General features: G+C 34.4%; 53 protein-coding genes and 1 riboswitch. Of the genes, 27 read left to right on the forward strand and 26 right to left on the reverse strand.

Annotated elements, in window-relative coordinates; genetic code table 11:
- Window positions 1-291 precede the first annotated feature (291 nt).
- Both H603_RS0115885 and H603_RS0115890 read right to left on the reverse strand, forming a co-directional pair.
- Complete coding sequence (locus H603_RS0115885; protein ID WP_026709555.1) at window positions 292-1,116, reverse strand: helix-turn-helix domain-containing protein; 825 nt, start codon at window positions 1,114-1,116, stop codon at window positions 292-294.
- Between the two features lie 11 nt (window positions 1,117-1,127).
- Window positions 1,128-2,192, reverse strand: coding sequence for a flavin monoamine oxidase family protein (locus tag H603_RS0115890; protein ID WP_026709556.1), 1,065 nt, complete (start codon window positions 2,190-2,192; stop codon window positions 1,128-1,130).
- A gap of 210 nt (window positions 2,193-2,402) precedes the next feature.
- On the opposite strand from H603_RS0115890, the gene H603_RS0115895 reads away from it, so the two are divergent.
- Window positions 2,403-3,749 (forward strand): deoxyguanosinetriphosphate triphosphohydrolase, encoded by a 1,347-nt coding sequence (locus H603_RS0115895; RefSeq protein WP_026709557.1) that lies wholly within the window; start codon window positions 2,403-2,405, stop codon window positions 3,747-3,749.
- A 2-nt stretch (window positions 3,750-3,751) separates the two neighbouring features.
- Here the strand turns inward: H603_RS0115895 and H603_RS0115900 are convergent, their stop codons facing one another.
- Window positions 3,752-4,720 carry a DUF3078 domain-containing protein gene (locus H603_RS0115900; RefSeq protein ID WP_026709558.1) on the reverse strand — a complete coding sequence of 323 codons (969 nt, stop codon included), beginning with the start codon at window positions 4,718-4,720 and terminating at the stop codon, window positions 3,752-3,754.
- A 29-nt stretch (window positions 4,721-4,749) separates the two neighbouring features.
- Window positions 4,750-6,537 (reverse strand): 1-deoxy-D-xylulose-5-phosphate synthase, encoded by a 1,788-nt coding sequence (locus H603_RS0115905; protein ID WP_026709559.1) that lies wholly within the window; start codon window positions 6,535-6,537, stop codon window positions 4,750-4,752.
- Window positions 6,538-6,658: 121 nt separating this feature from the next.
- Between H603_RS0115905 and H603_RS0115910 the strand changes: the two genes are divergently transcribed.
- Both H603_RS0115910 and H603_RS0115915 read left to right on the forward strand, forming a co-directional pair.
- Window positions 6,659-7,102, forward strand: a complete 444-nt coding sequence (locus tag H603_RS0115910) for a nucleoside deaminase (protein WP_026709560.1) — start codon at window positions 6,659-6,661, stop codon at window positions 7,100-7,102.
- Between the two features lie 80 nt (window positions 7,103-7,182).
- Window positions 7,183-8,349, forward strand: a complete 1,167-nt coding sequence (locus H603_RS0115915; protein WP_026709561.1) for an MFS transporter — start codon at window positions 7,183-7,185, stop codon at window positions 8,347-8,349.
- Window positions 8,350-8,636: 287 nt separating this feature from the next.
- Here the strand turns inward: H603_RS0115915 and H603_RS0115920 are convergent, their stop codons facing one another.
- The gene (locus H603_RS0115920; protein ID WP_026709562.1) at window positions 8,637-10,181 is read right to left on the reverse strand and encodes an Rne/Rng family ribonuclease; all 1,545 of its coding nucleotides are present in this window, start codon (window positions 10,179-10,181) and stop codon (window positions 8,637-8,639) included.
- Window positions 10,182-10,518: 337 nt separating this feature from the next.
- Window positions 10,519-10,809, reverse strand: coding sequence for an HU family DNA-binding protein (locus tag H603_RS0115925; RefSeq protein WP_016989051.1), 291 nt, complete (start codon window positions 10,807-10,809; stop codon window positions 10,519-10,521).
- Window positions 10,810-10,943: 134 nt separating this feature from the next.
- On the opposite strand from H603_RS0115925, the gene mutY reads away from it, so the two are divergent.
- From mutY to H603_RS0115950, 5 genes are all read left to right on the forward strand, one after another.
- Entirely contained in the window at window positions 10,944-11,984 is a 1,041-nt protein-coding gene (mutY, locus tag H603_RS0115930) for an A/G-specific adenine glycosylase (protein WP_026709563.1), read from the forward strand.
- A 45-nt stretch (window positions 11,985-12,029) separates the two neighbouring features.
- The gene (locus H603_RS0115935) at window positions 12,030-12,470 is read left to right on the forward strand and encodes a single-stranded DNA-binding protein (RefSeq protein ID WP_026709564.1); all 441 of its coding nucleotides are present in this window, start codon (window positions 12,030-12,032) and stop codon (window positions 12,468-12,470) included.
- A 23-nt stretch (window positions 12,471-12,493) separates the two neighbouring features.
- Complete coding sequence (locus tag H603_RS0115940) at window positions 12,494-13,792, forward strand: gliding motility-associated protein GldE (RefSeq protein ID WP_026709565.1); 1,299 nt, start codon at window positions 12,494-12,496, stop codon at window positions 13,790-13,792.
- Window positions 13,785-14,369, forward strand: a complete 585-nt coding sequence (gldD, locus tag H603_RS0115945; RefSeq protein WP_084157765.1) for a gliding motility lipoprotein GldD — start codon at window positions 13,785-13,787, stop codon at window positions 14,367-14,369. The genes H603_RS0115940 and gldD overlap by 8 nt, the downstream gene beginning before the upstream one ends.
- A gap of 145 nt (window positions 14,370-14,514) precedes the next feature.
- Window positions 14,515-15,402: a DMT family transporter gene (locus H603_RS0115950; protein ID WP_026709567.1), complete on the forward strand. Its 888-nt coding sequence runs from the start codon at window positions 14,515-14,517 to the stop codon at window positions 15,400-15,402.
- Between the two features lie 53 nt (window positions 15,403-15,455).
- Here the strand turns inward: H603_RS0115950 and H603_RS0115955 are convergent, their stop codons facing one another.
- Together H603_RS0115955 and H603_RS0115960 are read right to left on the reverse strand one after the other, a co-directional pair.
- Window positions 15,456-16,874 (reverse strand): M16 family metallopeptidase, encoded by a 1,419-nt coding sequence (locus tag H603_RS0115955; RefSeq protein WP_245576130.1) that lies wholly within the window; start codon window positions 16,872-16,874, stop codon window positions 15,456-15,458.
- Window positions 16,875-16,884: 10 nt separating this feature from the next.
- Entirely contained in the window at window positions 16,885-18,210 is a 1,326-nt protein-coding gene (locus tag H603_RS0115960) for a M16 family metallopeptidase (RefSeq protein ID WP_026709569.1), read from the reverse strand.
- A gap of 246 nt (window positions 18,211-18,456) precedes the next feature.
- On the opposite strand from H603_RS0115960, the gene rplU reads away from it, so the two are divergent.
- Both rplU and rpmA read left to right on the forward strand, forming a co-directional pair.
- Window positions 18,457-18,894 carry a 50S ribosomal protein L21 gene (gene rplU / locus H603_RS0115965; RefSeq protein ID WP_026709570.1) on the forward strand — a complete coding sequence of 146 codons (438 nt, stop codon included), beginning with the start codon at window positions 18,457-18,459 and terminating at the stop codon, window positions 18,892-18,894.
- A gap of 24 nt (window positions 18,895-18,918) precedes the next feature.
- Window positions 18,919-19,185: a 50S ribosomal protein L27 gene (gene rpmA, locus H603_RS0115970; protein WP_026709571.1), complete on the forward strand. Its 267-nt coding sequence runs from the start codon at window positions 18,919-18,921 to the stop codon at window positions 19,183-19,185.
- A 193-nt stretch (window positions 19,186-19,378) separates the two neighbouring features.
- Here the strand turns inward: rpmA and H603_RS17200 are convergent, their stop codons facing one another.
- Together H603_RS17200 and ahcY are read right to left on the reverse strand one after the other, a co-directional pair.
- Entirely contained in the window at window positions 19,379-19,921 is a 543-nt protein-coding gene (locus H603_RS17200) for a hypothetical protein (protein ID WP_051219380.1), read from the reverse strand.
- A 460-nt stretch (window positions 19,922-20,381) separates the two neighbouring features.
- Complete coding sequence (gene ahcY / locus H603_RS0115985; RefSeq protein WP_026709572.1) at window positions 20,382-21,698, reverse strand: adenosylhomocysteinase; 1,317 nt, start codon at window positions 21,696-21,698, stop codon at window positions 20,382-20,384.
- Window positions 21,699-21,969: 271 nt separating this feature from the next.
- On the opposite strand from ahcY, the gene H603_RS16970 reads away from it, so the two are divergent.
- Window positions 21,970-22,635 (forward strand): 4'-phosphopantetheinyl transferase family protein, encoded by a 666-nt coding sequence (locus H603_RS16970; protein WP_035676282.1) that lies wholly within the window; start codon window positions 21,970-21,972, stop codon window positions 22,633-22,635.
- A 72-nt stretch (window positions 22,636-22,707) separates the two neighbouring features.
- Here H603_RS16970 and H603_RS0115995 read toward each other — a convergent pair whose 3' ends face one another.
- Together H603_RS0115995 and H603_RS0116000 are read right to left on the reverse strand one after the other, a co-directional pair.
- The gene (locus H603_RS0115995) at window positions 22,708-23,094 is read right to left on the reverse strand and encodes a group III truncated hemoglobin (RefSeq protein WP_026709573.1); all 387 of its coding nucleotides are present in this window, start codon (window positions 23,092-23,094) and stop codon (window positions 22,708-22,710) included.
- Between the two features lies 1 nt (window position 23,095).
- The gene (locus H603_RS0116000; RefSeq protein WP_026709574.1) at window positions 23,096-23,377 is read right to left on the reverse strand and encodes a hypothetical protein; all 282 of its coding nucleotides are present in this window, start codon (window positions 23,375-23,377) and stop codon (window positions 23,096-23,098) included.
- Window positions 23,378-23,692: 315 nt separating this feature from the next.
- Between H603_RS0116000 and pnuC the strand changes: the two genes are divergently transcribed.
- From pnuC to H603_RS0116050, 8 genes are all read left to right on the forward strand, one after another.
- Window positions 23,693-24,316 (forward strand): nicotinamide riboside transporter PnuC, encoded by a 624-nt coding sequence (gene pnuC / locus H603_RS0116005; protein WP_026709575.1) that lies wholly within the window; start codon window positions 23,693-23,695, stop codon window positions 24,314-24,316.
- The gene (locus tag H603_RS0116010) at window positions 24,277-26,382 is read left to right on the forward strand and encodes a DUF4301 family protein (RefSeq protein WP_026709576.1); all 2,106 of its coding nucleotides are present in this window, start codon (window positions 24,277-24,279) and stop codon (window positions 26,380-26,382) included. The genes pnuC and H603_RS0116010 overlap by 40 nt, the downstream gene beginning before the upstream one ends.
- A 27-nt stretch (window positions 26,383-26,409) precedes the next feature.
- The gene (gene arfB / locus H603_RS0116015; protein ID WP_026709577.1) at window positions 26,410-26,814 is read left to right on the forward strand and encodes an alternative ribosome rescue aminoacyl-tRNA hydrolase ArfB; all 405 of its coding nucleotides are present in this window, start codon (window positions 26,410-26,412) and stop codon (window positions 26,812-26,814) included.
- A gap of 256 nt (window positions 26,815-27,070) precedes the next feature.
- Window positions 27,071-29,308, forward strand: coding sequence for a TonB-dependent receptor (locus tag H603_RS0116020; protein ID WP_026709578.1), 2,238 nt, complete (start codon window positions 27,071-27,073; stop codon window positions 29,306-29,308).
- A gap of 407 nt (window positions 29,309-29,715) precedes the next feature.
- Window positions 29,716-30,426 (forward strand): GLPGLI family protein, encoded by a 711-nt coding sequence (locus H603_RS17205; protein ID WP_084157766.1) that lies wholly within the window; start codon window positions 29,716-29,718, stop codon window positions 30,424-30,426.
- 47 nt (window positions 30,427-30,473) lie between these two features.
- Window positions 30,474-31,178, forward strand: a complete 705-nt coding sequence (locus H603_RS17210; RefSeq protein WP_169628306.1) for a GLPGLI family protein — start codon at window positions 30,474-30,476, stop codon at window positions 31,176-31,178.
- 632 nt (window positions 31,179-31,810) lie between these two features.
- The gene (locus H603_RS17215; protein ID WP_051219386.1) at window positions 31,811-32,512 is read left to right on the forward strand and encodes a GLPGLI family protein; all 702 of its coding nucleotides are present in this window, start codon (window positions 31,811-31,813) and stop codon (window positions 32,510-32,512) included.
- A 49-nt stretch (window positions 32,513-32,561) separates the two neighbouring features.
- Entirely contained in the window at window positions 32,562-35,228 is a 2,667-nt protein-coding gene (locus H603_RS0116050; RefSeq protein WP_026709579.1) for a carboxypeptidase regulatory-like domain-containing protein, read from the forward strand.
- Window positions 35,229-35,231: 3 nt separating this feature from the next.
- On the opposite strand, the gene H603_RS0116055 is transcribed toward H603_RS0116050, so the two are convergent.
- Window positions 35,232-35,645 carry a Rieske (2Fe-2S) protein gene (locus H603_RS0116055; RefSeq protein ID WP_026709580.1) on the reverse strand — a complete coding sequence of 138 codons (414 nt, stop codon included), beginning with the start codon at window positions 35,643-35,645 and terminating at the stop codon, window positions 35,232-35,234.
- Between the two features lie 258 nt (window positions 35,646-35,903).
- Between H603_RS0116055 and greA the strand changes: the two genes are divergently transcribed.
- Complete coding sequence (greA, locus tag H603_RS0116060) at window positions 35,904-36,380, forward strand: transcription elongation factor GreA (protein ID WP_026709581.1); 477 nt, start codon at window positions 35,904-35,906, stop codon at window positions 36,378-36,380.
- A 57-nt stretch (window positions 36,381-36,437) separates the two neighbouring features.
- Complete coding sequence (locus H603_RS0116065) at window positions 36,438-36,827, forward strand: HIT family protein (RefSeq protein WP_026709582.1); 390 nt, start codon at window positions 36,438-36,440, stop codon at window positions 36,825-36,827.
- Window positions 36,828-36,865: 38 nt separating this feature from the next.
- Here the strand turns inward: H603_RS0116065 and H603_RS0116070 are convergent, their stop codons facing one another.
- Window positions 36,866-38,023 (reverse strand): sensor histidine kinase, encoded by a 1,158-nt coding sequence (locus H603_RS0116070; protein WP_026709583.1) that lies wholly within the window; start codon window positions 38,021-38,023, stop codon window positions 36,866-36,868.
- Between the two features lie 186 nt (window positions 38,024-38,209).
- On the opposite strand from H603_RS0116070, the gene H603_RS0116075 reads away from it, so the two are divergent.
- On the forward strand, window positions 38,210-39,085 hold the full coding sequence (locus H603_RS0116075; protein ID WP_026709584.1) for a flavin reductase family protein: 876 nt from the start codon (window positions 38,210-38,212) through the stop codon (window positions 39,083-39,085).
- A 27-nt stretch (window positions 39,086-39,112) separates the two neighbouring features.
- Window positions 39,113-39,490 carry a DUF3127 domain-containing protein gene (locus tag H603_RS0116080; RefSeq protein WP_026709585.1) on the forward strand — a complete coding sequence of 126 codons (378 nt, stop codon included), beginning with the start codon at window positions 39,113-39,115 and terminating at the stop codon, window positions 39,488-39,490.
- 57 nt (window positions 39,491-39,547) lie between these two features.
- On the opposite strand, the gene H603_RS0116085 is transcribed toward H603_RS0116080, so the two are convergent.
- Entirely contained in the window at window positions 39,548-40,285 is a 738-nt protein-coding gene (locus H603_RS0116085; protein ID WP_051219388.1) for a phosphatase PAP2 family protein, read from the reverse strand.
- Window positions 40,286-40,354: 69 nt separating this feature from the next.
- Here H603_RS0116085 and aat point away from each other — a divergent pair, with 69 nt between their 5' ends.
- Window positions 40,355-40,996 carry a leucyl/phenylalanyl-tRNA--protein transferase gene (gene aat, locus H603_RS0116090; protein WP_026709587.1) on the forward strand — a complete coding sequence of 214 codons (642 nt, stop codon included), beginning with the start codon at window positions 40,355-40,357 and terminating at the stop codon, window positions 40,994-40,996.
- Here aat and H603_RS17585 read toward each other — a convergent pair.
- The 11 genes from H603_RS17585 to H603_RS0116145 form a co-directional block, all read right to left on the reverse strand.
- Window positions 40,980-41,237, reverse strand: a complete 258-nt coding sequence (locus H603_RS17585; protein ID WP_026709588.1) for a hypothetical protein — start codon at window positions 41,235-41,237, stop codon at window positions 40,980-40,982. The two genes, aat and H603_RS17585, sit on opposite strands and share 17 nt — an antisense overlap.
- A gap of 128 nt (window positions 41,238-41,365) precedes the next feature.
- Window positions 41,366-42,076 (reverse strand): HesA/MoeB/ThiF family protein, encoded by a 711-nt coding sequence (locus H603_RS0116100; protein ID WP_026709589.1) that lies wholly within the window; start codon window positions 42,074-42,076, stop codon window positions 41,366-41,368.
- 172 nt (window positions 42,077-42,248) lie between these two features.
- Window positions 42,249-43,364 carry a 2-iminoacetate synthase ThiH gene (gene thiH, locus H603_RS0116105; protein ID WP_026709590.1) on the reverse strand — a complete coding sequence of 372 codons (1,116 nt, stop codon included), beginning with the start codon at window positions 43,362-43,364 and terminating at the stop codon, window positions 42,249-42,251.
- Window positions 43,365-43,556: 192 nt separating this feature from the next.
- Window positions 43,557-44,330: a thiazole synthase gene (locus tag H603_RS0116110; RefSeq protein ID WP_035676263.1), complete on the reverse strand. Its 774-nt coding sequence runs from the start codon at window positions 44,328-44,330 to the stop codon at window positions 43,557-43,559.
- Window positions 44,311-44,949 (reverse strand): thiamine phosphate synthase, encoded by a 639-nt coding sequence (locus tag H603_RS0116115; protein ID WP_026709592.1) that lies wholly within the window; start codon window positions 44,947-44,949, stop codon window positions 44,311-44,313. Before H603_RS0116115 ends, H603_RS0116110 begins: the two co-directional genes overlap by 20 nt.
- Window positions 44,942-45,697 (reverse strand): hydroxymethylpyrimidine/phosphomethylpyrimidine kinase, encoded by a 756-nt coding sequence (locus tag H603_RS0116120; protein ID WP_026709593.1) that lies wholly within the window; start codon window positions 45,695-45,697, stop codon window positions 44,942-44,944. The genes H603_RS0116115 and H603_RS0116120 overlap by 8 nt, the downstream gene beginning before the upstream one ends.
- The gene (locus H603_RS0116125) at window positions 45,670-46,263 is read right to left on the reverse strand and encodes a thiamine phosphate synthase (protein ID WP_026709594.1); all 594 of its coding nucleotides are present in this window, start codon (window positions 46,261-46,263) and stop codon (window positions 45,670-45,672) included. Before H603_RS0116125 ends, H603_RS0116120 begins: the two co-directional genes overlap by 28 nt.
- Before the next feature lie 40 nt (window positions 46,264-46,303).
- Window positions 46,304-48,127: a phosphomethylpyrimidine synthase ThiC gene (gene thiC, locus H603_RS0116130; RefSeq protein WP_026709595.1), complete on the reverse strand. Its 1,824-nt coding sequence runs from the start codon at window positions 48,125-48,127 to the stop codon at window positions 46,304-46,306.
- Window positions 48,128-48,371: 244 nt separating this feature from the next.
- Window positions 48,372-48,578 carry a sulfur carrier protein ThiS gene (gene thiS / locus H603_RS0116135; protein WP_026709596.1) on the reverse strand — a complete coding sequence of 69 codons (207 nt, stop codon included), beginning with the start codon at window positions 48,576-48,578 and terminating at the stop codon, window positions 48,372-48,374.
- 65 nt (window positions 48,579-48,643) lie between these two features.
- A riboswitch (TPP riboswitch) is annotated at window positions 48,644-48,740 on the reverse strand.
- Between the two features lie 114 nt (window positions 48,741-48,854).
- Window positions 48,855-49,427 (reverse strand): DNA-3-methyladenine glycosylase I, encoded by a 573-nt coding sequence (locus H603_RS0116140; RefSeq protein WP_026709597.1) that lies wholly within the window; start codon window positions 49,425-49,427, stop codon window positions 48,855-48,857.
- Window positions 49,420-50,067, reverse strand: a complete 648-nt coding sequence (locus H603_RS0116145) for a queuosine precursor transporter (protein ID WP_026709598.1) — start codon at window positions 50,065-50,067, stop codon at window positions 49,420-49,422. Before H603_RS0116145 ends, H603_RS0116140 begins: the two co-directional genes overlap by 8 nt.
- Before the next feature lie 644 nt (window positions 50,068-50,711).
- On the opposite strand from H603_RS0116145, the gene H603_RS0116150 reads away from it, so the two are divergent.
- From H603_RS0116150 to H603_RS0116160, 3 genes are all read left to right on the forward strand, one after another.
- Window positions 50,712-51,476, forward strand: coding sequence for a GLPGLI family protein (locus H603_RS0116150; RefSeq protein WP_026709599.1), 765 nt, complete (start codon window positions 50,712-50,714; stop codon window positions 51,474-51,476).
- An 11-nt stretch (window positions 51,477-51,487) separates the two neighbouring features.
- Window positions 51,488-52,135 (forward strand): GLPGLI family protein, encoded by a 648-nt coding sequence (locus H603_RS0116155; protein ID WP_026709600.1) that lies wholly within the window; start codon window positions 51,488-51,490, stop codon window positions 52,133-52,135.
- A gap of 10 nt (window positions 52,136-52,145) precedes the next feature.
- On the forward strand, window positions 52,146-54,723 hold a 2,578-nt coding region (locus H603_RS0116160), incomplete at its 3' end, for a peptidase associated/transthyretin-like domain-containing protein (RefSeq protein ID WP_035676267.1).

A 54,723-nucleotide genomic window follows, 5' to 3' on the forward strand; every position in this document is an offset into this window, starting at 1 on the left:
TGAGTTTTATTGAAGGGTAATTACAGAGTGTTTATAGAGTGTCGCTTTTTTAACGAGTTTGTAACTCCTCATAGTTTGTCACGCTGAAAGCGTCTCTAGTTTGCTGAGTTACTTTCGTGAGACGCTTTCAGCGTGACAAATGGTGGTGATGATTGTTTGTGTAAGCGGATTGTATCGTTAAGTAAATACTTCTTGCCACTCTCAACACCCTAGCCCAGATAGTCGCGGCATCCTTTTATGCTGGGGTTCAGCATAAAAGATAGAGCAAATAGCTGGAATAGCTCCTAGAAATCAGTCAACGTCTTTCTTGAATTCTGATGGGGAAACGCCTTCTAATTTTTTAAAAAACCTACTGAAGGACTGGATGTCTTCGTAACCTATTTCGTAAGCGATTTCCTTTATACTTTGATCAGAATGGCGCAACAAGCGACGTGCTTCAAGTATAGTGCGGTCTTGAATGATTTGTAAAGGGGATTTCTCGTTGTACTTTTTGAATAAATTAGATAAAGTTTTAGGGCTTTTGTTGAGCATTTCTGCGTAGTCAGCCACTTGTTTTTTTATCTTAAAATTGGTTTCCACGAGATAGTTGTAGTCGCGAACAATATCTAATTGTTTTTTATCAAATGTGGTTAGTTCTGTTTGTTCTTTGTAGATACGAGTGCATAAAATAAGCAGGCGCTTTAGCATCATTTGTAGCATGTCATTTTGCAAATCATCCTTAGAAGCCATTTCGATTGCAAACATCTTCCATAATATTTCTAATTTTTCTAGCTCGGCATCTGGAATGGCAATTTTGGGAAATTGTGATGCGCCAAAAAACAAGATGCCTTTACAGCCTACTTCGCTATCGTGATCTGCTATACAGTAGAACGCTCTGTTAAAGCGAATTAATCTGGCGCTATTGATTTTTATTATTTCAACTTTATGATATTCTGTTAAGAACAAAACGGTGTTTGTAGGGAAGTTGTGTTCAATACCGTCAACCTTTATATCCATTGGTTCGAGTGACCAAATCACACTTAATCCATCGGCGATTTTCTCTTTAAGCAAATGACAATTGCTAGAGTCTATTTCTGCTAATCTGATGAATTCATTGAGTTGGCCTGTAAATAACATAAAAAAGGGTGTTAAAGCTTATTTTCTAATTTCAAAATTTCGTTAGCAACACGTTGGGCTGCCACTACGGCGCCTTCCATATAACCAGGGTGTTGTTGAGCGGTTTCGGTTCCTGCAAATAATAAGCGATTGTCGCAATAGTTTTTTCTAAACAAAGGATGGCCATTATTTTGATGCGGGTACATAAATCCTATTTGTTTGGCGCTCTTTGTAAATTCTTCTTTTGACCAAACAGTTTCATGATAAGACGTAAACTGAAGTGCTTCCTGACCAAAAACTTTCTCTAATTGCGTTTTTAATTTGATCAAGCGTTCTTCTTTTGTGTACATCTCCATGCCGGAGCTTATAAAACCACACAATGCAAATGTAGTAAGTGCTTCATTTGACTGATCGTAGAATTCGGTTATAGGGCCAACATTGCTAAATAATGTTCCTGAAATATTCTTGTTGCGCCAGAATGCAGTGTCGTAAACAAAAGCAACTTTAATAGCGTCTTGCATCCAGGTATGTGTTTTTTCGGCAAGATCTTGCAACTGAATTGGTAAGCTAGGAACAACCGTGATGTCATGAGTAAATAGCGCTTGTGGTAAAGTTGAAATCACATAATCAGTCTCTAGAATGGTGTTAGTGGTAGTAACTTTTGTTAAATTATTTTCAAAGTTGATATTGGTGACCGCTTCATTTAAATGCGTAGTAATACCAATCAATTTATTTAATATGCTATCTATAAGTTGGCTTGTTCCACCGGTAACACGGTAGCTAGGACTATTTTGTGGAATGTCAATTTCTTGCGGAGGCGCTGTAGAAAAGGGTTCAAAAAAAGAAGTGCCTGTCATGAATTGCTCGTAGTAGTCTAGGTTAAATTCGCTAAGTAAAGCACGAAAATTGGTATGAGCATCATTAAACCATGTAGCACCCATTTCAATTTGCGTGTTGGAATCTTTAATGGTGTGAATGCGCCCACCCACGCGGTCTCTTGCTTCTACAATTTCGATATCAAAACCTTTATTTTGGAGATGATAAGCGGTTAATAATCCACTCAATCCTGCGCCGAGTATGGTAATCTTTTTAGCCATTGTACTTTGATGTATTTGTGGGTAAAAATACGCGCTATTTGTTTAATACTTGCAAATGACTTTTTAATTTTTGATAAAATACTTTTATAGACAGCCGCAATTAAGTAGGGATTTCAAAGAGGCATTAAACAAGTAAAAGGTATTTTAACTCAATGGGATTTCTCTATCTTTGGAAAATAATTTAATTATTTTAATCCTACAATAAACAGCATGAACTGGGAACAACTACTATCATTAAAAAGACAAGGCGATACTAGCAAGCGATTACGAATAGAGCAAGACGACACGCGATTAGGTTTTGAGGTTGATTATGATCGAATTATTTTTTCGGCGGCTTTTAGAAGTTTGCAAGATAAAACGCAGGTAATTCCTTTGTCAAAGACTGATTTTGTACATACCAGATTGACTCATAGTTTAGAGGTTTCGGTAGTAGGCCGCTCATTAGGAAGATTAGTAGGGAAGAAAATAATTGAAAAATATCCCCATTTAAGAGAAGTTCATGGTTATCAGATGAACGACTTTGGGGCAATTGTAGCTGCAGCTTCATTAGCACATGATATAGGTAACCCACCTTTTGGGCATTCAGGTGAAAAGGCAATAGGAGAATATTTTTCTATTGGAAACGGAAAAAAATACAAAGATCAATTATCGAGCAAGCAATGGCAAGATCTAATAGATTTTGAAGGAAACGCAAATGGTTTTTCGGTGCTTACGGCAAGTCGTCCGGGGATTGAAGGTGGCCTCCGTATTTCATACGCTACTCTAGGTGCTTTCATGAAATATCCTAAAGAGAGTTTACCTAAAAAACCAACAAGCAATATTGCAGATAAAAAATACGGTTTCTTTCAAACAGACAAACATTTTTTTGAGCAAGCAGCAAACGATATGGGGCTTATTGCTAATAAATCTGGAAATGATATTGGTTTTGAAAGACATCCACTAGCTTACCTTGTAGAAGCGGCTGATGATATTTGCTATACTATTATAGACTTTGAGGACGGAATCAATTTAGGTCTTGTTTCGGAGGATTTTGCTCTTGAATATTTGATTAAATTAGTAAAAGACAGTATTGACACTCGAAAATATAAAACACTTGAAACTAAAGAGGATCGAATAAGTTACCTGCGTGCATTAGCAATAGGTAGTTTAATCAATGATGCCGTAAAAGTATTTATAGATAATGAAGAGGCCATTTTACAAGGGAAGTTTCCTTTTGCTTTGACTGACAAAAGTAAGTACAAAGCACAAATGGATGATATAATAAAAATTAGTGTTGATAACATTTATCAAAGCCGCGAAGTAATCGAAAAGGAGATTGTAGGGTATCAAATCATACAGACATTACTAGATAAATTTATCACAGCTTATGACAATAAATATAATGGTGTAGCCTCAAACTATGATGCACTTATTTTAAAAATGTTGCCAGAGAAGCATCATATAGAAAAAGACAATCTGTATGAAAGATTACTTCATATATGCCATTATATTTCTTTACTAACTGATGGAAATGCGCTAGAGTTGTTTAATACGATAAATGGTAAAAAAGGGGTGTAAGTTTAAAAAGCATAGGTAATACCTACACCTAGAACTTGTTTAAGTTGAAGTTTAGGGCCTACAGTAACTTGTACTCCCTCAACTTCTTCTTTTGCTTTGATATCATCATCATAAATGATGTGAGCCCCTATATTAGTTCTTACGTGGTCATTAACGACAAGTTCAATTTGTAAATCGTTGTCAATGTCGACGTTTCCAAATCTATTGATGTAATCAGAGTATAAACTAATGCGGTTCTCTAGAATGATGTTTTTAAGGATTTCTTTTTTGTACAATGCAGTGATTAAGAAACCGAGTTCAATTTTAGATTTCTCTCCTGGCGTTAGTAAATTTCCTTCACTATCATAAGTGGCCTTAACCACACCAAAAGACCCTAAATTTGCTAGACGCTGGTCTAATACAAAAGTCATCTTTGAGGTAAAAGGAGAGATGTAAAGTAATTTATTTTTTTCTTTTGTAGCATATTCAGCTCCAATACCCACAAATAAATAGGCAGGGGCAAATAATTTAGATACTGCAGTGCTCGTGTTGGGATACGAATAACCTTCTGTAAATTGTGTATTAAAATTTAATTTGGCTGTATAATACCAGTTAGAAATGGTATCTGTTCTATAACCGAAGGCGGTATTGTATTGAAAAGCATCCTCTGTTTTTCTCAGCTCTATTCCATCTTGCTTGTTGAGGCCGTAACGCATTACAAGCTCATTAGTCCAATTGTAATTTTCCTTGGTGTAAACACGTGTAAATTTAGATTTTATTAATCCAGAAATCGAGCTCGTTCCTCCAGCATTCCAGTTTAAAAAAGCAATTTCTGAAATGTCAAATCCAATTTGATTTTTCTTTGTCCAGTGACTCAAAGTGTCTCTTTGTACCGTAGGTTTTGGAACTCTTTTAGTAGTAATAATTTTCTGAGAGAATGCGGTTGTCGAAAAAAGAAACAACAAACAAAGTGAACACAGCAATTTAGACATATGGTTGGTGGTTAGGGGACGCAAAATAATTATTTTGATTTACTTGAAAAAATCGTTTCCAAATTTTTAACGTCGATTTTGCAATATTGTTGCAGCTCAAAAACTGTTCCATGTTCGATAAATTCGTCTGGCACCCCTAAAGTAGTTATGTTCTTTTTATAATCGTGTTCGGCAGCAAATTCTAAGATGGCGCTTCCAAAACCACCTTTCACAGTTCCGTCCTCAATTGTAATTATCTCTGAATATTGAGAAAATATTTTATGCAATTGATTTTTATCTAATGGCTTTACAAATGGAAAATCGTAATGTGCAACCAAATCATTAGTTTCTATATTCGATAAAGCTGTAGTAACATTGTTGCCAATGGTACCAGTTGAAAGAACAGCAATTTTTGACCCTGATCTTAATTCATTTGCTTTTCCAATTTTAATTTCTTCATAGTGACCAAAATGTTCTTTTTGCCATTTGGGAATTTGTCCGCGTCCGCGAGGATACCTAATTGCAATAGGTTGTGCTAACCCCAATTGTGCTGTGTATAAAATATTTTGAAGTTCTAATTCATTTAGAGGAGCGTAAATTATCATATTAGGAATGCATCTTAAATAGGCGATGTCATAAACACCATGATGAGTGGCGCCATCTTCACCCACTAATCCGGCGCGATCTAAGCAGAATATTACAGGTAGATTTTGGAGAGCGACATCATGAATTACTTGGTCATAAGCACGTTGTAAAAAAGTCGAATAAATGTTACAATATACGATCATTCCTTGTGTGGCCATACCTGCTGCTAGTGTAACTGCGTGCTGCTCTGCTATACCTACATCAAAAGCGCGTTGAGGTAGTGCTTCCATCATAAATTTTAGCGAACTACCAGAAGGCATTGCAGGTGTAATACCTATAATTTTTTCATTTTTAAGGGCCAAGTCTAATACGGTCAAGCCAAAGACGTCTTGATATTTTGGAGCAAGATTTTCTTCAGATTTAATATGTATTTCTCCAGACTTAGCATCAAATTTTCCTGGCGCATGGTATTTTACCTGATCCTCTTCTGCTTGTTTGAGCCCTTTTCCCTTGATAGTAGTGATGTGCAGAAATTTTGGGCCTTTTATTTTTTGTAAACGTTTCAATTCTTTTACAACTGCAAACATATCATTTCCATCGATTGGTCCTGAATAATCAAAATTCAAGGATTTGATCATGTTGTTTTGCTTGTGATTTTTTCCGTTTTTAACTGCTGTTAAATAATTTTTTAAAGCACCTACACTAGGGTCAATCCCTATAGCATTGTCATTTAGAATCACTAATAAATTAGCATCAGTAACCCCAGCGTGATTCAATCCTTCAAAAGCCATTCCTGATGCAATTGAAGCGTCTCCTATTACAGCAATGTGCTGTTTATTAAATTCTCCTTTTAAATTAGAAGCAATTGCCATTCCTAAAGCGGCAGAAATAGAGGTAGAAGAGTGGCCTACGCCAAATGCATCATACTCACTTTCACTTTTTTTTGGGAAACCCGATATTCCTTTCAATTGGCGATTTGTATCGAAGTTTTCTCTGCGACCTGTAAGTATTTTATGTCCGTAAGCTTGGTGACCCACATCCCAAATAAGTAAATCATCGGGTGTGTTGAATACATAATGCAAAGCAACGGTAAGCTCTATGACACCTAAGCTTGCGCCAAGATGACCTTCTTTTACAGATACAATATCAATAATGAAATCACGAAGTTCTTGAGCAACTTGAGGAAGTTGTTCTTCATCTAATTTGCGTAAATCCGACGGATAATAAATGCTCGAAAGTAATGTGTTTGACATATAGCAAATGTACGATTTGAAATTGTATTTTTGCATTCGATAAAAAAGTTGTTTTACCAAGAATCAGAAAAAAAACAGAGATTTGCAGCAGGATTTAAGTTGTAAGTTGGCACCTCATATTATGATAAATCCTTTTACAGACGAGTATTTTATGAAGAAGGCTTTGAATGAAGCCGAAATGGCTTTTGAAAAAGGCGAGATCCCTGTGGGAGCTATAGTTGTAGTTAATAATATCGTTATTGCTCGAAGTCATAATTTAACGGAGTTGTTAAACGACGTTACTGCACATGCTGAAATGCAATCTATTACAGCGGCAGCAAACTATTTAGGCGGTAAATATTTAAAAGATTGCACTTTGTATGTTACGCTTGAGCCCTGCCAAATGTGCACAGGTGCTTTGTACTGGAGTCAAATTTCAAAAATTGTTTATGGAGCACGTGACGAACATCGTGGTTATGAAAAAATGGGAACACAACTACATCCTAAGACTACGGTTGTCCGCGGTGTCTTAGCTGATGAAGCTGCTGATTTAATGAAACGTTTTTTTGCAGAAAGAAGGAAGTGATAGCTATCTATATCAACACTAATCACCAAAATTCGCTAAATTTTATGGTGATTATACCAATTTATAACTATAATTAAAAAATGAAGAAAAGTTTACTGTCGCTCATGTTGGGCGGTTTGACAATAGGAACAACGGAGTTTGTAGTGATGGGACTTTTGCCTGATATAGCATCAGATTTAAAAGTTTCGATTCCGGTGGCTGGATATTTAATATCAGCGTATGCTTTAGGTGTTGTAATTGGGGCTCCATTGATTGTTATGATGGCTCGTAACGCGCCTCAAAAAAAGATTTTGATGATTCTAGCAGTGATGTTAACCCTTTTTAATTCCTTAGCTATTATTGCGCCTTCTTATAATTTTCTATTTCTTTCCCGTTTGCTCGCAGGATTGCCGCATGGAGCTTTTTTTGGTGTGGGTGCTGTGGTGGCAACTCGACTAGCAGAAAAAGGAAAAGAAGGACAAGCTATATCCATTATGTTTTCAGGTTTAACAGTGGCAAATCTCGCTGGAGTGCCTTTTGGAACCTACATCGGGCATCACTTTGCTTGGCGGTATACGTTTATTATTATTGCCTTTATTGGACTATTAACGATTGCAGCTCTTTATTTTTGGATGCCAAATTTAGAAGCCAGAGCAAAAGTAACAGTAAAAAGTCAGTTGCAAGTATTTAAAAAACTAGACGCTTGGTTGGTAATTTTGATTACTGCCATAGGTACAGGAGGATTGTTTTGCTGGATTAGTTATATTGCTCCATTGTTAACAAACGTATCTAAATTCTCAGCTGAAAATGTATCCTATATTTTGGTTTTAGCCGGATTAGGAATGGTAATAGGAAACTTAATAGGAGGAAAGTTAACTGATCGGTTTTCTCCTGAGATTTCTATTATAGCTATTTTGTTATCGCTTTCGGTTGATTTGGTGTTGGTTTATCTCTTTTCTTCAAATCAATATGCAAGTTTAATTTTAGTGTTTACAACAGGTTGTATTTCCTTTTCGATTGGTTCAGCGATACAAATCTTGATGATTAGAACAGCGGTGGGTTCTGAGCTGATTGCATCGGCTTCTATACAAGCTGCTTTTAATGTTGGGAATGCCTTAGGAGCTTTTTTAGGAGGGTTGCCATTGGTTGCAGGTTTAAACTATGCTACACCTAACTTGGTGGGTGTTGTAATGTCTATATGTGGTGCTTTAATTACAGTTTTCTTTTTGCAAAGAAAGCGTAAGTTAGCCCGTTTGCAAAACAGTTAATTAAAACTATTAAAAAGGTAGTTAATCTAATACTTAAGCTATTATTGTTAGTAGTATGAGATGATATAATAGAGTTATGATGTAATTTCATAATTCTATTTTTTTAGCCCGGATAGTAGTGAAAATCCTTTAATCCCGACTTTTAGGGATTAAAGATTGTAGCGAATAGCTGGAAATAGCTCCTGATAATTTTATTTAATGAAGCCCTCAAAATAGGTTAATCTTTTGCTTTACAGTGAGAACAAGACACAAAAAAACCGCCAATCTTGCGAAAAGCGGTTTCTTGTTTAGTCTTTTATAACATTTCCTTTTTTGTCAAAGAAATGATATTCTAAATACGTGTAAGCGTCACGTGGTATAATTTTCACCCATTTTTTATGTTCAAAAAACCATTTTGAACGTAATGATGGAAAACCTTTGGTAAGGTATGCTCCCACAAATGGATGTACATTAAGCACAACATCTTTGTGAGTTTTTAAAATTCTTTCTAAATCAGAATTGATTCTGTCGATGACTAATATTGGCGCTTCAATTTCGCCATTTACATCATTTGGATCTTCTTCTCTAGTTTTAATATTTACTTCAGGTCTTACTCTTTGTCGTGTGATTTGAACTAATCCAAATTTACTAGGAGGTAAGATCTTGTGTTTTGCTTTGTCATCGTTCATTTCTTCTCTAAGGAAGTCGAACAAGATTTTGCGATTTTCGGGATTAGACATGTCGATAAAATCGATCACAATAATTCCACCCATATCTCTAAGACGCAATTGTCTAGCGATTTCGGCGGCAGCTATCATGTTTACTTCCATGGCAGTATCTTCCTGGTTGGTTGCTTTATTAGAACGGTTTCCGCTGTTTACGTCTATAACGTGTAAAGCTTCAGTATGTTCAATAATAAGGTAAGCCCCTTTACTCATAGATACCGTTTTTCCAAACGAGGTCTTGATTTGTCTCTCTATGTTGTATTTCTCAAAAATAGGTGTATCATTTGATTGATAATACTTAACAATTGATTGTTTTGAAGGTGCAATTTCTTGCAAATAATCCTTCGTTTGATTGTACAACTCTTCATCATCAATTTGTATACTAGTAAAAGTATCATTGAATACGTCTCTTAAAATAGAAGATGCTCTGTTGAGTTCTCCTAAAATTTTTGACGGGTGATGAGCGGTTGGTAATTTTTTACACATTGCATCCCATCTGCTAAGCAGGTTCTGCAAATCTTTTTCTAATTCGGCTGTGTTTTTGCCTTCGGCTACTGTGCGAACAATAACACCAAATCCTTTTGGCTTGATAGATTGTACAAGTTTTTTGAGTCTGTCTTTTTCTTTCTTGTCTTCAATTTTTTGAGAAATCGAGACACGGTCAGAGAAAGGGACAAGAACAATAAAACGTCCGGCAAGAGAAAGCTCAGCGCTAATTCTTGGTCCTTTTGTAGATATTGGTTCTTTTACAACTTGGACAAGGATAGATTGATTGGCATTAATTACCTCAGTAATGGTACCGTCTTTATCAATCTCTTTATCAAACTGAAAGTTTTTTAGGGAGAAATCTTTTATTTTACCTGCGCTTACAAGTTTTATGAATTTCAGTTGGGAAGATAAATTAGGGCCTAAATCGTGATAATGTAAAAAGGCATCTTTTTCGAAGCCTACGTTTACAAAAGCAGCGTTAAGTCCAGCAACTGGTTTTCTAATTTTGGCGATAAAAATATCACCTACTTGAAAGTTGCTTTTTTCTTCTTCTTTGTGTAATTCAATTAGTTTTCCATCTTTTAATAAGGCAAAATCTACGAAATCAGAACTAGATCTAATGATCAATTCTTTATTCATCTGTAAATTTTTATCCGTACTTTTTGGCTTGTTGCTTTTGGCGACTGGCTAATTGTAAGGATGGATTAAACAATAATTTAACAGGTATTGAACCCGGGGAAAACTAGCTGGCAGCAAGTAACTTTGAGTTAGCAGAAAACTGCATACTTATAACTGCGGACTGATTACTAATTTTCGATTTCAATGAACTTTTAAAAAGAAAAAAGTAGTTTAAAACTACTTTTTCTTCTTGTGACGGTTAGCTCTCGCTCTTTTTTTACGTTTGTGAGTTGCTACCTTATGTCTCTTTCTTTTTTTACCACTTGGCATATCGAGTTGATTTTATGATTAATTAATATTATTTTGCTTCGTTATTTATTTTTACTCCTTCTACAAAAACTTTTGCAGGTTTGAAAGCAGGAATGTTGTGTGCAGGAATTTTTATTGTGGTATTCTTAGAAATATTTCTACCAGTTTTCTCAGCTCTAGTTTTTACGATAAAACTTCCAAAACCTCTTAAATAAACATTGTCTCCAGTCTCTAATGAGTTTTTAACTTCATTCATAAAAGTTTCAACTGTCGCCTGAACATCACCCTTCTCAAGACCTAGTTTTTCTGAAATTTTTGCTACGATATCTGCTTTCGTCATTTTCTTTCCTTATTTATTATATTGTAATAATTTTTTTGAGTGTGCAAATATATGAATTTAAAAAACAAATATTCAAGCTAATTCATTAAATTTTAATCACATAAACTTTTACTTTTGTAAACAAATATTTAATAATGAATTTTTCTAACTTGTTAATTCAGTGGTATTTACTGAATAAACGTGATTTACCATGGCGTAATACAATTAATCCTTACCATATTTGGCTCTCAGAAATCATGCTACAACAGACTCGAGTAGCGCAAGGAACGCCGTATTTTCTCGCTTTTACGACTGCTTTTCCTACTGTTTTTGATTTGGCGAAAGCCGATGAAGAACAAGTCTTGAAATTATGGCAAGGTTTGGGCTATTATTCGCGAGCTCGTAACTTGCATAAAGCAGCACAATATGTAGCATTTGAATTAAATGGCGTCTTTCCTAATAATTATAAACAGCTATTAGAATTAAAAGGAGTGGGTGAGTATACTGCCGCTGCAATTGCTTCCTTTTCATACAATGAAGCGGTTCCTGTAGTTGATGGAAATGTGTTTCGTGTTCTATCTCGTTATTTTGATGTTGAAACAGATATTGCTTTGGCTTCTGCTAAAAAAGAATTTGCTGCACTTGCATTTGAGTTAATGCCAAAAGATGATCCAGCAACTTTTAATCAGGCGATAATGGAATTTGGTGCATTGCAATGTGTACCTAGAAATCCTGATTGTACTATATGTGTATTTAATACTAGTTGTCTTGCTTTGCAGAAAAATAAAATCAACCAGTTGCCAGTAAAGTCTAAGAAGTTAAAAGTGACTAAACGATATTTTAATTATTTGGTAATTGCTGATGAGAATGACAATACGCTTGTTCAAAAACGAACAGCAAAAGGGATTTGGCATAACTTATATGAGTTTCCTTTAATAGAGTCTGAAAAGGAGGAAGGATTTGAATATATTGAAAACAGTTTAAAATCGAGTCTGGTTGTCGACAATAAAGTAATTAGCATCATGGAATATGATGATAAAAGTAACGTACACAAATTGTCGCACCAACACCTATATATAAGATTCTGGAAAGTCACTGTGGCAGGGCTGGTAGACAACGGTATCGATAATAAAGTATTGCGAAGTTTTCCTTTTCCAATAGTGATTCATAATTTTATCGAAAAGGAATTAAAGTAGGTTTTATAATAATGTATCTTTGATATAAATTGAGTACTAATAATTATGAATGGAACGTTAAATAAAGTAATGTTAATAGGTCACCTAGGGGACGATATAAAAATGCATTATTTTGATGGAGGAAATTGCATTGGAAGATTCCAACTTGCGACTAATGAGGTCTATATTAATAAGACTACAAATGAGAAAATCACTTCTACAGAGTGGCATAATCTAGTGGTTAAAAATAAAGCTGCTGAGCTTTGTGAAAAATATTTGACAAAGGGAGATAAGATTTATGTTGAAGGCAGAATTAGGTCAAGGCAGTGGCAAGCAGAGGATGGCACAACAAAATATACTTCGGAAATTCAGGTGACTGAGTTTACTTTTTTGTCGACAAAAAAAGATGCCGAAAACAACAAGAAAAATGACGGTTCAGAATCCGTAAAAAACACTAACTTTGACCCACAAAATAATGGCTTGCCAATCAACGATTTGCCATTTTAATTGTTTAACTAATCTTTTTTAATTTGGACCCAGATCCCAGTTTGAATTTTGCATATACATTAGATATGAATCTAGTGTTTGGTTTCTTCGGAATATTTGTTTTGCTATTGTGCTCAGCATTAATATCAGGCGCCGAAGTGGCTTTGTTTTCTTTGTCACAAAAAGATATTGACGAGGCTATCCAAGGGAATGATTCAAAAGGAACAATTTTAGCCGATTTACTTGATCGTCCAAAAAGGCTATTAGCGACACTTCTTGTAGCTAACAACTTTATCAACATAGGTGTTGTAATTTTATTCTCCTTCATTGGTAGGGATTTATTCGACGGAATTACTTCTCCTGTTTTAAAATTTACCTTAGAAGTTATCGTTGTTACTTTCTTGCTTTTGCTTTTTGGTGAAATTTTACCAAAGGTATATGCGAGTCGAAATAACGTAAAGTTTGCTAAGTTCGTTTTGTATCCTATTGTTGTTTTAGACAAGTTACTTATGCCAATCAGCATCCCTATGCGTCAATTAACGGTTTATTTACACAATAAATTAGGGAAGCAAAAAACCAATTTCTCAGTTGATCAACTATCACAAGCTTTAGAATTGACTTCTTCTGAAGATACAACATCAGAAGAACAGAAAATTTTAGAAGGAATTGTGTCTTTTGGTAACACAGATACAAAGCAAGTTATGAGTCCGAGGATTGATATTTTTGCATTGGAGGTTACAGAGACTTTTGTCGAAATTTATCCTAAGATTATCGAAAAGGGGTACTCTAGAATTCCGGTTTATAGAGACAATGTTGATCAAATCGAAGGAGTGCTGTTTGTTAAAGACTTACTGCCACATATTAATACGATCAATTTTGATTGGACCACGTTAATTAGAGAGCCATTCTTTGTTCCAGAAAATAAAAAGCTAGATAACTTGCTAAAGGATTTTCAGAACATGAAAAGTCACTTGGCAATTGTTGTGGATGAATACGGTGGAACCTCAGGACTGGTATCGCTAGAAGATGTTATTGAAGAAATCGTAGGAGATATAAGTGATGAATTTGATGACGAGGATATTAATTTTTCGCAATTAGATGATAAGAACTATATCTTTGAAGGTAAAATAAATTTAAAAGATTTTTATCGAATAGTGGAAGTTGATGATGATCTCTTTGAAGAGAAAAAAGGAGAAGCTGAAACACTAGCAGGGTTTATACTTGAGATATCAGGTAATTTCCCAATAAAAGGACAACGCATCACATTTGAAAATTGTCTTTTTGTAATTGAAGCTGTTGATAATAAACGCATAAAGCAGATAAAAGTAACGATTGATGGTTAACTGTAAAGTAATAAATAAGAGTGGTTTCATTTTTACCGTATTAGTATTCTCGTGTTTACTATTTTTATCTAGTTGCAAAAATGATGTTGTTCCTAAGCCTGCAAGTTATTTGCGCTTAGATTACAACGAGGCTAGATATGCACGCTTTGAGGACGACTGTCCGTTTGAGTTTGAAGTCAATTCAGAGGCTAAAATCGAGAAAGATAAAAATTGTGGTTTCACGATCAATTATCCAAAGATGAAAGCAACTATTTACCTGACTTATAAGCCAGTAAATGGTGATATAAATATGTTGTTAAAAGATGCTCAAAAACTTACTTATGAGCACGTAATTAAAGCAGACGACATTTTAGAGCAACCCTTTTTAAATACTTCTAAAAAAGTTTACGGTATGTTTTATCAAGTCGATGGAAACGCGGCAACCAATTCTCAGTTTTACGTTACTGATAGTGTGAAGCATTTTATGACTGGCGCTGTTTACTTTTATGCAAAGCCTAATTTTGATTCGATCATGCCAGCTGCTAGTTACGTGAAAAATGACATGCAAAGGATTGTAGAGACCTTAAAATGGAAATAGTTTTAAGGTAATTATTTGTTTTCGCGATTTTAAATTTAATTTTTATTAGACTGAATCTCAAAAAATAGTTCTTGTATCAAAATATACTTTGAAAAAGCTTCGGCTAATTCATAAAATTATTTCAATTTTGGTGCAAAATTATTTTATGGAATCGAAACAATTAAAATGGGGTTATTTATTTGTGCTTTCTTTAGTATGGGGAAGTTCTTTTATTCTAATAAAAAAAGGATTAATAGGTCTAACAGCAATTCAAGTTGGATCACTTAGAATTATTTTTGCAGCCCTCTTTTTATTGATAATTGGATTTAATAGTTTGTCCAAAATTCCGAGACATAAATGGAAGTTTATTGTTCTTACATCTGTATTTGGAACATTTGTGCCAGCATTCTTATTTGCAATTGCCGAAACTGAATTAGATAGTGGTGTTACGGCTATTTTAAATTCTTTGACCCCATTGAGTACTTTGCTTTTAGGGATACTATTTTTTGGTGTGGCTTTTCAAAAGAGGCAAGTTTGGGGAGTTTTAATTGGACTGGCTGGTAGTTTACTGTTGGTTTTTAATGGTGCTGTAAATCATCCAAATCAGAACTACTTTTATGCTATTCTAGTAGTAATTGCTTCTATTTGTTATGCAATAAATGTAAACCTCATTAAAAGATACTTGTCTGATTTAACTCCGTTAAGTATTACTACTGGAAACTTTTTAATTTTGTCTCTTCCTTCTTTAACTATCTTGTATTTCACTGGTTTTTTTAATACTGCTTCGCTTACTGAAGTTAGTGAATCCTTGACGGCTATGCAGGAATCCATATTGTATATTATGATTTTGGGAGTTGTAGGAACGGGAATAGCGAATATATTGTTCTTTAAACTGATTCAAATTTCGTCGCCAGTTTTTGCGACTTCAGTAACTTATTTAATTCCTATTGTCGCTTTCTTCTGGGGTTTGCTTGATAATGAGATGTTGACATCGGTGCAGTTCTTCGGGGCGTTTATTATATTAATTGGGGTTTATTTATCGGCTAAAAAATAAAAAAAGGCTGCTCAGAATTTTATCTAAGCAGCTTTTTTTAAAATGAGTTGATACTAGTCGTATTTTGGTTTTTCTATAGGATTTGCATAATGATCAAAATAGGATATCGGAATGTCTAATTGCTCTAGTCCTGAGAGTGTTTCTGATCCTTTACCAGTAATAATGATGCGCATATTGTCTACCAGCAAATACTTTTGAGCAGCTTTTAAAACATCGTCAGTGGTGACTGCGGCGATTGTCTTAATATAATTCTCGTAAAAATCTAACGGTAAATCCTCTGTTTCGATGTTTAGTGCATAGCGCGCCACAGATTGTGGTTTTTCTACTTGCATTACAAATCGGCCTATGTAACCTGCTTTTACTTCTTGTAATAAAATTTCAGACACTTTCTCTGTGCGTATTCTTTTAATTTCTTTGATCATTTCTACAACAGCGCTATCTGTAGCTGATGTTCTAACAGAAGAAGCAGCTTTTAACTTCGATGGATATTTTCCTGCGCCAATAAGGGCGTTTGCTCCATAAGTCCAGCCGTTTTCTTCTCTCAAATTCATGTTTAAATAGCTGTTGAAACCACCTCCTAAAATATAAGTAGCTAGAACGGCAGGAAAAAAATCTTTGTCACTCATCTTTAAATTGATAGTATTTACCAATGCAATTTCGGTTTGAGAAGCGTTTGGTGTGTCGACAAAATTAATTTGGGTAGACGACACATTTTGGGGATTGGGGTAACTATCAAATTTGGTATTTTTCTTTTTCCAATCTCCAAAAAGTTCTTCAACAATTGGTTTAATGTTTTTATATTTTACATCGCCTATAATTACAAGGTAAGCGTTATCAGGAGCAAAATATCTTTCATAATTAGCTTTGATGTCTTCTAAAGTAATATTGTTTACAGTAGCTTCTGTGATGTATTCTCCAGAAGGATGGTTGGTGCCAAAAGCCAATGCTTCGGTAACTCTATTGGCAATAGTTGGAACATTTTTTTCTTGTGAACGTATTGCTTCAAGTATTTTTGCCTTTTCCTTGTCAAACTCTTCTTGCGTAAAGTTAGGGTATAAAGCACCGTAGGACATTAGTTGCAAGATGCGTCCTGAATATTTAGATAATGCATTTGCATAAGCTCCGTGGGAACTAAAATTGATATTTGCTCCCAGGAAATCGACTTCATCATTGAAATTGTCTTTTGTGATTTTCATGTTCCCACTACCTATTAAGCTGCTGCAAAGATCGTCGACTCCTTTTATTTTTCCTTCGTAGTACGGTGGGTTGTCAATAGTTAAATTGAAGGTTACTTTTGGGAGTTTATGGTTTTCAACAATCATCACTTTTAAACCGTTTTTAAGAGTAAATGTCTGTGGTTTATTGATGTTAACGGTCGGTGCTTTTCCAGATCTTGGTTGCGGGCGTTTTTGTGCTTGCATGATTCCTGTTATGGATAATAAGATGAATAAAATTAATGTTTTTTGTGACATAAGTAAATGCTTATTTCTTAGTGTTGTCTTTAGCGGGAATGTAATCAAGAATCAAACGCTGGTTGGGATTTAAGTATTTTTTTGCAATCGATCTGATCTCTTCGCGAGAAATGGATTGATAGGTCGCTATTTCTGTATTAATAAGATTTATGTCACCATATAAAAGGTAGTACTTAGCTAAGTTTTCGGCAATTCCTTCCACGCTAGAATTGATGTCGATGTATTGATTTTCGAATTGGTTTTGCAATTTTTCAAAATCCCTTTCAGATATTAAATCGGTTTGAATTTTTACAATCTCTTCGTCAATCTCAGTAAGTAAATCTTCTGATGTGTGAGTTCCCATTGGCAAACCGTACACAATATACATTCCGTAATCCTCTTGGCTAAAGCCTACTGCGCCAATTTGCAAAGCAATCTTTTTGTCATCGACGATTTTCTTGTATAATTTAGAGCTTTTCCCATCGCTTAAATAAGCAGAGATTAAATTTAACACACGTGCATCTCTAGTTTTCATTGAAGGCGTTCTGTAAGATGCAATGACCATCGGGATCTGAATGTTTGGATCCTGATAAGTGGCTCGAATAGTCTCCGTAATTGGAGTTTCGATAAAAATTTGTTTTTCTACTTTTTCTCCTTTTTGGATTTCTCCAAAGTATTTCTCGATCCATTTCTTGGCATTCTCTTTTTCAAAATCTCCAGCTACCACTAGTACGGCATTGTTAGGGATATAGAACTTTTTATTAAAAGCCTGAAAATCTTCTAAAGTCGCTGTTTCTAATTGTTCCGTTGAGCCAATGGTTGACCATTGGTAAGGATGCTTGATAAAAAGATTCTTTTTGACTTCGTTTATTATCTTACCGTAAGCACGATTGTCATATCTAGAAGCTTTTTCTTCTTTGATTACGCCTCTCTGAGTGTCTACGCCAATTTGATTTATGACAGGATGAAGTAAGCGTTCTGATTCCATCCATAAAGCTAATTCTAAGTTGTTCGAAGGAAATATTTCGTAGTAGTAAGTGCGGTCGTCAGAAGTGTTGGCGTTATTTTTACCGCCATTTGAAGCGACAATTTTAAACCATTCTCCTCTTTTTATGTTGGCTGTTCCTTCAAATAATAAGTGTTCAAAAAAATGTGCAAAACCAGTTTTAGTTGGCTCTTCATCTTTTGAACCCACATGGTACATTACTGAGGTCACGACAACTGGCGCCGAAGGGTCATGATGTAAAATAACATGCATGCCGTTGTTTAAATCGTATTCTTCAAAGTTTATATTTTGAGCATCTGCTACTCCTCCAAGCATTAAGGCGGTACTTAAAATCATTATAGATTTTTTCATAAAGATTAATAAAAGTGCTGTTATTGCACTGTGAATGCATAACGAATAATTAGTAGCTCAAAAATACCTTTTTTTAATGAGTTAGCTTCTTTTGCTAACTATATTATCATAGAATGCTCAAAAACGCTATTATAAAGTGTTGATTATGGGCTTTTAATTAAATCAATGTTTTTTTTAACTAAGGAATTGCACGATAAAAATTAAATCGTATATTTGCAACCTTAAAAATCAATAAATCAATTTGATATGTATGCAATCGTAGAGATAGCAGGGCAACAATTTAAAGTAAGCAAAGACTTAAAGGTTTACGTTCACCGTCTAGCTAGTGAAGAAGGTTCAAAAATTTCTTTTGACAAAGTTCTTTTATTAGATGACAATGGATCAATCACTTTAGGCGCCCCAGCTATAGAAGGTGCTTCAGTAGAAGCTAAAGTGTTACAACACTTAAAAGGAGATAAAGTTATCGTTTTCAAGAAGAAAAGAAGAAAAGGGTACAAAAAGAGAAACGGTCACAGACAGTATCTTACTCAAATTGTAATTGAAGGTATTACTGCCTCAGGTGCTACTAAAAAAGCAGCTCCGAAAAAAGCAGCAGCTGAAGCAACTACAGAAGAAGCAGAAGCTCCTAAAGTAAAAAAAGCTCCAAAAGCAAAAGTTGCTAAAAAGGACGATACTAAAGAATAATAACAATATTAAAACTAATACGTCATGGCTCACAAGAAAGGTGTCGGTAGTTCGAAGAATGGTAGAGAATCAGAATCAAAACGTTTAGGTGTTAAGATTTTTGGTGGACAAGCTGCTATTGCAGGGAACATCATCGTAAGACAAAGAGGTTCAAAACACAATCCAGGTGAAAATGTTTACATCAGTAAAGATCACACACTACACGCAAGAGTAGATGGAGTTGTTAAGTTCCAAAAGAAAAGAGATAACAAATCATACGTTTCAATCCTTCCATTCGAAGTAGAAGCATAATTGATTTTCTCAATTTATTTAAAAACCCAATCTGAAAAGATTGGGTTTTTTTGTGGGCTAATTTTTTTGAAATTATCTAGGCCTAGTATGAACATTAGATAAACTTTACAAATTATCTAAAACAGAAAAAACCTTGCTATTTTGAACTAAATTTGTTCGTATAGCAAGGCTTTATTATAATCTAAAAAGTTGATTAATTAACTTTCATTTTTTCTAAAGAATTATTATATCCTTTTTTAACGTCTTCTTTAGCTTTTGCGGCTGCTGCTTCAGCATCTGCTTTCGCTTTTTTAGCTGATTCTACTGCATTGTCTTTTGCTATATTAGCACTGTTTACGGCGTCATTTTTTGCGGTATTGATAGCTTCTTTAGCTTCAGAAGCTGATTTGTCAATTTGTGCCTCTGCATTTTCTTTTGCCTCCTTTAAATCGCTTTTAGTTTCTTCAAGACCTTCTTGCAAATCTGAATTCACCTCTATAGTAGAGTTAGCAGCTGCTTCCCAAGAAGCTTTTGCTTGGTCAACTGCTTCTTGTGCTAATTTTTCAGCTTCTATATCTCCACTTTTTTTAGCCTCTTCTAATTTTACAACAGCATCGTTATATGCAGCTTCGAGTTCAGCTAAGTTTTCTGATCCTTCTGTTGTCATTTCTGTTTTAGCTCCTTCTGTTGTTTCATTTTTGCAAGACGTAGTAAACATCAAAGCGACAACGGCCAAGCTTAAGATAATTTTTTTCATTTGGTTGATTTAGTTTAAATTATTACTTGTTATACTACAAAATATATGCCAAAAGAGCTATTGCGAAATACCGCTGCTTTTATGGTTGCTGTTGTTACATGTTTTAGCTAGTTGCTTATTCCTCATTTTTGACAGCTTGTATTTGCCTGTAGATGAATCTTAAATAGCTTCGCTAAGTCTAGCTCCTTGTTGCTGTTTTTTAATTATAGATTGATTTACTAGCTCGACACTTTTTTAATACACTTGTGGTTTTTTGTAATGTAGTTATCGATATGAAGAATTGTTCATGCGAGAGGGGTAGTAGCGGCATCCTTTTATAATGGTCCCAAACTTTTGGGGCTATTGTAAAAGATACAGCGAATAGCCCGACCCGTAGGGACTCGCCCAAAAACAAAAAACCCTCACATCGCTGTAAGGGTTTCTATAAATCTAAAATCAGCAATCGCTAATTTATAATTATTTAGTATCTGTAGTACTCTGGTTTGAACGGACCTGCAACTTCAACACCAATATAAGCAGCTTGATCGTCACGTAAAGTCTCTAATTCTACTCCTAATTTTGCAAGGTGTAACATAGCAACTTTTTCATCTAAATGCTTAGGTAGCATGTAAACTTCGTTTTTGTAGTCAGCACTGTTTTTCCATAATTCGATTTGCGCCAAAGTTTGGTTTGTAAATGAGTTACTCATTACAAAACTTGGGTGACCTGTAGCACAACCAAGGTTTACTAAACGACCTTCAGCAAGTAAGATAATATCTTTACCGTTGATTGTGTATTTATCTACCTGAGGTTTGATTTCTACTTTAGAAGCTCCGTGATTATTATTCAACCATGCAACTGCAATTTCGTTATCAAAATGTCCAATGTTACAAACGATTGTTTTATCTTTCATTTGCTCGAAGTGCTCTCCAAGAACGATATCTTTATTTCCTGTAGTTGTTATGATAATATCAGCATTTCCAACAACAGTGTTTAATTTTTTAACTTCAAAACCGTCCATTGCAGCTTGTAAAGCACAAATTGGGTCAATTTCTGTAACTGTAACAATAGATCCAGCGCCTCTAAAAGAAGCAGCAGTACCTTTTCCTACGTCACCATATCCACATACAACCACTCTTTTACCAGCAAGCATAATATCCGTTGCACGACGAACTGCATCTACTGCAGATTCTTTACAACCGTATTTGTTGTCAAATTTAGATTTAGTAACTGAATCGTTTACATTGATTGCAGGCATTGGTAATGTTCCTGCTTTCATTCTTTCGTATAATCTGTGAACCCCAGTTGTAGTCTCTTCAGATAATCCTTTAATTCCAGCAACTAAATGTGGGTAACGGTCAATAACCATGTTGGTTAAATCTCCACCGTCATCAAGAATCATGTTCAATGGTTTTCTATCTTCACCAAAGAATAATGTTTGCTCGATACACCAGTCAAAATCCTCTTCGTTCAAACCTTTCCAAGCATAAACTTGAATTCCAGCAGCAGCAATTGCAGCAGCAGCTTGATCTTGAGTAGAGAAAATGTTACAAGATGACCAAGTAACTTCAGCACCAAGAGCGATTAAAGTCTCGATTAAAACTGCAGTTTGGATTGTCATGTGTAAACATCCAGCAATACGCGAACCTTTCAAAGGTTGCTCGTCTTTATATTCAGAACGAAGTGCCATTAAACCTGGCATTTCAGCTTCTGCTAATTCAATTTCTTTTCTTCCCCAGGCAGCTAGAGAGATATCTTTTACTTTGAAAGCCACAAAAGGCATAGTTGTAGTACTCATTTATAGTATATTTGTAATTGTAATTTTTGCGAATTTACGCATTAAGTTATTATTTTAAAAGGATTCAGTAATATTTATGAATTGTTTAGTATTGTAATCTTTTAAAAATCAGTAAAATAATAATTAATAATACCGTTTAGCTTCATTTTCAGGAGCTAATCCCGCTGTACACTATATCTTTTTATCAAGAACGCTTTTTATACACTTGAAATATGTTCTCGATAAAAAGGATGCCGTTTCCATCGGGGCTAAAAAACCAAGAATAAACCAGATGCCTTTACATACAATTATACAGCACAATGCTAGTAGCCAAATCTTAGTTTGGAAAATTACAGAAACTTATGATCAATTATTTAGTGAAGTAGTTTTAAACATGAAAAATCGGGTACGTTTAGCATCTATGAAATCAGAGATGCATCAACGCGGATTTTTAAGTGTGCGCAAATTGCTGCAAGAAGCAGGTTTTAATGATCTTGATTTATATTATGATGAAGATGGTAAACCACACTTAAAGGATGTAAAAAATATTTCGATCACCCATTCTCATAATTTCTCAGCAATTATTATTAGTGACGAGGTGGTGGGGATTGATATCGAACTACAAAGAGAAAAAATAATACGCATTGCAGATAAATTTGTAGACAAAGAAGCTCGTTATCTTAATAAAATCAATGCTACAAATTATATCAAGAAGCTCACTGTTATCTGGGGAGCCAAGGAAGCAATTTATAAGATTAGAAATGAGAAGGGATTGAGTTTTAAAGATCATATTGTAGTGAACGCTTTTGATCTAGGAAATAACGATACCGTTGCACAAGTGAATTTTGAAGGCGCTAGTCAAAAATATAATGTCGTGTACCAAGAAATCGAAGACTTTACGCTAGTGTATGCTTTTGAAAAAAAGAACGAAATCAAGTCAAAGGTAAAACGAGAATAGCGTTGCTACTCAAATGGCTACAATAGCTCTTCGACAGCACAAATATTTTTAAAAATCTATTTACGGCAAACTTTACTTTGTTCTAGTATTGAACATTGCCATGTAAATAAAAGTTCCCATCTTTCTAGCGCTACGTTTTAATAGCGCTGCATTTTCACCTTCAAATAGTTCGTCTATGGTTTGTGCCCAATAGTTCAGCCAAATTCCAAATTCGTTTGGACCTATTTGTCCGCTAAAATGGTTTTCCACATCCACATGAGCTTGTAAAGGATCACTAGTATACATTTTACCTCCAAAGAGATTCTTCTCCCAGAAATTAGTTAGTTTCTCTAAATGCGCATCCCAGTCAGTAATCATTTCGTTAAAGTAAAAATTGACCTCTTCGTCGGCTCTAATTTTACTGTAAAAAGTATGTACTAATAAGGCAATGTCTGCTCTGCTATTTATATCTACAAGCATTTTATAACGAGTTTGCTATAATTAAAAGCGTACTTGTAATAAAACTTATAAGTAATGTATTAAAGATTACTTTATGGTTCATTTGTGCAAGTATGAAAGTATTTGCAAGCATACTTACCAATACAATTAATGCAAGTTGAGCCATCTGTATGATAGAAGTTCCGTTAGACAATACAGTCATTGCAGCTGCCCCACCTAAACAACTTTGACTTAAAATACCCATAGTTGCGTAACCAAAAAAACCATTATCGAAATTTGCGAATGTTTTGTTATATAGTGTCATAATACTGTGATTTTGTTATAGCAAATTTACAACCACACTTCTTCTTAACTTATGATATATATCATGTCGATAAAAAGTCTTCAATTAATCTATGTAAAATTCTAGTGGGCTAATAAAAAAAAGCGGTTACTTTTACGGTCTATTGCAATTGGAGAATAAGACTAATCAAGTAGTATCTTAAAGCGAAGTAATTTAAATGCAATTTCCGAATGATTTTTATGGAAATTGGTGTGATAATGTACTTTACAGTAAGAGATTAAAGATTGCAGCTGAAGAATAGCTTGCTTTATAGGATAAATAAAAATTTAAAATAATATGTTAGATTACTTTTTTGCACAATACAATGACTACCCAGTTCATGAGGTTTATTTAGAGCTTATTGCTGTGTTTTTTGGGTTGTGTAGTGTGTGGTTTGCTAAAAAGGATAATATTTTAGTGTTTCCTACTGGCTTGATTAGCACAGCTATTTTTGCCTACCTGTTATGGCAATGGCATTTATTAGGAGATTCTATGATCAATGTCTATTATTTTATCATGAGCATCTATGGTTGGTATCACTGGACTCGTAAAAATGGCGATGTTCAAGAGTTTCCCATATCGATTATGACCAGGAAAAATAAAGTGCATGCAGTTATTATCTTCGCTTTGACTTTGGTATTTGTAGTTTTTGTGTATCTTTATTTTAATAAATTCACTAGTTGGTATTCTTATTTAGATACACTTTTAACAGCTATATTTTTTGTTGGAATGTGGCTTATGGCTAAAAGGAAGATAGAAAATTGGATTTTTTGGATATTAGGTGACGTACTTTCTGTGCCACTTTATTTTGCAAAAGGCTACACCTTTACTAGTATTCAATATGTAGTATTCACAATTATCGCCATATATGGCTACTTAGAATGGAGGAAAATCTTAAACAAAACAAGTCAGAAATTATAAAAATAGCGATGTTTGGACCTGAAAGTACAGGTAAAACAACATTAGCAATTCAATTAGCAGCTCATTATGAAACAGAATGGGTTCCTGAATTTGCGCGCGATTATTTACAAGATAAATGGAATAATTCTAAGAAGATTTGTGATGTTAGTGACATGATGCCTATCGCGTATGGTCAAACCCGTCTTGAAAATCTAAAATTAAAAACAGCTCACAATTACCTGTTTTGTGATACAAATTTAATGGTGACTAAGGTTTTTTCAGATGTGTATTATAATTACTGCGATCCGTTATTGAATAAAGCAGCTCAAAAACACAAATACGATTTGTTCTTTTTAACAGACATTGATGTGCCATGGGAAAAGGATGATCTTCGTGACCGACCTACGGGTAGAGAGTCAGTGTTTTCAGTATTTAAACAAAGTTTAATAGATAATAATAAGCCCTTTATTACACTATCTGGGAACAAAGATTTGAGGTTGCAAAATGCAATAAAGATTATAGATGACTTAACAATTGCAAAAGAGCTGGGCTTAACCTCTTCTAATTATGTCCAAATTTATGAACATGGTATTCCAATTGAAAATGTTAGAAGGCAACTTGATATTTTTAAAAACGGAATTGCAAAAGCCGATTTAGTAGCTCCAGCAACTTTTAATAGCGGAATTTTAAAATTAAGTGACAGCGAGTACCAGGAAAAAGCTACTTTCTTTGATCAGGAAAAATCAAAATTTGAGTTAATGAAATTTGTTCCTGCGTCAGGTGCTGCAAGCAGAATGTTTAAGTTTTTATCTGTTTTTCTATCAGAATTTGATGTGGAAGAGGAAACTATAAATGCCTATGTCAACAGGAAAAAAGATGTGGAATTACCTGTTTTTATTGTTGGTATGGAGAAATTTGCTTTTTTTAATAAGGTGCAAAATGAGCTTAGAAAAGTGTATCCTAATTTCAATATTTTAAGTCGAGATCTCAAAAATTACTATTTTATTAAAATGCTTTTGGATCCAGAATATTTCAATTTTGGGAACAAGCCTAAAGGAATATTACCGTTTCACAAATACCTCTCAAATAATGCTTCCCCTATTGAAGAACATCTTTATGAGTGTGGGTATTACGCGAGCGCAAACGGGAAATCAAACTTGCATTTTACCGTCTCTGAGGAGCATCAAGCAAGTTTCGATAAAGCGATCAATAAAATTAGAGATAGAGTCGAAAAAGAAACTAATAGTAGCGTAGCTGTAAGTTATTCGTATCAAAATAAGAGCACAGACACCATTGCTGTTAATTTGGAAAACGAAATATATAAGGATGAAACTGGGGCTATAGTTTTTAGACCAGGAGGACACGGCGCTTTAATAGAGAACTTGAATACTCTAGATGCTGATATTGTTTTTATAAAAAACATTGATAATGTAATCTTGCATAATAACAATGAAACAGCATTGTATAAAAAGGCTTTAGCAGGAATTTTGATCGAAATCCAAAAAAGTGTTTTTAATTATTTGTCGCTTTTAGATGAAAATGAGGATCAAGATTTAACCGAAATGGAGTCCTTTTTACAAGAAAAATTAGGGATTAAACTCCCGAAGCATTTTAATTCGTTCAAAGCGGAAAGCAAGATTGCAACAGTTAGAGACATTCTAAACAGACCTATTCGCATTTGCGGAATGGTAAAAAATGAAGGTGAAGCTGGAGGTGGTCCTTTTTGGGTTAAAGATGAAAACAGCCAAGTCTCGTTGCAAATTGTAGAGACCTCACAGATAGATCTTGAAGACAAAAAGCAACTTGCAATTTTAAATGCAGCAACTCATTTCAATCCGGTTGACTTAGTATGCAGCATGAAAAATCACAAAGGAGAAAAATTCAATTTACTAGATTTTGTAAATAATAATAGTGGTTTTATCGTGAATAAAACAATATGCGGTCACGCTATAAAAAGCTATGAATTACCTGGTTTATGGAATGGGGCGATGGGACACTGGTTAACAATTTTTGTACAAGTGCCTTTGTTAACATTTAATCCTGTGAAGACAGTTAATGACTTATTGAAAAATGCGCATCAACAATAAGCAATTTTAAAATTCAAGTAGATTAAGATGGATATTCCTAAAATAGTGAGCGAATTCAATTACAAAGCTGTAAGAAGTAGTGGTGCTGGCGGTCAAAATGTAAATAAAGTTTCGTCAAAGGTAGTGCTTTCTTTTGCACTTGATAAATCAGAGGCATTAGATGATATAGAGAAAGCGTTATTGATTTCTAATTTGTCTTCCCGACTCACAAATGATAACATTTTAATTTTAAATTGTGATGAAGATAGAAGCCAACTCAAAAATAAGGAAATTGTAACCAAGCGTTTTTTGCAAATAATAAAAAATGGTTTGCTTGTACCTAAAGAACGTAAAGCTACTAGGATTCCAAAATCGGCAATTAGAAAAAGAATCACTGCAAAAAAAATTACCTCCAAGTTAAAAATTAGTCGAAAAAGACCAGATTTAGATTAGAAAAAGTACTGATTTGAGATTTGGTGATTGTTGTTTGTTTTCTAAACAATTAGAATTACATTTGCGATGTCTCAAAGGGGTGCCTAATTCTAGTGATAGAATGAAAGCTGAGATTATACCCAACGAACCTGGACGAGTAATGTTGTCAAGGGAAAAAATGTCAATAAAGTGTTGTGCTTTTTCGGCATAGGAACAATTAATTACAAATTTAACAACAAGAATAATTCCCCCTTTTATTCGTGATTATTATTTACGAATGAAAACAATTATTGATTACAATTCTACTGTTTTAGGAGCAACTTTGCAAAGTCGCAACATTGCAAAAAAACGAAAATTGGCGATTTCTACGTCAATTCTTTTTTCTTTAATTTCTTTACACTCTTTTGCTCAAGTCAAGGATACCACTGCAGTTAATAAATTGGATGAGGTTCTAGTTTCGGCTGTTCGTGTTACTACAAAAACACCTGTAAGCTTTAGTAATTTAGATAAAAAGGAAATCAAATACCGCAATTTAGGACAAGATATCCCTATTTTAATGAACTATTTGCCGTCGGTTGTTACTACTTCAGACGCTGGAAACGGAGTAGGATATACCGGAATAAGAGTCCGTGGTAGTGATGCAACTCGCGTCAATGTAACTATCAACGGAATCCCTTATAACGATTCTGAGAGTCACGGGACTTTCTGGGTAAATATGCCGGATTTTGCGTCCTCGCTAGAAAGTTTACAATTGCAACGAGGAGTGGGAACGTCTACTAATGGTTCAGGTGCTTTTGGCGCAAGCCTAAACATGCTTACAGATAGTTATGCAAAAGAAAGTACAGGGGAGATTTCCAACTCTTTTGGAAGTTTTAATACTCGAAAACACACAGTGAAGTTTAGTACTGGTTTGTTAAACGATCATTTTGAATTAGCGGGAAGAGTTTCTGCTTTAAAAAGTGATGGGTATATTGATAGAGCTTCCTCTGATTTAAAATCGTATTTCCTGCAAGGGACTTATGTGGGTAAAACAACTTTGATAAAAGCCTTGGCTTTTGGAGGGACAGAGAAAACCTATCAGTCCTGGAATGGTTTAGAAGATTTAGATGTTTTAGAGAATAATCGAACATTTAATACGGCGGGTATCTATACGGATGAAGCTGGAAATACCCGTTTTTATGATAATGAAACAGATAACTACCAGCAAGATCATTACCAATTACATTGGAATGAAAAGTTATCGAATAGTTGGGATACAAATTTAGCTTTTCATTACACAAAGGGAAAAGGGTATTACGAGAATTATAAAGAAGATGCTGATTTTGAAGATTATGCTTTAACTCCTATTGTGATTGGTGGAGAAACTATAAATACGACTGATTTAGTGCGTCAAAAGTGGTTGGACAATGATTTTTATGGTTTGACCTTTTCGGCTAACTATAAAGCAGATAAAATTGACTTCATCATAGGAGGTGGTTACAATAAATATGAAGGAAATCATTACGGAAACGTAATCTGGGCACGTTATGCATCTCAAAGTGAGTTAGGAGATCGTTATTATAATGATGATGCGACAAAAACTGACGGTAACATTTTTGCGAAAGCAAATTACCAAATTGCCGATAAACTAAGTTTGTTTGGAGATTTACAATTGCGAAATGTACATTACAAAGCCAATGGTGCCGAGACGGGAATAGTAAACGATAATTTCAATTTTTTTAATCCTAAAGCAGGATTGAGCTTTGAGATAAACACTAAGAATCAACTGTATGCTTCTTATGCAAGAGCAAATCGCGAACCTAATAGAACAGATTACGAAAATGGAACTCCGAAACCTGAAAAATTAGATGATATCGAATTGGGATTCCGTCATAATTCTGCTAAAGTAAAGCTTAATGCAAACGCCTATTTGATGTACTACAAAGACCAATTGATACTAACTGGAGCGCTAGACGACGTAGGAGCACCAATACGTAAAAACAGTGGTGATAGTTACCGTATAGGAATAGAACTTGATGCTACTGTAGCAATTTTAGACAACCTAATTATCAGGCCTAATGTTACCATTAGCAATAATAAAAACAAAGATTTCTTTTTTAACCGTGATGGCGTTTTGACTAATTTGGGGAATACTAATATTGCCTATTCTCCTAACTTTATTGCTGGGAATATCATTACATTTTTACCAGTTACTAATTTTCAAGTGTCTTTACTTTCTAAGTTTGTAGGAGAGCAGTACATGGGGAATATAGATTCAGATAATTCTAAATTGAAATCCTACTTCGTAAATGATATTAATGTTTCTTATGAGTTTAAACCAAAGTCGGTTTTTAAATCCATTTTAATTACTGGATTAGTAAATAACGTCTTTGATTATAAATACGTTTCTAACGGGTATTTTTACACCTATGATGACGATTATTCTAATCCTCCTGCAGTAACTACAGTCGAAGGAGCTGGTTATTATCCCCAAGCAAGAATCAATTTTTTACTAGGATTAACGTTGAAGTTTTAAGTAATAGAGTAAATCTGCAGTACAACCTGAAAGTTTCGGCTTTCAGGTTTTTTTTGTAGGTAATTTTTCTGTTTTTACTTGTTTTATCAGAAAAATTCTATATTTTTAATTTATGAAGTTTGATTTATCTTTTCGAAAACAGAATCATTTATCCATATAAACCTATGAGATACTTTTTTTACTATTATTTACCACAGTAGCCTTGGCGCAAACATCCGGCAGTGTTACGTATAATTTCAATTATGAAATGGATCTAGATGGCCTTAAATCGAACGAATCCAAAGATTTTGCAACAAACATTTTAAGTGCAGCTAATCAATTGGAATTTTGGTTGGCTTTTAACGAAGTTGCAATGGCAAGTTCTTAAAAAGTAAATTTAGTATGAGAGAAGGCTTTAAAAAATAAGTATGAAAATTAACTCTATGGGAAAATCAATTATTTTATTACTATTTTTTGCATTTAATAGTATTAATGCACAGTCCGGTAAAGTAGAATATGCTATTAGAGTGCATGAAATAGTGAATAGTGACAATCCTGAAGTTCAAAGTATGTTGGATAAAATGGTAACATTGGCAAATAAGCAAAAATTCGAATTATTATTTTCTACAGTTGGTTCTAGTTTTAAAATTGTAGAAGATATGAGTGGTGTTACTAAGTATGAGAAGGCTATGATTAAAATAGCGAAAGCTGCTAACACAACAACTTTTGATATTTATTATGATCAAGAAAACGATATACAATATAGTGAATCTGATGATGGAGTAGTAATAAAAGATACAAATTCTCGTAAAAATTGGGAAATAACTAATGAGTCAAAAACTATTAATGACTACTTGTGTTATAAAGCCTTGTATAAAAGAAATTATATTGGAAGATTTGGTGATGCTAGAGTAGATGTTATAGAAGCGTGGTTTGCGCCAATTTTACCTTATAGATTTGGTCCAAAAAATTACTACGGTTTACCAGGATTAATTTTAGAATTGACGGATACAAAAAGTACCTATCTGGCAAGAAAAATAGATTTACAGCAGAACGATATAAAAATAATTTTTCCAAAAGGTAAAACGGTTTCAAAAGAAGAGTATGATAAAAAACTTAGAGTACAAATGGGGATGTAAATCGAATGTATTTCTCTTTCAATAATTTCTTAATTTATTTTATGTGTATGAAAAATATAATAATGTTGTTTTTTTTGTTTACAAATTCTTTCTTGTTCTCTCAGAGCACTGATGGGAAAATAGTATATAGCATCCACATAAGTGCAGATGAGAGAGTGCTCAAAAGCGAAAAAATGGGTAAGCTGTACATGGATATGAGTAAGAATGCTGCAGATCGTATGTATGTGCTGTCTTTCAAAGAGGGGAAAACTTCTTTTCTTAAAGCAGAAAAATTAAATGCAGCTGAAGATAAATATGAGGTGACAGTAAGTAAATTAGCTTCAGTTATGTTTACCACTGATGATAATTATTATTATGATTTTGTAAATAGATATGCTATCATTGAAACTAATGGTACTCTAATTAAAGAAGCTGTAAAGGACGTTAATTGGGAGATGACTTCTGAAAATAAAATTATTAGTGGTATTTTATGTTACAAAGCCACACGTCAGCTAGAATACTTAGGTAGAGACAATAAAATTAAAATTAATAATATTGTAGCTTGGTTTGCGCCAAGTTTACCTTATTCTTATGGGCCTAAAGATTTTTATGGTTTGCCTGGACTTATAGTACAACTTACTGAAAACAGGACGACCTATTTAGCTAACAAAATTGAGTTAGATGATGTAGAAATTAGTATTGATTTCCCAAAAGGTAAAATGGTTTCAAAAGAAGAGTTTGATAAAAAATTGAAAGCACAAATGGGGATGTAAATCGATTGTATTCCTCTTTCAATAATTTCAATTTCAAATCGCTAATTACATGCTCAGGATTTTACTTTTTTAATTTTACAACCTTTTCTTATTCTCAGTCCCGCACTATTACAGCTGTGGTTTCTGACGATATAAACAAATCATAAGAATCTGCTAACGTTATAGCAAAACCTTTGCAGGAAAAAGCATTTTAAAATTGACTGCGTTAGCAATTGCTCGTTTTCATTATGTTGTGATGTAAGAAATAAGTTAAACAACGTTGGTTCTTGAAATTTTTTATTGTTTTTAATATTTAACTTAATTAACCTGAAAATATTTATAAATTTAAATTAAATCAAATTAGAAAAATTTATTATTTACAGCCTTAGCAATGGTAGGATTTAGTGGAGACATAATGGCAAATTTCGTAGAAGTGAAAGAATTAACAACTTTAAAGGATGAATATAAAATAGTGTTAGTGCAAGAAAAAGCGACTCCATGTTAGGATAAAGCAATTGATTTTTACAAACTAGTTCTAGATGGTGGAGAAGATGACCTTACATTACTTAATGAATTGATTGGTGCTTGTCATTAAAAAACAATTAAAATCAATACTACCAAAACAATATATTTTGGTAGTATTATATAGAAAGATGAAAAAAGCAATATATTTAGTTACAATGTTATTTATTACAAATTATTTTTATGCTCAATCAGGTCAAGCTGAATATATCATAAAAATGAATGAGCTATCCTATCCTAATGCTGGTAAGTATGAGGAAAGAATAGAGAAAATGAAGGAGTATGCCAATAATCAGAAGTTTGAATTAATTTTTAATAAAAGCCAATCTAGCTTTAAATATATAGAAAGCTTAAATTCTGATCCAAATTTTAGCGAAACGGAAAATAGAATTGTGCGAGCTGCCTTCACTGCATCCTCTGATTTTTATTATGATAATTTAAGAAATATTGAGATTAGCCAAGGTCGCGATAAAGCTTTAATTGAGAAAAAGAATGCAAAAGTAGCATGGATTATTAGTACTGAATCAAAAATGATTGGCGACTACTTATGTTATAAAGCAACCTATCAGGAGCCTTATATCTCAAGAAGGTCTGGTCAAAAAAATTATACTAATGTTGTAGCTTGGTTTGCCCCAATGTTGCCTTATGGCTACGGACCAGTACAATTTTATGGTTTGCCAGGATTGATTTTAGAATTACAATATAAAAATACAACTTATTTTGCTACTAATATAAAAGTAAGTAACGCGTCTCGTACAATATATTCTCCAAAAGGTAAAACGGTTTCAAAAGAAGAGTATGATAAAAAACTTAGAGAGCAAATGGGGATGTAAATTGAATGTATTTCTCTTTCAATAACTTAACTTTCAAATCGCTAATTACATGCTCAGGATTTTACTTTTTTTATTTTTCACGACTTTTTCTTACTCTCAGTCCCGCACTATTACAGGTGTGGTTTCTGACGATACAAACAAACCATTAGAATCTGCTAATGTAATCGCAAAACCTTTTCAGGAAAAAGCAAGCCTTAAGTTTGCCATTGCTGATAATAAAGGGCGCTATCGCTTAGAACTAGAAAAAGAGGTCAAGTATGAAATTACCGTATCTTATATTAGCTTTATTGAGGAGGTATTTATCCTTGAAGCTAATGCAGCTGTTACTACCCACGATTTTAAACTAAAGGCTACAGGAGAACAACTCGATGAGATTGTAATTAAACATGATTTCAAGCCTATAATTATAAAAAAAGATACTTTGATATTTGACGTGAAAAGTTTTGCTAAAGGAAACGAACGCAAAATGAAAGAAATATTAGAGAAATTACCAGGCGTAGAAGTTGATAAAAACGGTGGTGTTACCGTACAAGGAAAAAAAGTGACTAAAATGCTTGTAGAAGGAAAGTCCTTTTTTGGAGGTGGTTCAAAACTTGCAGTCGAGAATATTCCGGCAGATGCCTTGGACAAAATCGAAGTTATCGATAACTTTAACGAGGTGGGCTTTATGAAACAAGTTTCTGATAGTGACGATCTGGCTATGAACGTGAAATTAAAAGAGGGTAAAAAGAAATTTGTTTTTGGAGATGTCGAAGCAGGTGCAGAAATAGGAACTGCCGATAACGGATTTTATCTAGTGCATGCAGCATTGTTTTATTATGCTCCCAAAACAAATGTAAGTGTTATAGCCGATGGGAATAACATTGGAAAAAGAACATTTACATTTGATGATTTAACGCGTTTTGGTGGTGGTATGAGCACTTTTTTGTCGGGCAGGAAATCATTGACTAACTTGTATTCTTTTGCTGGTGACAATAGGGATGTTGTACAAAATAAATCGCAGTTTGGAGCTTTTAATATTAGCCACGATTTTTCTCCAAAATTAGCTGTTTCTGGATTTTCAATTTTTTCAAAAGTGCTTACGGCTTCTAAGACAGAAAGTACTAATGAGTATTTACAAAATAGCGCTATCGCTTTCGAAAATAAATTGCAAGATGGGGATAATCGTACCATGTTAGGTATTGGTAATGTAAAGTTAGATTATACGCCTAATAAAAAAGAAAAATGGTACTACAACGGCCAGTATCAATCGAGTACAAATGATTTAATCAATACCATAAATTCGACTACAAATCTTAACACAAGTTTGTTTGAAACTATCTCTAAGGCTGATAATACTTCGATAAAACAATACATAGAATGGCATAAAAGTTACAACGAGCATCACACCACTACACTGGTAGTAAATCAAGCCTATGATAACAATAAACCCATAAACAATTGGTTTACGGATCAAACTTTTTTGGCAGGATTGATTCCGCTTCAACAGGACGACACCTATACTGTTACTCAAATTAAAAAGGTAAAAACGAATAGTATTGATGCCTTATTCAAACATTATTGGATTTTGAATAATTTTAATCACATCTATACTAATGTGGGAAATAATTTTGCTACTTCGCATTTAGAAACAGCAAACAGGCAATTATTAACTGATGGTACGATCAATGATTTTGCTTCAGCTGGATTTAATAATAATGTAAAATACCAATTAAATGATGCTTATGTAGGTGTCGAGTACAAATTCAGAGTTGGAAAATTTACTAGCAAGCCAGGGTTGTACTTGCATTGGTATCAATTATCTACTACACAAAGTACAATAGGGAACAGCTTGACTAAAAGTTTACTGCAGCCGCAGTGGGATATTGACTATGAGTTCAACAAATCAGAAACCTTGAATTTCACCTACAAATTAAAGAACGATTTTCCTGAGGTGAGTCAGCTTGCAAATCAATTTGACTTGCAAAACTATAATTTAGTTTATAAAGGGAATGCGCTATTGCAAAATGAAAAATACCATTCGGCAGTGTTGAGGTATTCAAAGTATAATTTGTATCAGGGTGTAACCTACAATGCTACGGCTAACTATTTAAAAAAGGTTAAAGCTTTTAGAAATGAAATCACGCTCGACGGAATTAATCAATTTAGCAGTCCAATTTTAACTGATAATCCAGAAACTACTTATGGTATTACGGGCTATTTTACTAAAAGGATCTATCGCTTTAGTCTAAAGTTAAATACACGTTTCAACTGGTTTAGCTACTCACAAACATTAAATGCAATAACCACAGTAAATGATCGTACAAGCCAGAATGTGGGATTGGTTTTTAAAACGGCTTATAAAAAGTGGCCAGATTTTAGTGTTGGTTACAACAAAGGCTTTAGCCAATTTTCGGGCTTAACAAGTTCAAAATATGAAACAGATGCCTTTACATCAAGTGCTCAAATTGATTTTCTTAAGTTTTGGAATTTTAAAATAGATTATGAGAACTTAAAAAATACTGATGATCGCGACCAAAGTAATTTTTATGATATTATGAATGCGTCTATTCGATACCAGAAAAAGAACAGTCCTTTTGGGTTCGAAATGTTTGTTAATAATGTATTCGATAATAAAACAAAGAATGATTTTTCTTTTTCAGATTACGTGATAAGCGAGCGCACAACTTACGTTTTACCTAGAGCATGGATGCTATCAATATCTTATAAGTTATAAATACTAGTTGTAAACTCGCAATACATTTCCATTTAATTCTGTACGATATTGTTTTAAAGGATACTCTAATTTTCCTAAACCGGTAAACAAACTATATTCACTTTCATCACAAGGACAAACAACGTTGATCCCGTTAAGTGTCATGGTCGTACAACTATTTAAAGCTTGGTTAGGGCATGCGGCGTCAAAAGCATTGTAGCCACTACCGGTATTAAAAACATATATTCCTTTTGCGCCTACATTAGCATAATAAATGGCATTACCTGCAAAAGTCAAATTACTGTAAGACGGCAGCGATAAGTTTAAATCGACAGTGAAAGAATAGTTGGGTATATTAGGATTAGAGTTGTTAAAGTCATTTGTAGTACAACCGCTTAAGATTGTCAAAATAAAAAGAGAATAAAAGAAATTTTTCATTATATAATAGTTTGTTAAATGCGCCAAAAAAACAAATTTAAATTATTTAACTTTGAATTACATATGATTAACATATAATTATATACAAGAAAAAAATTATACTATCTTTGTAATAACAAATCCCGTCCTGATGGGATTTTTTCTATTTATATAAGCCGTGTACCGTGAGTTTGATTAGAATGAATAAGAAGGTGAAAGGTCTTCAAACAAGTACATGATATGCTTAATAAACATTATAAAATAATACATTTAAAAAATATGAGCGCAATATCTTATTACACCGCAGAAGGTTTAAAAAAATTAAGGGAGGAACTTGATCACTTAAAAAGTGTGATGCGCCCTAAGGCATCTGCTGATATAGCAGAGGCAAGAGACAAAGGGGATTTGTCTGAGAATGCAGAGTACGATGCAGCAAAAGAAGCACAAGGAATGCTAGAAATGAGAATTGCTAAACTTGAAGAAATTCACTCTAATGCAAGACTTATTGACGAATCAAATCTTGATGTTTCAAAAGTATTGGTGCTTTCTAATGTAAAGATCAAAAATCAGTCAAACGGAATGGAAATGAGCTACCGATTAGTAGCAGAAAGTGAAGCCGATTTAAAAACTGGTAAAATATCTGTGACTTCTCCTATTGGGAAAGGTTTACTGGGGAAATCAGTAGGTGATGTTGCCGAGATTTCGGTTCCTAATGGTGTCTTGAAATTTGAAATTATCGAAATCACAAGAGACTAATTTAAAGCGTTCCTATCTAGGTGTAAAACCTGGATTTAATGATCTAATAAAAACAATATGAGTTCGATATTCACAAAAATAGTAAAGGGAGAAATCCCATGTTATAAAATAGCTGAAGACGAGAATTATTTGGCTTTTCTAGATGTCAACCCAAATGCAAAAGGACATACGTTGTGTATTCCGAAATTTGAGATCGATAAGATTTTTGAAATGGACGAAGCACATTATCTAGGGTTGATGCATTTTTCTCGAAAGATAGCCATTGCTTTAGAAAAAGCGGTTCCTTGTAAGCGAGTGGGTATGGCCGTTGTAGGACTTGAAGTGCCTCACGCGCATGTACACTTGATTCCATTAAACGAAATGGACGAAATGCGCTTTCATAATAAAGTGTCCTTAACGGAACAAGAATTTAAAGACTTAGCGCAGAGCATCCAAGCTAATCTTTAATTTAATAACTTATAATAAAACACAGGAATTGTCATTGCTTATGATGATTCCTGTGTTTTTTTTATGGCAACTTGTATAGTCGTTCCTTTACCTATTTCTGATTGTAGGACTTTAATTTTTCCGCCATGGTACTCTTCTACAATTCTCTTAGTAAGCGATAATCCCAATCCCCAGCCTCTTTTTTTAGTAGTAAATCCAGGTTCAAAGATGGTCTTGAACTGACTTTTTTGTATGCCGCTACCAGTGTCTATAATGTTTATTTTTACAAAATGGTTGTCTTGTTCTATGTGTAAACCTAGTTTCCCTTTGCCTTTCATCGCATCAATAGCATTCTTAACTAAGTTTTCAATGGTCCAACTGTGTAAACTTGAGTTTAAAAGAACATTAATAGGATTTTTGGGAGCGGTAAACGTAAACTCAATTTGTTTTGAAAAGCGCGATTGTAAATAGATGTAAGAAGCAAGTGTAGTTGCAATAATATCTTGATTTTCGAGTATTGGCTTGGAACCTATTTTCGAAAAACGATCTGTTATTGTTTGCAATCTTTCAATATCTTTTTCAATTTCGATAATAATAGATTCGTCGACTTCATCGCCTTTTAATATTTCGACCCAACCTATCAATGACGATAGCGGCGTACCTATTTGATGCGCAGTTTCCTTGGCCATTCCAGCCCAAAGCTTATTCTGAGTAGCAATTTTTGTACTGCGGTAAAAATAATACATCAAAGCAATGAACAACACTAAAATGAGTACAAGTGCAACAGGATAATATTTGAGTTTGTTCAGTAATTCAGAGTTTCCATAATAGAGCTTTTGAAATTTTCCGGGGACGTATTCTATAACTATAGGAGGATTTTCTCGTTGTAAATTAAGGAGTAAGTCGGCTGATTTCAATTCATCTTTAATAATGGCGTCAGCAATATTCACAGTGCTTACAATACTGTCGTGCTCCGTTAATATAATAGGAATAGAAGTGTTGTTGCTAAAAATTTGAAGGGGCAATTCAACATCGGCATCAGCCTCAGCATTAATTAAAGTTTTTTGAGCTTTTGCCCACAAGTTCATCTTTAAACGTTCTTCGTTTTTAAATATTTGGAAAAAAGTGTAGGTGTTCCATAAAATCAGTGTAATTATTAAAAAAGAAGTAGCGATAATGATCCACCTACTTGTATTTCTTCTATCAGAAAACTGCATAATTTTAGTCTTTGAGCTATAAATATAACGAATTTTATCACTTATTATTTTACTTAAATTTACAAAGCCACGCTTAGGCGTATTATTGCGATTTAAAGGATAAAAGTGATTGTGCAATATTAAAGTTACTTCATTTGCTTACTTTTGTAACGCGCTATTTATTAAAAAAGAAAAACCAAAAATATTATGATTACAATAGACCCTAAAACAATCCCAACCGCAAAAATGCAAGGTTATTTACAGTCCTCTATTGGGCCACGACCAATCGCTTTTGCAAGTACAATGGATGGTGACGGTAACCCTAATTTATCGCCTTTTAGTTTTTTTAATGTCTTTAGTGCTAACCCACCTATTTTGGTTTTTTCACCAGCGAGACGTGTGCGAGACAATTCAATTAAACATACTTTAATGAATTGCGAAGCGACTAAGGAGGTCGTTATTAATGTCGTTAATTATGACTTAGTGCAACAAACTTCTTTAGCCAGCACAGAGTATGCGACTGGCGTAGACGAATTTATAAAATCAGGACTTACACAAGTGGCTTCTGACTTGGTAAAACCTTTTAGAGTAAAAGAGTCTCCAGTACAATTTGAATGCAAAGTAACCCAAATTATCGCATTAGGAAATGAAGGAGGAGCAGGGAATCTTATCTTGTGCGAAGTAGTGAAGATGCATATCGATGAGAAAATTTTAGATGAAAACGGAGCTATAGACCAGTATAAGATTGACTTAGTTTCAAGGCTAGGGGTAAACTGGTATTCGAGATCAAATCAAGGATTATTTGAAGTGCCAAAACCGCTAGCAACTTTAGGAATTGGCGTAGATGCTATCCCTAAGGAAGTTAGAAGTAGTGCTGTTTTTGATGGTAACGATTTAGGAAAATTAGGTAATGTAGAAGCCTTGCCTACGCCAGAAGAAGTTAGTATCTTTGTATCAAATAACTTTTCTGTTAAGGCCGTTTTAAGCGCTGATGATCTAGAAAAAGTACATTTAGAAGCAAAAAAGTACTTGAATGACGATGATGTTGTTTCTGCATGGAAAGTGCTTTTAGCAAAAAAATAATCTTATATAACAATTAAAATAACGAAGATGGAAGTTACAGGGAAAATTAAAGTTGTTAATCCAGAGCAACAAGTTAGTGCATCATTTAAAAAAAGAGAGCTAGTTGTTACTACAGAAGAGCAGTATCCACAGCATATCATGATTGAGTTCACTCAAGATAAATGTGATTTATTGAATAACTATAGTATTGGTGAGCCAGTTAAGGTTTCAATCAATTTAAGAGGTAGAGAATGGGTGAACCCACAAGGCGATACTAAATACTTTAATAGTATTCAAGGATGGAGAATTGAAAAGTTAGCTGCTGATCAGCCTCAAGGTGGAGCTACTCCTCCTATGCCATCTGCACAAACATTTGCTCCAGCTACAAACATCAATGATGAAGAAGCAGACGATTTACCGTTTTAATAAATAAGTAAATCATAAAAAAAGCCTTGAAAGTGTATTTCAAGGCTTTTTTTATGATTAAAAATTAGGGTTTATAATTGCACCCAAGCCTATCTGATTTCCTAGCTGTGGATATACAAAAGCCGTTGTATTTGTTTTCTTAGAAACTCTAAAAGATTTAAGCGGACTCACATGCGAAAAGATTATTCCTGATGCCATTCCTATACCCGCACCAGCAAGCACATCTGAGGCATAATGTTTATTGTTAGCAAGTCTAAAAGCCGCTGTTGCCCCCGCAAATAAAAAACCACTGCTGGCATACCAAAAATTAGAATCTTTATATTCGTAATACAATAGCGTAGCATTTGTAAATGCCACAGCCGAATGCCCTGATGGAAAGCTTAAATTATCCGATAAGTCAGGACGCTCACGTTTTGCAATTCGTTTTGCAATTTCAGTTACAATTACAGAAGCAGTATTCGCAACAAGAATATTCACCGTTTGATTTCTATAATTGGTCTTGGGAGCAAACCCTAAAGATTTCCCCATGTAGATTTGAGCAATAGGAACAAACGGAAAAATATTATCGGCGCCTGAACTAAAAGTCGTTCCAAAAACTCTACCTGATTTTGTTTGAATATCACCATTAATTTCTGAGTTTAATAAAAAAGCACCCGTGATTAAAAGTGCTGCTGGAGCGATAAAAGACTTATAGCCTAGTTTATGCTGTACCTTTAAAGAATCCACATTTTGTCCATACATTTGCAGAAACGGAGCCATCAAAATGAGTAAAAGTAAAAAAAATGTTTTTTTCATTGCGGTAGTTAATTGAGTAACACTTTGATCAAAAATAGGACTTTATAATTTAATTAGAATAACAAAAACATGCATTATTTATCGCAAGATTTATTTTTTCCTGAAGTATCATTAACGCATTCTTCTGGTATTATTGCGCTAGGTGGTGATTTATCACCTCAAAGATTAGTATTAGCTTATAAAAGTGGTATTTTTCCATGGTTTGAAGATGGTGAACCCATCACTTGGTGGTCACCTGATCCCCGTATGGTTTTATTTCTAGACGAATTAGTAGTGACAAAAAGCATGCGAAACGTACTTAATCGAGATACATTTACAGTCACTTTCAATCAAAATTTTAGGGAAGTAATTTCTAACTGCCAGCAAATTAAACGCGATGGTCAAAACGGAACTTGGATTACTAATGACATGATCGAAGCCTATTGCAATTTACATGAATTAGGAATTGCAAAGTCTGTTGAGGTTTGGCAAGATGGCCAAATCGTAGGCGGATTATACGGCATTGATTTAGGTCATATTTTTTGTGGCGAAAGCATGTTTTCTAAAGTCTCTAATGCAAGTAAAATCGCTTTTATCAGCTTAGTGCGTCATTTGCAAAAAGAAAATTACAAACTCTTAGACTGCCAAGTCTACAACGAACATCTAGAAAGTCTAGGTTGCCGCGAAATAGCACGTAAAGATTTCATTTCGATTCTTAAAAATAATAATTAGAGCCCAATCCAGCTGTGCGCTGCAAGTCCTCCCTCAAAACCTTTTTTTCTAAAGTCATAAAAGGAGCTTCCTGTGGTTGCTCTTTTATTCCTAGAAAAAATAGTTTTTTCCCTCCGGGCTTTCCACTCCCATCTGGGGCAAAAGACATTCCTTTCACCAAGAAAACAATAAATACTGAGAAGCTCGCTTTTACACAAAGCAAAAAAGAACAGTTACTAAATCCATTTAAATCTGCGTGCAAAAATTACACAATCAAAGTAAACGTTGCAAAGCATCAAATCCGTTTTCATCCGCGTTTTTGCTTTTGCAAATCCGCGTCATCCGCGTTCCATTGTGAGCTGTCAAGTTCCACTTTAAGATTTATAAAAACTAAAACTTCAACTTAGTAAACTGCCAGTTCAACGTACTGAACAAAACCAACTCATTCCTTAAACAAGGCAATTCTAATATCACTTTCAGCGTTTCATGTGCCATCATAGTCCCAATCATTCCTGGCAAGGTTCCCAGAACACCATTCATGCTACAATTGGGCACATCCTTTGGATCGGGCGATTCAGGAAACAAGTCTCTAAGATTTTTACTTTTTCGATGATTAAAAACCGCAACTTGCCCTTCAAAACCTAAAATACTTCCATAAATTAATGTTTTGTCGAGACTCACACAAGTATCGTTGACTAGATAGCGAGTCGCAAAATTATCAGAACCATCTACTATAACATCGTAATCCTTTAAAATAGTAACAGCGTTTTCCTTGGTGACCTTTTCAGGTATCGCAATCACTTCAATCAAAGGATTTAATTTATGCAAAGTCGTTTTGGCAGTTTCAGCTTTCGACAACCCTACTTGATCTTCAGTATATAAAATCTGTCGGTGCAGATTGTGAATTTCGATGGTGTCAAAATCAACGATGCCAATAGTGCCAACACCCGCTGTGGCGAGGTACTGGAGAATAGGACAACCCAAACCTCCCGCACCAATTACTAGAACTTTGGCTTTTTTAATCTTGGCTTGCCCAGCATCTCCAACTTCGGGTAACATGACTTGGCGGTTGTAACGTAAAAAATCTTGTATAATGCTCATTTATTTTGAGTGATTAGTTATTAGTAACTAGTGATTAGCACTTAGTAAAAAAGTAATTTTTTAATAGTGAAAAGTGGAAAGTAAATGAGTTTTCAGTTTGGGCGCAGCATTATAAGCTAATTAAACTGTACCGAAATCATCTTTTGCAATCAAGGAATTCCTCCTTCGGGGGTTAGGAGGAAAAAGTTTTATCCCAATCTTTCCAAACGGGTTCGTAACCGCTATTCGAAATTAAAGTGGCAATTTCTAGAGCAGAGCGTTCGTCACTTATTTCAAACTGTTCCAAGGATTGCGGATCAACTACATAACCGCCAGGATTCGTTTTAGAACCTGCGCTCATGCTTGTGGTTCCAATTGGGATAATGTTGTTTCTAAAGTTTTCATTCTCTCGAGTCGAAATCGAAATCTCTAAGTCTTCATTCCATAAACGATAAGCACAAATCAACTGCGTCAAATCGCGGTCATCCATGATAAAATTAGGGGGAACCGTTCCTTCAGCCGGACGCAGCCTAGGAAACGAAACGGAGTACTTTGTTTGCCAATAGGTTCTTTGTAAATAATCCAGATGCAAAGCGTTAAAAAAACTATCTGTGCGCCAATCCTCAAGACCTAATAAAACTCCCAATCCTATTTTGTGTATCCCCGCTTTCCCAATGCGGTCTGGAGTATCTAGTCTAAAGTCAAAGTTGGATTTCTTTCCCTTGGTGTGATACTTTTTATACACATCCTTATGATAAGTTTCTTGATACACTAACACCGAATACACACCAGCTTTATGCAAACGTTCATATTCTTCTTGGGACAAAGGTTGCACCTCAACCGAAATAATTGAGAATTGATCTTTGATCACATCAATGGCGTTCAAAAAGTAATTGATATTTACCGTATAGTTAGCTTCACCAGCGACTAATAAAACATGATCAAAACCCGCTTCTTTAAGTGCAGCGACTTCTAATTTAATCTCAAAGTCCATTAATGTTTTTCGCTTGATTTTATTATCGAGACTAAAACCACAGTAAGTACAAATGTTTTGGCATTCGTTACTCACATACAAAGGAGCATACATTTGTATGGTTTTTCCAAAACGTTTTTTTGTCAGCTCATGTGTGAGTTGTGCCATTTCCTCTAAGTAAGGTTGCGCTGCAGGCGAAATCAAAGCTAAAAAATCATCTAGATCCCTTTTAGATTTGGCTAATGCTTGCTCCACTTGTTTTGAAGTACTGGCATAAATTTTAGATTGGATTTCGTCCCAATTGTATTTTTCGAAAGTAGATTTGAATGTTGTCATAAGCTTAAACGCAAAGTACGCTCCTATTTTTATCACAAGATTCGCTAAGCTTGGCCTACCTAGCATTCTTACCTTGTGAAATTTATACTTGAATTGATCATCTTAAACGCGAAGCGTGCAAGGTTATCGAGCAGTTAATATAATTTTTATTGACGAAGTCTCCCCTCCTTCGGAGGGGTTGGGGGAGGATAATTAGTATAAAAACGACGTCAGCGGACTCGATGCCACGGCGTGCTTATATTGTTGTCCTAACCTGGCTTCGTATGCTTTTCTTCCAGCAATAACTGCTTCCTTAAAAGCTTCCGCCATTAATTTCGGATTTCCTGCGACTGCAATAGCAGTGTTCACTAAAACAGCATCAGCGCCTAATTCCATAGCTTTTGCAGCATCTGAAGGTGCACCAATCCCGGCGTCGATAATTACGGGGACTTTGGATTGTTCGATAATAATTTCGAGAAAATCGATTGTCTTAAGTCCTTTATTGCTCCCTATAGGCGAGCCCAAAGGCATCACGGCCGCTGTTCCAGCATCTTCTAGTCGCTTGCACAAAACAGGATCAGCATGAATGTACGGCAATACAATAAAACCAAGCTTGGCTAACTCCTCTGTAGCTCTCAACGTCTCGATGGCATCTGGCATCAAGTATTTAGGATCGGGGTGGATTTCTAACTTTAGCCAATTGGTTTCTAATGCTTCTCTGGCAAGTTGAGCAGCAAAAACAGCTTCTTTAGCGTTTCTAGCTCCAGATGTATTGGGCAATAGATTAATGTGTGAATGCTGTAAGTGTTTTAAAATGGCATCTGTTTCTGTTTCCAGATCAATGCGTTTTAAAGCTACGGTGACCAACTCACTCGCTGAGGCTAGAATGGCTTCTTCCATTTGGACATTCGAACCAAATTTTCCCGTTCCTAAAAACAAGCGGGATTCTAATATTTTGTCACCTATTTTAAACAATGATGGTTCCATAAAGGTCGTTTTTAAGTTGTTTGATTGTCTTTTTCTTATCTTCTGATTGTGTAATTAAACCCGAAACCGCAATACCATGGATACCGGTTTCCATTAACGCAGGAATGTCATCTAAACCAATTCCGCCAATCGCATATACTGGAGTTGTAAGTTCATTTTTCTTCATCTCATTCAAAATCGTTTGGTAGCCTTCGAGACCTAAAATCGGACTCAAATTTTCCTTTGTAGTTGTAAATCGAAACGGACCTAATCCTATGTAATCGCATCCATTTTGTATGTGGTTTTGAATATCTTCAAAAGTGTTTGCAGTAGCTCCAATGATTTTTGTGTCTCCTAAAATGCTTCGCGCTTCTTTGATTGACATATCAGTTAATCCCAGGTGGACGCCATCTGCCGCAATTTGTTGGGCGAGATAGACATTATCGTTGATGATGAAATTCGCTAGGTATTCCTCGCATAAAATTTTTGCGGCTTCCGCCAAAGCAAAAGTTGCGTCAACTGACTTATTCTTAAAACGAAGCTGAATCCATTTGCAACCGCCGTCTAATGCTTGATGGATATTTCTAGTTTGTTCCTCGACCGTGTTTCCTTGCGAGATGTATTGTAGTTTGTTAAACATAATGATATCCTAGTTTGGTATGGTTTGACAATAGGTAATTTTCGATATAAATTTTGGCATTTTTACAAGCATTCAAAACGTCTTGTTCTTTGCTAAGATTAGCCGTAATTGCCGATGATAATACGCAACCCGAACCGTGTTTTTCATATATTTCGCTGTGATGCGGTTCAAGTCTAAAAAAGTGCTCTTTGGTATACAAATAATCAACTCCAGGTTCACCAGGATTATGACCACCTTTCAATAAAACAGCACAATGTTCTGATAGTGTTTCGGCTATAGATTCAGGATCTGTTTCTTCTTTAGATAGTTTTATAATCTCATTGTAATTGGGCGTGATTAAATCTATTTCGCTTAAAATAAGTCGTAAAGACTCATAGTTTTTAATTTCTAAAAAATCAAATGTAGTAGAGGATTTCACAACGGTATCCCAGACAATTTGAGTTGCAGGAGACAGTTGCTTAATAAGTGTAACAATGGTTCCTAAATAAAATAGCGAAGGAACAATCCCAATTTTAACAGCCTTAATTTTATAGGTATTAAAAAGCTTTTCTATGGAACGTGTTGTGAATTCTAATGAAGTCCATTCTATTTCATAGAAATTGTTTTCTGTCTGGATTGTGTTTGCCGTATTGATAGCCAACCCATAGACTTTATGCTGTTCGAATGTTTTACAATCAGCCACAACTCCTGCACCTCCAGAAGGATCAAAACCAGCAATACTCAATACAAACGGGCGATTTTTTGACATAATTTAAAATTTTGTATGGGTTGATTAGTATTCCAAATACTTCCTAATAATGCGACATCATCAAAACCAAACTGAAATGTTTTTTCGATATTTTGGGCTGAAATTCCACCTAAAGCGACTAGTTTCGTTTTAAAATTGGTGCGTTCGGCAATTGCTTTTTCAGCATCCAAATCAGATTTGTAATTGGGTTTAGAAATACTTTGATGTATCGGACTTAAAAATGCGTATTCAAAACAATGGTCTAGTTTATTAAAATCAGCCATGGTATGTGTTGAAGTCGATTTGGCAAAATCATCTCGACTATTTGTTGATTCCAGATCCAAAGTTGCTCTTGCGTTTTCAGTAAAATGAATGCGATTGATACCAAAATCCTGTGCTAATTGATGCTGCTGGTGTAAAACCAATTGCGATCGATATTCGAGTTCAATTTTCGATAAAAACAGTTTCATGTCTTCCTCTGAAAAATCAGGTTTCCGCACATGAAGCAACTCCAATCCACACTCAAAAAGAGCGTGAATGGTGTTGATTTCATTTAGTATCGAAATTGGATTTGTGATTACAATCATAATCTTGACTCTTGGATCTTTATTCTATTTTCTTTTTGGACTAACTATAAATCTCTTTCCCTTGTTCGATAAATTCTTCTGATTTTGCTGCCATCCCTTTTTCAGCTTCGGCAACGTCACGGATTTCTTGTGATATTTTCATAGAGCAGAATTTAGGTCCGCACATCGAACAAAAGTGTGCAACTTTGGCACCTTCAGCAGGCAGTGTTTCATCGTGAAATTCTCTTGCTGTATCAGGATCTAATGATAAATTAAATTGATCTTCCCAACGAAATTCAAATCTAGCTTTACTTAAGGCATTATCACGGTATTGAGAACCAGGATGACCCTTAGCTAAATCAGCAGCGTGAGCCGCAATTTTATATGTAATCACACCATCTTTTACGTCTTTTTTATTGGGTAAACCAAGGTGTTCTTTTGGCGTTACATAACACAACATCGCACAACCATACCAACCAATCATCGCCGCTCCAATAGCTGAGGTAATGTGATCGTAACCTGGCGCAATATCAGTCGTTAACGGGCCAAGAGTATAAAACGGAGCTTCGTCACAATGTTCTAATTGTTTCTCCATATTTTCTTTAATCATGTGCATGGGAACGTGACCAGGACCTTCAATAAATACTTGAACATCGTGTTTCCAAGCGATTTTAGATAACTCACCTAGAGTTTCTAATTCGGCAAATTGTGCAGCGTCATTAGCATCTGCAATAGAACCTGGACGCAAGCCATCACCAAGAGAGAAAGCAACATCGTATTGCTTCATGATTTCGCAAATGTCTTCGAAATGCGTGTATAAAAAGTTTTCTTTATGATGAAACAAACACCATTTTGCCATGATAGAACCACCACGAGAGACAATTCCTGTAACACGCTCAGCAGTTAAGTGAATGTAACGCAATAGTACTCCAGCGTGAATAGTGAAATAAGAAACCCCTTGTTCTGCTTGTTCGATTAAAGTATCACGAAAAACTTCCCAAGTTAAATCTTCGGCAATTCCGTTCACTTTTTCCAAAGCTTGGTAGATAGGCACCGTTCCAATGGGCACAGGAGAATTACGGATGATCCATTCTCTAGTTTCATGAATGTTTTTTCCGGTTGATAGATCCATAATGGTATCTGCTCCCCAACGGCAAGCCCAAACAGCTTTTTCAACTTCTTCTTCTATTGTTGAGGTAACAGCACTGTTCCCAATGTTGGCATTTATTTTTACTAAGAAATTTCGTCCTACAATCATCGGTTCACTCTCTGGATGGTTGATGTTGTTCGGTATGATGGCGCGTCCGCGAGCAACTTCGGAACGAACAAATTCTGGTGTAATTTTGCTTTTAGGTGTGTTTGCTCCCCAGCTATGCCCTTGATGTTGACACTGCATCGCTGCTGATTGATCGTTTAATTGCTCAATACGTTGGTTTTCTCTAATGGCGATGTATTCCATTTCTGGAGTGATGATACCTTGCTTAGCGTAATACAATTGGGAAACGTTTGCTCCTTTTTTAGCACGCATCGGTTTGTGTAAATACTCAAAGCGCAGGTGGTTCAGCTTTTCGTCATGTAGTCTTTCCTTTCCGTAATCAGATGATATCTCGCTTAGCTCTTCTACGTCATTGCGATCTAAAATCCATTGTTCGCGAATGCGAGGCAATCCTTTGCGGATGTCGATTTCGATATTGGGATCAGTGAACGGTCCCGAAGTATCGTAAATAGTAATTGGCGGATTTTTCTCGATGCGGCCATTTGACATTTTTGTATCGGCCAATGTGATTTCGCGCATCGCCACTTTTATCGGGTGGATGTCACCATCGATATATACTTTTTTTGAGTTTGGAAATGGGGTTCTTGATATTTTTTCTTCGTTTGTCATTTTTTATATGTCTTAAAGGTTTGATTGTGTGTTTATGGAAGGCGGATTAACGCGGACTTAATTATTTGTACCATCTGTTTTTATTGGGCGAGAATTGCACGCAGATTAAAAGGGTTTTTATAGATTTTTTAGTTTGTGTACTAGAATTTTTCTTTTCTTCCCAATAGTCTCTTGCTTTTGACTAATCACTCTTCACTAATTACTATTTACTAATCTACAATAGATAGCCCGCCCGAGCAGCCAATTAGCCTCCTTGGGTTGCGGAAATAATTAAAACAGTATCGGTTTCTTTTAGGGGATGGGAATTCCAGTTGGATTTTGGAATTACGGTGTCGTTGATGGCTATAGCGATTCCTTTTTGTTTTTCGGGAATTTCTAAGTCAAGAAGTGCCTGAACAGTTAGGTTACTGCTGGCAAAATGTTTGTTTTCGTTGTTGATTTTTAGTTCCATTCCTTTTGAATTTAGTATAGTTATACTTTAGGAATGGCTAGAAGTTGTCCCAAAAAAGGGACTATGGAAGTCATCGTACTTTTCCCTACGCTAGTATGAACTAGATCAGGTTCAGAGGGTAATTCTCAGCCTACAAAGTTGTAGACACCCCTAAAGTGAACCACAAATGTAAGGGTTTTTTTAGTTTGAAGATTTTTTTTTCAAGTTAAATTTTTATCATCAAATAGTAATTTTTGTGAAATCATCTAATATTGAGTAAAGAATAGCATGTGAAAATCAGCTTTTTTTCCAGCATTTTTCGACGTGATCATTGACAATTCCTGTGGCTTGCATAAAAGCATACATGACCGTAGAACCGACAAATTTAAAGCCTCGTTTTTTTAAATCTTTGCTAATTTTATCAGAAAGTGGGGTAGTAGCAGGGACGTCTTTTAGCGTTTTTGGGGTGTTGATGAGTGGTTTCCCATCTGTAAATTCCCAAATATATTTGGAGAAAGAACCAAATTCATCTTGGATTTTAAGGAAATGCTGTGCGTTGGTTACAGCCGAATATACTTTGAGTTTGTTGCGAATTATGCCAGCATCTTGCAATAATTCGAGAATTTTATCGTCGCTGTAGGTAGCTATTTTTTTGTAATCGAATTGGTCAAAAGCAGCACGGAAATTTTCTCTTTTATTGAGAATAGTAATCCAACTCAAGCCTGCTTGAAAAGTTTCGAGTAATAAAAATTCAAATAATGTAGCATCATCATAAACGGGCGTTCCCCATTCTTGATCGTGATATTCTTTATACAAATCGCTAGATAAACACCAGCCACATCTAGGCTTTTCGTCTGTGAAATTATTCATTGTGCAAGTATTTTTCGATTATAGAATGTCCCAAATAAATTAATGGAGTCAAGGCGATGGCGATGATAAGTTTTACAAAATAACCCGTAAATGCAGATGCTATAAAAACCTCTGTCGTCATTTTACCCGTCATCCAAAAAGCGATTCCTAAAACGATAAAGCTATCAAACAATTGTGAGATGACAGTTGATCCTGTACTACGTAACCAGATCATTTTGTTACCCGTTTTGTTTTTTAGGAAATGAAAAACAGTGACATCGATTAGTTGAGAGACCATGAAGGCGGTAATGCTCCCAACGATTATCCACAAACTTTGACCAAAAACACCGTTAAATTGGTTGTCAGATACGAGTCCGTCACCTGCAACGGCTGGAATTTGCATCGCTGCATAGATAATTACAAAGGTATAGGCAATAAGGCAAGCGGTTATTAGGGATAGTTTTTTGACGCCTTTCTCCCCAAAGTATTCATTGATTAAATCAGTAGTAACAAATACGATGGGCCATGGTAAGATGCCTACGCTCATGAGGTAGGGACCAACTTGAATTAATTTCCCACCAATCAACTCGGCTACAACAGCATTGGTGATGAATATTCCGGCTAGGATGATGTAAACGGTTTCTTTCTTGGATTGAAGCATAAAAATTGTAAAACTCAAATTTAGTCTTTTATTTTTTTATTGAAAACCAAATTATTGCTGTATCGAAATGATTTATGGCTTATCATTTTTGATAGCATTTGGATGTTTTTAATATCATTCTGTAATAAATCATTGTTTTTAAAGTATTTACAAACCCCAGTGTTTATTGGCTATTAGGATTAATCTTATATTATTTTTACAATTTGTACGATAAATATTAGGTTATATTGTTTTTTTTTTTTGATTTGTTCTCGGACGTCCAAAACCACTTGTTAAATAGTTTAACAAGGAAATAACCAAATTATTTTTAATGTTATAAAAAAATTATTTTTTAGTGCGGCTTTAGTAGTCGCTTTTTCTTTAACTTCGTTTGCTTCTGAAAAAGAGGAGTTAAGTAAAAATGAAGTTATAACAAAGGTTGAAACAGAGCTTAAAACAAAGACTGAGGTCAAACATACAAAGCAGGAAGATGATACATGTGTAACTGTTGTCATCGAGTGGAATGATTATGGAGCAACTGAAGACGGAATGTATTTGACGTTTAATAAAATTGAAATTCAAGTTTGTGTCTAGAATAAGTTAATTTTATAAGTAGTAGTCAGGAGCGGTTAACAGCTCCTGATTTTAAAAAAAAAAAAACATCTATGAAATTTTATTTAGTTTTTGTCTGTTTGACTTTGTCCGGTGTTTCCTTTGCTCAAAAGAGCGTAAAAATCAGCTATGAGCAAAGAATACTATATAGCGATGTTTTTTTTAATCAAGTTCCTGAAAATGAAAGGGAAGAGCTTAAAAGAATCCTTTCTTTGCCAAATTATTTTGAGCTTACAAATAATGGAGATTTTTCATTGTTTAAAAGCGTAAATTCAAAGGAAGAATTTATTGCTTCTAAAAAGGTTAATACGACTACTTCAATCCATAATGGATCTGTAATAAAACCATTTAAAATGTGGATTTTGAAGAATCATATTAAACGAAGTAACTTAGAGGATTTGCAAATCATGGATATGCATTATTATTATGAGAGTCCATTTACTGATATTGACTTGATTTATGATAATAAAATAAAAAAGATTGATAATTATAGCTGTAAATCAGCTTATAGTATTTCGCCTTCAAAAGACACAATAAGATACTGGTATACACAAGAAATTCCAATATTAGACGGTCCTTATACTATGACAACTATTCCTGGTTTGATATTAAGTGTCGAAGAAAAAAGGAAAGTGATTTATATTACCAAAATTGAATTTTTTGATAAAAAAATAATTTTTGAAGATTTAGATAAAAAAATTCTTTTTGTAACGGCAGATGAATTAAAAAAAATAAAAGAGGAAATGTTGAAGCCAAAGTCATATACCGATGAAAATGGGGCAAAGCATACAACAGAAACAAAATATATCAAACCCTAAAATAAATGACAATGAAACATGTTTTTTACATTATTATATTTTTCTCAGTATGCATTAAAAGTTATTGTCAAAAGACAGTTAAAGTTACTTTTGAGAATCAATTAATTGTTTCTGAAGCGTCGTTAGCAAGCGTGCCAGAACACCTCAGAAGTGCTGTTTTGAAACAATTAACAAGCGTGAAGATGCTGGCGTACATGTGTTTCGAAAACAATAAGGTATACTATGAAAGTAAATCTCAAAACAAACAAATTGAACAAAAGGGAGTGGTTAATGACGGGGTTTTAAATAATGAAGGTACAATTTCAAAAGATCTGTCAACATCTGTAAAATCTAAACATTCAAAAATAATTAAGGATAGTTATAATAATACTTATACGATGAAGAACAATGGTAAATTAGTGACTGAAAAATTACCTATAGTTAAATGGAAAATTACTAATAAAAAGAAAAATATTTTAGGTTACAATTGTACGGAGGCAGTAGGACTGTATAATAATAGTAAGATATCGATCTATTTTACAAAAGAGTTGAAAAAAGTAGCTAGTCCAGAAAAAATACCTTTCATAGATGGTGTAATTCTTGAGTATAAAGACGAAAAGTCAATAGGCAAAGCGATAAGAATAGAAAAAAATCAACCTTCAATTAAAAATTTCTTATAAAATTTGTATTTTGAATTTAAAATATTTGTTGTTTCTTTTTTTTCCAATTTTTATTTTTTCACAAAGTAAGATAACTATAAAAGTAGTCGATGATAAGCATGAAGCTGTGTCTAGAGGTATTGTAGTTATAAATCAATTAAATAATCAAATTGCTTTTGGAACAACTAACAATCAGGGTATTTTTGAAAATGATTTGCCGTTAGGTACTTACATTTTTAATATAAAAAAACTTGGATATGCACCAATCATGGAGGTTGTAACTGTTAAGGGAAATGTAGATCTAACTTTTGTGATGCTTCCTGAACTAAACCAGCTTGAGGATGTTGTTATTAAGGCACGTCCTAAAATATTGCGCATCAAAGAAGATACTATTTCTTATAATCTTAAAGCAGTAGTTGATGGAACCGAGAATAAAATTGAAGATGTTATAAAAAAGCTTCCTGGTCTTGAGGTTGACGCGGATGGTAAAATATTTTACAAGGGGGAGAAGATTAATAATGTATTGATTGACGGCAATGAATTTTTTGGCAACAAGCATCAAATGGCTACTCAAAATATCAATGCTGAGATGATTGAAGGCATCGATTTGTATACCAATTATTCAGGCTTTGCTATCGCATCTGGAGGTGATAAAGGGGTGGCGCTAAATTTGAAAACGAAGGACTCATATAAAAGTAAATGGGTTTCTGATGCCGAGCTAGGCTATGGTGGTAAGAAGGCAATGCGTTTTCATACTAATTCATTTAAATTTTTTAAGAAGGGTAATTTGGCTATTATATCAGATTACAATACCATTGGTAATGTGCCTATTTCATTGGAGGATTACAGCCAAATGAAAGTAGCTGGCAATGATGACGCTGAGTCAAGTCGATTAACAGATATCGAAGTGCCTTCATTTTTAAATCCTACACCGTTTTATAAAGAAAAAAACAATAAGTTCATTGGACTTAACTACACGAGCCTTGTTTCAGCTCGGTCAAAAATCACTTTTTCAAATACTTTTAACGCTGCAAACTTACTCGAAGAGAATTATAAAACGCAAACAAATTTAGGTGTTGAGGATAGTAAATTATCCTATTTTGATCAAAAGAAAGGTTCGTATGTTTTGAACAATACTGCTGTAAAATGGGAATTTAATAAATCGGCTAATACGTTTTTGTCTTATGTGGTTAATTTGACGCCAACAGATGATGAGATCAATCAAAACTTAGTCAGCGACTCAAATCGAACTACATATAAAAATAGTAGTGAAGGTTTGAGATTTTCACAAGTTTTTAAAGTGCAAACTACTTTTTTAAAGGATATTAAGTATAAAGGGGTAATAAGGCACGCTACAAAGGCAAATGATCAAAAATTGGGTTTGAGTGGGGATGAAGTGCTATTTGACTTTGATACGCAATCGCTTGAGCAAAGAAGTAGGCTAAGTGGTAATAGTTTTGATTTTTATAACTCATTTAGTTTATCTAAAAAGTCTGATTTTTTTGGTGTAAAATTAGATCTTCTCAGTCAGAAAGAGCAATTTGAAAATGATATTGACGTAAAACCATTTGCAATGATATCTGTAAATTTAAAGAAGCAATTACTGCAAGCTAATTTTAGTTGGACGAGGCAGTGGACTCCAAAAATTCAATCTGTTGCTGGAGTTAGTACTAGTAATGTTAGTACTACTTATAACAGCGAACAAACTACATATTCTAGAGTAGAGCCAAATTTGAATGTATCCTATAACCTTGGTTTTCTAAGTAAAGTCACTTTGGGATACTCTTTGAATCATCGATTGCCACTGCTTTCTCAACTATTAAATAATGATGTCATTGAGGATTTTCAAACAATTAATAAGGAGAGTTTAGTAGCGTATAATAAAATTTTGCCTCAAGACAGTTTCTCTTTAAATTACTTTAATGTCAACGCAAAGACGAATTCGGTGTTGTTTTCATCTCTAAACTATAGTAAAGATCATCAAGCGGTCTCAAATAATGTAATTTATCAAAATGATTACGTTGAGAATCAAGCAACTTTAGTATCTGGTTCTAGTACACTAAGAGGAATTTTGAGTTACGATTTAAAAATTAAGAAATTGCCGTTCTCTGTTAAAAGCACCCTTGTGTATCTAGCGACCAAGGGGTTCTCTGAGTATAGTGGAGTAGGCAATGAATTTAATTCGAATAATTTTAGTGGTAAAATTAACGTGAATTCTAATTTTAAAAATTCAAATGTGCAGGTTGCCGTCGATTATAAGTTTAGTAGGCGTCGCTTAGAACAAAGCTTATTTGCTTTTAATAATGTAACGGTCAATCACCAAATTGGTTTAAAATTACGTGGCAAAAGCACCAATAAATTAAAATGGGATTTGGGATTTGTTATTGATAATCAAGATTCAAGTTTTAATACCAATCAGCTTTATTTCTTGAATGGAAGCGTACAGTATTTAGTCGCTAAAAATTTGAAGTTGTTATTCAAAGGTAATAATATGCTAAACTTAAAAAATAGTCAGCTAATAACTACAGCGTTCAATCAAAGTTTCTTTACAGAATCGGTTATTTCGATTATGCCAGGGTACATGATGCTAGGAGCTAATTATTCTTTTT

The sequence above is a fragment of the Flavobacterium frigidarium DSM 17623 genome (assembly GCF_000425505.1).
Classification (GTDB): Bacteria; Bacteroidota; Bacteroidia; order Flavobacteriales; family Flavobacteriaceae; genus Flavobacterium; species Flavobacterium frigidarium.

Excerpts from the sequence above, each read along its gene's own strand:
- H603_RS0115885 (WP_026709555.1), bottom strand. The coding sequence starts at position 1,116 with ATGTTATTTACAGGCCAACTCAATGAATTCATCAGATTAGCAGAAATA.
- H603_RS0115890 (WP_026709556.1), bottom strand. The coding sequence starts at position 2,192 with ATGGCTAAAAAGATTACCATACTCGGCGCAGGATTGAGTGGATTATTA.
- H603_RS0115895 (WP_026709557.1), top strand. The coding sequence starts at position 2,403 with ATGAACTGGGAACAACTACTATCATTAAAAAGACAAGGCGATACTAGC.
- H603_RS0115900 (WP_026709558.1), bottom strand. The coding sequence starts at position 4,720 with ATGTCTAAATTGCTGTGTTCACTTTGTTTGTTGTTTCTTTTTTCGACA.
- H603_RS0115905 (WP_026709559.1), bottom strand. The coding sequence starts at position 6,537 with ATGTCAAACACATTACTTTCGAGCATTTATTATCCGTCGGATTTACGC.
- H603_RS0115910 (WP_026709560.1), top strand. The coding sequence starts at position 6,659 with ATGATAAATCCTTTTACAGACGAGTATTTTATGAAGAAGGCTTTGAAT.
- H603_RS0115915 (WP_026709561.1), top strand. The coding sequence starts at position 7,183 with ATGAAGAAAAGTTTACTGTCGCTCATGTTGGGCGGTTTGACAATAGGA.
- H603_RS0115920 (WP_026709562.1), bottom strand. The coding sequence starts at position 10,181 with ATGAATAAAGAATTGATCATTAGATCTAGTTCTGATTTCGTAGATTTT.
- H603_RS0115925 (WP_016989051.1), bottom strand. The coding sequence starts at position 10,809 with ATGACGAAAGCAGATATCGTAGCAAAAATTTCAGAAAAACTAGGTCTT.
- mutY (WP_026709563.1), top strand. The coding sequence starts at position 10,944 with ATGAATTTTTCTAACTTGTTAATTCAGTGGTATTTACTGAATAAACGT.
- H603_RS0115935 (WP_026709564.1), top strand. The coding sequence starts at position 12,030 with ATGAATGGAACGTTAAATAAAGTAATGTTAATAGGTCACCTAGGGGAC.
- gldD (WP_084157765.1), top strand. The coding sequence starts at position 13,785 with ATGGTTAACTGTAAAGTAATAAATAAGAGTGGTTTCATTTTTACCGTA.
- H603_RS0115950 (WP_026709567.1), top strand. The coding sequence starts at position 14,515 with ATGGAATCGAAACAATTAAAATGGGGTTATTTATTTGTGCTTTCTTTA.
- H603_RS0115955 (WP_245576130.1), bottom strand. The coding sequence starts at position 16,874 with ATGTCACAAAAAACATTAATTTTATTCATCTTATTATCCATAACAGGA.
- H603_RS0115960 (WP_026709569.1), bottom strand. The coding sequence starts at position 18,210 with ATGAAAAAATCTATAATGATTTTAAGTACCGCCTTAATGCTTGGAGGA.
- rplU (WP_026709570.1), top strand. The coding sequence starts at position 18,457 with ATGTATGCAATCGTAGAGATAGCAGGGCAACAATTTAAAGTAAGCAAA.
- rpmA (WP_026709571.1), top strand. The coding sequence starts at position 18,919 with ATGGCTCACAAGAAAGGTGTCGGTAGTTCGAAGAATGGTAGAGAATCA.
- H603_RS17200 (WP_051219380.1), bottom strand. The coding sequence starts at position 19,921 with ATGAAAAAAATTATCTTAAGCTTGGCCGTTGTCGCTTTGATGTTTACT.
- ahcY (WP_026709572.1), bottom strand. The coding sequence starts at position 21,698 with ATGAGTACTACAACTATGCCTTTTGTGGCTTTCAAAGTAAAAGATATC.
- H603_RS16970 (WP_035676282.1), top strand. The coding sequence starts at position 21,970 with ATGCCTTTACATACAATTATACAGCACAATGCTAGTAGCCAAATCTTA.
- H603_RS0115995 (WP_026709573.1), bottom strand. The coding sequence starts at position 23,094 with ATGCTTGTAGATATAAATAGCAGAGCAGACATTGCCTTATTAGTACAT.
- H603_RS0116000 (WP_026709574.1), bottom strand. The coding sequence starts at position 23,377 with ATGACACTATATAACAAAACATTCGCAAATTTCGATAATGGTTTTTTT.
- pnuC (WP_026709575.1), top strand. The coding sequence starts at position 23,693 with ATGTTAGATTACTTTTTTGCACAATACAATGACTACCCAGTTCATGAG.
- H603_RS0116010 (WP_026709576.1), top strand. The coding sequence starts at position 24,277 with ATGGAGGAAAATCTTAAACAAAACAAGTCAGAAATTATAAAAATAGCG.
- arfB (WP_026709577.1), top strand. The coding sequence starts at position 26,410 with ATGGATATTCCTAAAATAGTGAGCGAATTCAATTACAAAGCTGTAAGA.
- H603_RS0116020 (WP_026709578.1), top strand. The coding sequence starts at position 27,071 with ATGAAAACAATTATTGATTACAATTCTACTGTTTTAGGAGCAACTTTG.
- H603_RS17205 (WP_084157766.1), top strand. The coding sequence starts at position 29,716 with ATGAAAATTAACTCTATGGGAAAATCAATTATTTTATTACTATTTTTT.
- H603_RS17210 (WP_169628306.1), top strand. The coding sequence starts at position 30,474 with ATGAAAAATATAATAATGTTGTTTTTTTTGTTTACAAATTCTTTCTTG.
- H603_RS17215 (WP_051219386.1), top strand. The coding sequence starts at position 31,811 with ATGAAAAAAGCAATATATTTAGTTACAATGTTATTTATTACAAATTAT.
- H603_RS0116050 (WP_026709579.1), top strand. The coding sequence starts at position 32,562 with ATGCTCAGGATTTTACTTTTTTTATTTTTCACGACTTTTTCTTACTCT.
- H603_RS0116055 (WP_026709580.1), bottom strand. The coding sequence starts at position 35,645 with ATGAAAAATTTCTTTTATTCTCTTTTTATTTTGACAATCTTAAGCGGT.
- greA (WP_026709581.1), top strand. The coding sequence starts at position 35,904 with ATGAGCGCAATATCTTATTACACCGCAGAAGGTTTAAAAAAATTAAGG.
- H603_RS0116065 (WP_026709582.1), top strand. The coding sequence starts at position 36,438 with ATGAGTTCGATATTCACAAAAATAGTAAAGGGAGAAATCCCATGTTAT.
- H603_RS0116070 (WP_026709583.1), bottom strand. The coding sequence starts at position 38,023 with ATGCAGTTTTCTGATAGAAGAAATACAAGTAGGTGGATCATTATCGCT.
- H603_RS0116075 (WP_026709584.1), top strand. The coding sequence starts at position 38,210 with ATGATTACAATAGACCCTAAAACAATCCCAACCGCAAAAATGCAAGGT.
- H603_RS0116080 (WP_026709585.1), top strand. The coding sequence starts at position 39,113 with ATGGAAGTTACAGGGAAAATTAAAGTTGTTAATCCAGAGCAACAAGTT.
- H603_RS0116085 (WP_051219388.1), bottom strand. The coding sequence starts at position 40,285 with ATGAAAAAAACATTTTTTTTACTTTTACTCATTTTGATGGCTCCGTTT.
- aat (WP_026709587.1), top strand. The coding sequence starts at position 40,355 with ATGCATTATTTATCGCAAGATTTATTTTTTCCTGAAGTATCATTAACG.
- H603_RS0116100 (WP_026709589.1), bottom strand. The coding sequence starts at position 42,076 with ATGAGCATTATACAAGATTTTTTACGTTACAACCGCCAAGTCATGTTA.
- thiH (WP_026709590.1), bottom strand. The coding sequence starts at position 43,364 with ATGACAACATTCAAATCTACTTTCGAAAAATACAATTGGGACGAAATC.
- H603_RS0116110 (WP_035676263.1), bottom strand. The coding sequence starts at position 44,330 with ATGGAACCATCATTGTTTAAAATAGGTGACAAAATATTAGAATCCCGC.
- H603_RS0116115 (WP_026709592.1), bottom strand. The coding sequence starts at position 44,949 with ATGTTTAACAAACTACAATACATCTCGCAAGGAAACACGGTCGAGGAA.
- H603_RS0116120 (WP_026709593.1), bottom strand. The coding sequence starts at position 45,697 with ATGTCAAAAAATCGCCCGTTTGTATTGAGTATTGCTGGTTTTGATCCT.
- H603_RS0116125 (WP_026709594.1), bottom strand. The coding sequence starts at position 46,263 with ATGATTGTAATCACAAATCCAATTTCGATACTAAATGAAATCAACACC.
- thiC (WP_026709595.1), bottom strand. The coding sequence starts at position 48,127 with ATGACAAACGAAGAAAAAATATCAAGAACCCCATTTCCAAACTCAAAA.
- thiS (WP_026709596.1), bottom strand. The coding sequence starts at position 48,578 with ATGGAACTAAAAATCAACAACGAAAACAAACATTTTGCCAGCAGTAAC.
- H603_RS0116140 (WP_026709597.1), bottom strand. The coding sequence starts at position 49,427 with ATGAATAATTTCACAGACGAAAAGCCTAGATGTGGCTGGTGTTTATCT.
- H603_RS0116145 (WP_026709598.1), bottom strand. The coding sequence starts at position 50,067 with ATGCTTCAATCCAAGAAAGAAACCGTTTACATCATCCTAGCCGGAATA.
- H603_RS0116150 (WP_026709599.1), top strand. The coding sequence starts at position 50,712 with ATGAAATTTTATTTAGTTTTTGTCTGTTTGACTTTGTCCGGTGTTTCC.
- H603_RS0116155 (WP_026709600.1), top strand. The coding sequence starts at position 51,488 with ATGAAACATGTTTTTTACATTATTATATTTTTCTCAGTATGCATTAAA.